General features: G+C 66.0%; 47 protein-coding genes, 2 tRNA genes and 1 pseudogene (2 of these 50 cut by a window edge). 21 read left to right on the top strand and 29 right to left on the bottom strand.

The features are described from left to right. On the top strand, window positions 1-1,434 hold the 3' portion of the coding sequence (locus Ahu01nite_RS16740) for a ThiF family adenylyltransferase (RefSeq protein ID WP_239158900.1). Its footprint begins 192 nt before the window's first position; the window shows 1,434 of its 1,626 coding nt (coding positions 193-1,626); its start codon lies off the left edge, out of view; the stop codon is at window positions 1,432-1,434. On the opposite strand, the gene Ahu01nite_RS16735 is transcribed toward Ahu01nite_RS16740, so the two are convergent. The 10 genes from Ahu01nite_RS16735 to Ahu01nite_RS16690 all read right to left on the bottom strand — a co-directional run bounded on the left by Ahu01nite_RS16735 (window position 1,424) and on the right by Ahu01nite_RS16690 (window position 11,525). After that, window positions 1,424-2,596, bottom strand: a complete 1,173-nt coding sequence (locus tag Ahu01nite_RS16735; protein ID WP_203837445.1) for an SAVED domain-containing protein — start codon at window positions 2,594-2,596, stop codon at window positions 1,424-1,426. The two genes, Ahu01nite_RS16740 and Ahu01nite_RS16735, sit on opposite strands and share 11 nt — an antisense overlap. Before the next feature lie 91 nt (window positions 2,597-2,687). After that, on the bottom strand, window positions 2,688-3,599 hold the full coding sequence (locus tag Ahu01nite_RS16730) for an SMODS domain-containing nucleotidyltransferase (RefSeq protein WP_203837444.1): 912 nt from the start codon (window positions 3,597-3,599) through the stop codon (window positions 2,688-2,690). A 196-nt stretch (window positions 3,600-3,795) separates the two neighbouring features. Then, on the bottom strand, window positions 3,796-4,110 hold the full coding sequence (locus Ahu01nite_RS51815) for a class I SAM-dependent methyltransferase (RefSeq protein WP_369076633.1): 315 nt from the start codon (window positions 4,108-4,110) through the stop codon (window positions 3,796-3,798). Window positions 4,111-4,269: 159 nt separating this feature from the next. Continuing rightward, window positions 4,270-4,788, bottom strand: a complete 519-nt coding sequence (locus Ahu01nite_RS16720; protein WP_203837443.1) for a P-loop NTPase family protein — start codon at window positions 4,786-4,788, stop codon at window positions 4,270-4,272. A 239-nt stretch (window positions 4,789-5,027) separates the two neighbouring features. After that, window positions 5,028-7,691 (bottom strand): alanine--tRNA ligase, encoded by a 2,664-nt coding sequence (gene alaS, locus Ahu01nite_RS16715; RefSeq protein ID WP_203837442.1) that lies wholly within the window; start codon window positions 7,689-7,691, stop codon window positions 5,028-5,030. Window positions 7,692-7,911: 220 nt separating this feature from the next. Further along, complete coding sequence (locus Ahu01nite_RS16710; protein WP_203837441.1) at window positions 7,912-8,667, bottom strand: HAD family hydrolase; 756 nt, start codon at window positions 8,665-8,667, stop codon at window positions 7,912-7,914. After that, the gene (locus Ahu01nite_RS16705; RefSeq protein WP_203837440.1) at window positions 8,664-9,206 is read right to left on the bottom strand and encodes an orotate phosphoribosyltransferase; all 543 of its coding nucleotides are present in this window, start codon (window positions 9,204-9,206) and stop codon (window positions 8,664-8,666) included. Before Ahu01nite_RS16705 ends, Ahu01nite_RS16710 begins: the two co-directional genes overlap by 4 nt. Further along, entirely contained in the window at window positions 9,200-9,775 is a 576-nt protein-coding gene (locus Ahu01nite_RS16700) for an SLOG cluster 4 domain-containing protein (protein ID WP_203837439.1), read from the bottom strand. Before Ahu01nite_RS16700 ends, Ahu01nite_RS16705 begins: the two co-directional genes overlap by 7 nt. 5 nt (window positions 9,776-9,780) lie before the next feature. After that, a complete protein-coding gene (locus tag Ahu01nite_RS16695) occupies window positions 9,781-10,650 on the bottom strand; it encodes a hypothetical protein (protein WP_203837438.1) in 870 nt (289 codons plus the stop codon). A gap of 32 nt (window positions 10,651-10,682) precedes the next feature. Then, window positions 10,683-11,525 (bottom strand): aspartyl/asparaginyl beta-hydroxylase domain-containing protein, encoded by an 843-nt coding sequence (locus tag Ahu01nite_RS16690; RefSeq protein ID WP_203837437.1) that lies wholly within the window; start codon window positions 11,523-11,525, stop codon window positions 10,683-10,685. Between the two features lie 477 nt (window positions 11,526-12,002). Between Ahu01nite_RS16690 and Ahu01nite_RS16685 the strand changes: the two genes are divergently transcribed. Further along, window positions 12,003-12,278: a hypothetical protein gene (locus tag Ahu01nite_RS16685; protein ID WP_203837436.1), complete on the top strand. Its 276-nt coding sequence runs from the start codon at window positions 12,003-12,005 to the stop codon at window positions 12,276-12,278. On the opposite strand, the gene Ahu01nite_RS16680 is transcribed toward Ahu01nite_RS16685, so the two are convergent. Beyond that, window positions 12,262-13,071, bottom strand: coding sequence for an SAM-dependent methyltransferase (locus Ahu01nite_RS16680; RefSeq protein ID WP_203837435.1), 810 nt, complete (start codon window positions 13,069-13,071; stop codon window positions 12,262-12,264). The genes Ahu01nite_RS16685 and Ahu01nite_RS16680 overlap by 17 nt on opposite strands. A gap of 231 nt (window positions 13,072-13,302) precedes the next feature. On the opposite strand from Ahu01nite_RS16680, the pseudogene Ahu01nite_RS50415 reads away from it, so the two are divergent. From Ahu01nite_RS50415 to Ahu01nite_RS16660, 4 genes and pseudogenes are all read left to right on the top strand, one after another. After that, a pseudogene (locus tag Ahu01nite_RS50415) lies at window positions 13,303-13,509 on the top strand (hypothetical protein); the annotation flags it as partial. Further along, the gene (locus Ahu01nite_RS16670; protein WP_239158899.1) at window positions 13,502-14,941 is read left to right on the top strand and encodes a TRM11 family SAM-dependent methyltransferase; all 1,440 of its coding nucleotides are present in this window, start codon (window positions 13,502-13,504) and stop codon (window positions 14,939-14,941) included. The pseudogene Ahu01nite_RS50415 and the gene Ahu01nite_RS16670, both read left to right, overlap by 8 nt. Beyond that, window positions 14,938-15,144, top strand: coding sequence for a helix-turn-helix transcriptional regulator (locus Ahu01nite_RS16665; protein ID WP_203837433.1), 207 nt, complete (start codon window positions 14,938-14,940; stop codon window positions 15,142-15,144). Before Ahu01nite_RS16670 ends, Ahu01nite_RS16665 begins: the two co-directional genes overlap by 4 nt. A gap of 3 nt (window positions 15,145-15,147) precedes the next feature. Then, on the top strand, window positions 15,148-16,365 hold the full coding sequence (locus Ahu01nite_RS16660; protein ID WP_203837432.1) for a tyrosine-type recombinase/integrase: 1,218 nt from the start codon (window positions 15,148-15,150) through the stop codon (window positions 16,363-16,365). Window positions 16,366-16,923: 558 nt separating this feature from the next. On the opposite strand, the gene Ahu01nite_RS16655 is transcribed toward Ahu01nite_RS16660, so the two are convergent. The 5 genes from Ahu01nite_RS16655 to Ahu01nite_RS50410 form a co-directional block, all read right to left on the bottom strand. Further along, window positions 16,924-18,429, bottom strand: coding sequence for a protein kinase domain-containing protein (locus Ahu01nite_RS16655; RefSeq protein WP_203837431.1), 1,506 nt, complete (start codon window positions 18,427-18,429; stop codon window positions 16,924-16,926). A gap of 117 nt (window positions 18,430-18,546) precedes the next feature. Beyond that, window positions 18,547-21,660, bottom strand: coding sequence for a type I restriction endonuclease subunit R (locus Ahu01nite_RS16650; protein ID WP_239158898.1), 3,114 nt, complete (start codon window positions 21,658-21,660; stop codon window positions 18,547-18,549). Continuing rightward, a complete protein-coding gene (locus tag Ahu01nite_RS16645) occupies window positions 21,657-22,925 on the bottom strand; it encodes a restriction endonuclease subunit S (protein ID WP_203837430.1) in 1,269 nt (422 codons plus the stop codon). Before Ahu01nite_RS16645 ends, Ahu01nite_RS16650 begins: the two co-directional genes overlap by 4 nt. Further along, entirely contained in the window at window positions 22,922-24,892 is a 1,971-nt protein-coding gene (locus Ahu01nite_RS16640) for a type I restriction-modification system subunit M (RefSeq protein ID WP_203837429.1), read from the bottom strand. The genes Ahu01nite_RS16645 and Ahu01nite_RS16640 overlap by 4 nt, the downstream gene beginning before the upstream one ends. A 9-nt stretch (window positions 24,893-24,901) precedes the next feature. Next, entirely contained in the window at window positions 24,902-26,275 is a 1,374-nt protein-coding gene (locus Ahu01nite_RS50410; protein WP_239158897.1) for a hypothetical protein, read from the bottom strand. A gap of 135 nt (window positions 26,276-26,410) precedes the next feature. Between Ahu01nite_RS50410 and Ahu01nite_RS16630 the strand changes: the two genes are divergently transcribed. From Ahu01nite_RS16630 to Ahu01nite_RS16620, 3 genes are all read left to right on the top strand, one after another. Next, a complete protein-coding gene (locus Ahu01nite_RS16630) occupies window positions 26,411-28,117 on the top strand; it encodes a DUF6119 family protein (protein ID WP_203837428.1) in 1,707 nt (568 codons plus the stop codon). A 290-nt stretch (window positions 28,118-28,407) separates the two neighbouring features. Beyond that, the gene (locus tag Ahu01nite_RS16625) at window positions 28,408-28,884 is read left to right on the top strand and encodes a hypothetical protein (protein ID WP_203837427.1); all 477 of its coding nucleotides are present in this window, start codon (window positions 28,408-28,410) and stop codon (window positions 28,882-28,884) included. A gap of 38 nt (window positions 28,885-28,922) precedes the next feature. Next, entirely contained in the window at window positions 28,923-29,963 is a 1,041-nt protein-coding gene (locus Ahu01nite_RS16620) for a protein kinase domain-containing protein (RefSeq protein ID WP_203837426.1), read from the top strand. Between the two features lie 1,207 nt (window positions 29,964-31,170). Here the strand turns inward: Ahu01nite_RS16620 and Ahu01nite_RS16615 are convergent. Continuing rightward, window positions 31,171-31,246 (bottom strand) — tRNA-Arg (locus tag Ahu01nite_RS16615). Between the two features lie 810 nt (window positions 31,247-32,056). Between Ahu01nite_RS16615 and Ahu01nite_RS16610 the strand changes: the two genes are divergently transcribed. Continuing rightward, window positions 32,057-33,622 (top strand): methionine--tRNA ligase, encoded by a 1,566-nt coding sequence (locus Ahu01nite_RS16610; protein WP_203837425.1) that lies wholly within the window; start codon window positions 32,057-32,059, stop codon window positions 33,620-33,622. 467 nt (window positions 33,623-34,089) lie between these two features. On the opposite strand, the gene Ahu01nite_RS16605 is transcribed toward Ahu01nite_RS16610, so the two are convergent. Further along, window positions 34,090-34,180 (bottom strand) — tRNA-Ser (locus Ahu01nite_RS16605). Window positions 34,181-34,976: 796 nt separating this feature from the next. On the opposite strand from Ahu01nite_RS16605, the gene Ahu01nite_RS16600 reads away from it, so the two are divergent. After that, window positions 34,977-36,263 carry a hypothetical protein gene (locus tag Ahu01nite_RS16600; RefSeq protein WP_203837424.1) on the top strand — a complete coding sequence of 429 codons (1,287 nt, stop codon included), beginning with the start codon at window positions 34,977-34,979 and terminating at the stop codon, window positions 36,261-36,263. Here Ahu01nite_RS16600 and Ahu01nite_RS16595 read toward each other — a convergent pair. Next, entirely contained in the window at window positions 36,224-36,997 is a 774-nt protein-coding gene (locus Ahu01nite_RS16595; RefSeq protein WP_203837423.1) for a CPBP family intramembrane glutamic endopeptidase, read from the bottom strand. The genes Ahu01nite_RS16600 and Ahu01nite_RS16595 overlap by 40 nt on opposite strands. A 119-nt stretch (window positions 36,998-37,116) precedes the next feature. Here Ahu01nite_RS16595 and Ahu01nite_RS16590 point away from each other — a divergent pair, with 119 nt between their 5' ends. Further along, on the top strand, window positions 37,117-38,229 hold the full coding sequence (locus Ahu01nite_RS16590) for a globin domain-containing protein (protein ID WP_203837422.1): 1,113 nt from the start codon (window positions 37,117-37,119) through the stop codon (window positions 38,227-38,229). Here Ahu01nite_RS16590 and Ahu01nite_RS16585 read toward each other — a convergent pair. Beyond that, window positions 38,226-39,797, bottom strand: a complete 1,572-nt coding sequence (locus Ahu01nite_RS16585) for a peptide deformylase (RefSeq protein WP_203837421.1) — start codon at window positions 39,795-39,797, stop codon at window positions 38,226-38,228. The genes Ahu01nite_RS16590 and Ahu01nite_RS16585 overlap by 4 nt on opposite strands. A gap of 369 nt (window positions 39,798-40,166) precedes the next feature. On the opposite strand from Ahu01nite_RS16585, the gene Ahu01nite_RS16580 reads away from it, so the two are divergent. Further along, window positions 40,167-40,886 (top strand): hypothetical protein, encoded by a 720-nt coding sequence (locus tag Ahu01nite_RS16580; protein WP_203837557.1) that lies wholly within the window; start codon window positions 40,167-40,169, stop codon window positions 40,884-40,886. A gap of 36 nt (window positions 40,887-40,922) precedes the next feature. Here Ahu01nite_RS16580 and Ahu01nite_RS16575 read toward each other — a convergent pair whose 3' ends face one another. Further along, window positions 40,923-42,905, bottom strand: coding sequence for a DUF6311 domain-containing protein (locus tag Ahu01nite_RS16575; RefSeq protein ID WP_203837420.1), 1,983 nt, complete (start codon window positions 42,903-42,905; stop codon window positions 40,923-40,925). 265 nt (window positions 42,906-43,170) lie between these two features. On the opposite strand from Ahu01nite_RS16575, the gene Ahu01nite_RS16570 reads away from it, so the two are divergent. After that, on the top strand, window positions 43,171-43,884 hold the full coding sequence (locus tag Ahu01nite_RS16570) for a class I SAM-dependent methyltransferase (protein ID WP_203837419.1): 714 nt from the start codon (window positions 43,171-43,173) through the stop codon (window positions 43,882-43,884). A 389-nt stretch (window positions 43,885-44,273) separates the two neighbouring features. Here Ahu01nite_RS16570 and Ahu01nite_RS16565 read toward each other — a convergent pair whose 3' ends face one another. Then, window positions 44,274-44,804 carry a YbhB/YbcL family Raf kinase inhibitor-like protein gene (locus Ahu01nite_RS16565; RefSeq protein ID WP_203837418.1) on the bottom strand — a complete coding sequence of 177 codons (531 nt, stop codon included), beginning with the start codon at window positions 44,802-44,804 and terminating at the stop codon, window positions 44,274-44,276. 334 nt (window positions 44,805-45,138) lie between these two features. On the opposite strand from Ahu01nite_RS16565, the gene Ahu01nite_RS16560 reads away from it, so the two are divergent. Continuing rightward, window positions 45,139-46,341, top strand: coding sequence for a GAF domain-containing sensor histidine kinase (locus Ahu01nite_RS16560; RefSeq protein WP_203837417.1), 1,203 nt, complete (start codon window positions 45,139-45,141; stop codon window positions 46,339-46,341). On the opposite strand, the gene Ahu01nite_RS16555 is transcribed toward Ahu01nite_RS16560, so the two are convergent. The 3 genes from Ahu01nite_RS16555 to Ahu01nite_RS50405 are packed head-to-tail and all read right to left on the bottom strand — an operon-like array spanning window position 46,338 to window position 48,457. Then, complete coding sequence (locus Ahu01nite_RS16555) at window positions 46,338-46,877, bottom strand: PilW family protein (RefSeq protein ID WP_203837416.1); 540 nt, start codon at window positions 46,875-46,877, stop codon at window positions 46,338-46,340. The two genes, Ahu01nite_RS16560 and Ahu01nite_RS16555, sit on opposite strands and share 4 nt — an antisense overlap. A gap of 30 nt (window positions 46,878-46,907) precedes the next feature. Continuing rightward, a complete protein-coding gene (locus tag Ahu01nite_RS16550; RefSeq protein ID WP_203837415.1) occupies window positions 46,908-47,555 on the bottom strand; it encodes a GNAT family N-acetyltransferase in 648 nt (215 codons plus the stop codon). Window positions 47,556-47,575: 20 nt separating this feature from the next. Continuing rightward, the gene (locus Ahu01nite_RS50405; RefSeq protein WP_239158896.1) at window positions 47,576-48,457 is read right to left on the bottom strand and encodes a C40 family peptidase; all 882 of its coding nucleotides are present in this window, start codon (window positions 48,455-48,457) and stop codon (window positions 47,576-47,578) included. Between the two features lie 182 nt (window positions 48,458-48,639). Between Ahu01nite_RS50405 and Ahu01nite_RS16540 the strand changes: the two genes are divergently transcribed. The 5 genes from Ahu01nite_RS16540 (at window position 48,640) to Ahu01nite_RS16520 (ending at window position 52,861) form a co-directional block, all read left to right on the top strand. Beyond that, on the top strand, window positions 48,640-48,981 hold the full coding sequence (locus Ahu01nite_RS16540; RefSeq protein WP_203837414.1) for a YciI family protein: 342 nt from the start codon (window positions 48,640-48,642) through the stop codon (window positions 48,979-48,981). After that, window positions 48,978-50,168, top strand: coding sequence for an RNA polymerase sigma factor (locus tag Ahu01nite_RS16535; protein WP_203837413.1), 1,191 nt, complete (start codon window positions 48,978-48,980; stop codon window positions 50,166-50,168). The genes Ahu01nite_RS16540 and Ahu01nite_RS16535 overlap by 4 nt, the downstream gene beginning before the upstream one ends. Continuing rightward, window positions 50,168-50,812: a lipoyl(octanoyl) transferase LipB gene (lipB, locus tag Ahu01nite_RS16530; protein WP_203837412.1), complete on the top strand. Its 645-nt coding sequence runs from the start codon at window positions 50,168-50,170 to the stop codon at window positions 50,810-50,812. Before Ahu01nite_RS16535 ends, lipB begins: the two co-directional genes overlap by 1 nt. A gap of 42 nt (window positions 50,813-50,854) precedes the next feature. Further along, window positions 50,855-51,946, top strand: coding sequence for an acyl-CoA dehydrogenase family protein (locus Ahu01nite_RS16525; RefSeq protein ID WP_203837411.1), 1,092 nt, complete (start codon window positions 50,855-50,857; stop codon window positions 51,944-51,946). Window positions 51,947-52,069: 123 nt separating this feature from the next. Next, the gene (locus Ahu01nite_RS16520; RefSeq protein WP_203837410.1) at window positions 52,070-52,861 is read left to right on the top strand and encodes an Ltp family lipoprotein; all 792 of its coding nucleotides are present in this window, start codon (window positions 52,070-52,072) and stop codon (window positions 52,859-52,861) included. 5 nt (window positions 52,862-52,866) lie between these two features. Here Ahu01nite_RS16520 and Ahu01nite_RS16515 read toward each other — a convergent pair whose 3' ends face one another. Then, window positions 52,867-53,766 (bottom strand): AraC family transcriptional regulator, encoded by a 900-nt coding sequence (locus Ahu01nite_RS16515; RefSeq protein ID WP_203837409.1) that lies wholly within the window; start codon window positions 53,764-53,766, stop codon window positions 52,867-52,869. A 95-nt stretch (window positions 53,767-53,861) separates the two neighbouring features. Between Ahu01nite_RS16515 and Ahu01nite_RS16510 the strand changes: the two genes are divergently transcribed. Beyond that, on the top strand, window positions 53,862-54,824 hold the full coding sequence (locus Ahu01nite_RS16510; RefSeq protein WP_203837408.1) for a quinone oxidoreductase family protein: 963 nt from the start codon (window positions 53,862-53,864) through the stop codon (window positions 54,822-54,824). Between the two features lie 36 nt (window positions 54,825-54,860). Here the strand turns inward: Ahu01nite_RS16510 and Ahu01nite_RS16505 are convergent, their stop codons facing one another. From Ahu01nite_RS16505 to Ahu01nite_RS16495, 3 genes are all read right to left on the bottom strand, one after another. After that, the gene (locus tag Ahu01nite_RS16505; protein WP_203837407.1) at window positions 54,861-55,835 is read right to left on the bottom strand and encodes an NAD(P)H-quinone oxidoreductase; all 975 of its coding nucleotides are present in this window, start codon (window positions 55,833-55,835) and stop codon (window positions 54,861-54,863) included. 91 nt (window positions 55,836-55,926) lie between these two features. Continuing rightward, window positions 55,927-57,324 carry a ricin-type beta-trefoil lectin domain protein gene (locus tag Ahu01nite_RS16500; RefSeq protein WP_203837406.1) on the bottom strand — a complete coding sequence of 466 codons (1,398 nt, stop codon included), beginning with the start codon at window positions 57,322-57,324 and terminating at the stop codon, window positions 55,927-55,929. Beyond that, window positions 57,321-57,338, bottom strand: partial view of an RICIN domain-containing protein gene (locus Ahu01nite_RS16495; protein ID WP_239158895.1) — the end only. 1,863 nt of this gene lie beyond the right edge of the window; 18 of the gene's 1,881 nt are visible here — the last part of the coding sequence; its start codon lies off the right edge, out of view; the stop codon is at window positions 57,321-57,323. The genes Ahu01nite_RS16500 and Ahu01nite_RS16495 overlap by 4 nt, the downstream gene beginning before the upstream one ends.

Below are 57,338 nucleotides of genomic sequence, written 5' to 3'. Positions count from 1 at the left end.
CGCCTCGTCGACTGGCTCGCCGATGCGGCAAGTGGTCGTTTCGACGCCCAGACCGCGCTGTACCACGCCGTCGGCGGCGTCCTTCACGCTGCTAACGGCGCCCCTACCGTTGTCGTGCGAGATGCGGTCGAATCCGATCGGCGTGCCCGCCATGGATGGCTGGTGGCCCGGACACCGCATCGGTTTGACCTGCTTCTCAACCGCCCCTCGGGGTCTAACCATGGCGATCACGTCCCCGTCGTCATCCTCGACGCCGATCTCCCCTTCGGCGCCGGAATCAACCTTGGGACGCTGCTCCTGACCGTCGACAACCCCTACCACGGCTATCCCGCGCCCGACGGCACTCTCCCGCGCCAACAGACAAGCTTTAGCCTTTCCGGGGTGGTCTTAACGGTCCTCGGGGCAAGCGCAATCCGAAAGGCCGACGGCACCCCGCAACGACTGCTCATCGCGGTCCCTCACCCAACCGGCGGTCCTCCCCACCTGCTTGCCGCCAACATCCCGGCCGCCGGGGCAGACCTCATCCGCGCGCTCGTTAAGGCGAACAGGAAGAAGGAGCCCATGACTTCCATCGATCCCATGCGGGTCGACCCGGCCATCCCGGTCGAGTGGTGGCCGGTCTCCGACGAGCGCGACGAGGTCACGATCCGACGAGACTCGGGGCGCCCGGTCGCCGCCTACGCCGACAAGACGGTCCACATCTGGGGCTGCGGCGGCCTCGGTTCGTGGATCGCAGAATACGTCGTCCGCGCCGGAGCAAAAAAGGTTGTCTTATGCGACCACGGCACCGTTTCGGGTGGTCTCCTCGTGCGACAGAACTTCGTGGAAGCCGATGTCGGAAACACGAAGGTGGAAGGACTTGCTCAACGCCTGCGAGCCATCAGCGATAAAGTAGACGTGGTGGTGAGGGAGGCAATGATTCCGACCACGGAAGATGTCGCGGAGACCGACCTGATCATCGACGCCACCGTCAGCGTCGCGATAAGCCGGATACTCGACAGCTTCGCGGCCCTGGACCAGCGGCCGGCACTAGCTCAGGTCGCTGTCGACGTCAGGACGGGAACGTTGGGCATCATGACCGTCTCGATGCCGCCGCTGAGGGTCGGGCCACTGACAATTGACCGGAAAGCCGGAGCGAAACTCATTTCGCAGGGAACCCACGAGGCATTCCATCGCCTATGGAAGACGGCGGCATCTGGGGACGAGATCATCCCGACGCGCGGCTGCTCGGCACCGACCTTCCACGGCTCTGCCGCCGACCTGGCTGGAGTTGCCGCGAGTCTAACCAGCATCCTCGGAGCTCATCTGGGTGCCGGAACGGCCCTCTCCGGCACCCATCTCATCTCGCTTCCGCACGGCGAAGCCGGTCCGTTGCGCGCCTTCGTGCTGGCCGAAGCGCCTGACGGTCCGCCGGCTGATCTCATCACAGATTGATCGTGAGCACACCTTCGTACAGGGTCGACCCGCGTTCGTAGACAGTCACCGGCGGATGGACGTCCCGCATAACCGCACGGCCAGCCTCTATTGCTACCGTGATCGGCGCCGATGCCACAAGATGCCACCGCCGGGCAGTCGGATAGCGGGCCTCGGCAGTAGCCAGCGCGATCCGCCACTGCGCGGCGAAATTGGCCAGCGATTGCTCGTGCGAAATCAGCGTCGGGTCCGGAACAACGTCGACTGGCCGGATCTCGACCCGGGGTAAACCGGCGATCTCCTCAGGCATAAACGCGGGGTTCACCTCACTCGTGACCGCACACAGGAGCACGACGTCCTCGGCGCCGGCTTGCGAGCCGGTTACAGACACCTCGAACTCGACGGGTTCACCCTGATTCGTCCAAGACCAACCGACGAACTGGTCGCGATTTTTCTGAAAGATTCGGGCTGGCGTCTTATCATCTAGGTGCCACCCCAGATAGACGAGCAGTGGGATCGGCGCGATAGCGAAGACAGAGATGTGCTCGACATCACCACTGTCAACGGCCTGGCCCACGAGATTCAGGGTGTCGTCGATGGCCTGCTGGCCTGCCTCCCAAAACCCGCGTCCTCCCGCCGCACCGTGAATCCGGCATGCAAAGTCGCCGCTACGCTGAGTCTCGACAAGTCCAAGATAGTTGATCGCCAACAGCGTCTCTGTCACCTCGCGCTGGGAGGCAAGCGCGAGTGAGCCTCGGATCAGGCTGCCGACTCGGAGCGCCGCGGTCCGAGTCAGCCCACCGTTGTCGGTGACCATCTCAATGCGTCGCTCAAACGACTCCTTGATCTGCCGAAGCTTCTCCGGTGGGAAGAAGTCGATGTGATCGGGATGGTCGATCACCTTGTGGCAGTCGTGGCACAGGAGGAGCAGATTTTCCTCGGCCTCTGTATCGAGCACCCCATCGTTGTCCTTGCGGCGAGGCGAGTCGGAGCCGTCGGTAGCACCGATGTTGTGCGCGAGTTCGGCAAGAAGGACCGAATGAAGGTAGGTCCTGGAGTCGCCGAGTAGCCGTCGGTTACAGATAGTGCATCGGCCCGCAGCGCGCGCCCAGAGGGCGTTGCGGACCGCGTCTTTGATAGCACCGCGCTTAACGGCCGTATTGCGATGGTCGGTGGTGGTCACGGTAAGCCTTCGGTCGGAGCCGACGATTGCCGGGAACGATCAGATTGGTAACGAGAGCAGGTGCTCCAGCACCGATCGTGCCGTGTCGGGGTCACGTGGGTGGGGCGAACCCCTCACCGAAGATTTCCTGCCATAGCTCGATGCTTCCAGCACGCCGGGTCGCCTCGTACGCTTCGGAGATTTTGCCGGCGTAGCCGTGGAACCGAGTGCGGAACTTTGCGTATGTGGGCTGGCTCAGCCGGTGCTCGAAACTGACCCCTGGGCAGCTCGGGTCCGGAAGGTGCGGCAGATCCGGATATTTCTGTAACCAACTGTCGGTTGCCTTGACTAGTGAGGTAAACGCGGTGGGCAGATCGCAATATCGATCAAAGAAGGCATCGAGGCGGTTGACCTGCCCGCCCACCACCACTGTCAAGATAACCGACGGTGCGTCGAAGGTTCCCTTGTAGTCCCGCATGTACTTTAGCAGCCGAACGGTGGTGCGGAGGTTGCCGCCGGCCACACGGTCGCGGCCGAGCATCCACTCGCTGAAACCCTTGGGGTTGATCTCCTCGAACTGGTTCTTCTTGCGGTCCACGATCAAGTCCCGGTCGAACCATCCATACTCGTGAACATATGGGACAAGATCAACGTGGCAGTCGCCAGCATAGGACACTCGGACGCAACGGGTCTTCAGCGTAATCCGACTACGGTAGCGACCGCTCTCGGCCAAGGTCTCGTACATCGAGAGAAGATACTGCCGCGGGTCTGCCGACCAGCTTGGCTGCCTTTTCATCCTCACGAGGAGATCCGCGTCGAACTCCCGGTCCGGTAGCGGTTTAATGATTGTGCGGTGTGCCCAGGACCCTTGCCGGACGAATCCCTTGACGATCGAGGAGAGCTCCGAATCCTCGCCCAGGTACCCGCTAAGCGCAGCTACGTGTTTCTCCAGTCGATCGAGGCGGTGCGGGTTGATATTGACGACATTCCGGAGCAGACCCGCAAAGTAGTCATGCAGCCTCACGTCGTCTCCCTGGCTTGATCGGGGTGCATCGTAGCGGCTCGTTGGGTGACACACGCCGTCCGGCCTGATGACTTGGCCGCGTCATGGCGTTCAGATTGTGGTGGTCGCGGATCCCGTACGCGTGCGACGGCTCAGTGACCAGGAAGGTCGGCTACTGCTGAGGATTGCGCGCAGAGGTACCGGTTCACCGATCCGGTTACGTACTACTCGTTACGGGCGATCTCGGCGAGGGCCTGCTCGGGGTGGGCGGAGTGGTAGAGGCGGAACGCCGCGACGGCCAGGTCGATGTCGGTAACGACCCCTCGAAGCCGGTGAAGTCGGCGCTCACGAGCAGCGCTTCGTGGTTCTGGGCGCGTAGCCGGTCGGCGACGACCGCCAGCAGGGCCGGGGACTGATCGACGGCGACGATGGCCGCTGACGGGTATTGGCGGGCCAGTGCGACGGTGGTGGTGCCCCGGCCGCATCCGATGTCAGCTACCCGGTTCGGAAGCGGGTTGGTGGCTGCCGCCAGGATCGTGATGGTGGCCGTGGCGTCCGCACCGGTGGTCTTGGCTCGGTGCAGGGAGCGGGTGCGCTGCGCGAGCGGGGCCGCGGCGGCGTAGAGGGGGCCTCGAATGTGGGTGGGTCGGTGAAGGGGGCGCTCGGGGTGGACAGGGTTGCCTCAAAGGGGTCAAGGGCCAGCTTGGGCGGTGGTGTCGAGTTGGTGGAGGAACTGGTTGGCGCGCCTGCGGCTGGTGAATTGCAGGTAGCGCACGTGCTGGCCATGCTCGGCGAGCAGGTTGTTGACGCGTGGGCGCATGGTGCGCCGGTAGCCGAGGATGTATTTCACGAAGGACCAGGTGATGCGGTCATAGACGCCGTCGGTGTGCTGGCCGCCTCGGTAGTGCCACCGCCGTCGGGCGATGCCCCAGAGGCAGGTCCACGCCGGCAAGTCGAGGAAGATCACCGTGTCGGCGCGGGCCACCCGGATCGGCAGGGTGGACGCGTAATTGCCTTCGACGAGCCACCGCTCGGTGGCAACAAGTTCGTGCTGCAGGGCAGCGAACTTGTCCTGCGGGAGGGCATTCCAGGCGTCGTCGTAGTACAGCGCGTCGAGGTTGGTGACGCTAAGTCCAAGCCGGTCGGCGAGGCTGCGGGCGAGGACGGTCTTTCCGGAGCCGCCGCAACCGATGATGGCGATTCTGTCCATGGGCGGTGACGGTAAACCCCGACCAGTACGGGTGCGGGGCGGCAGGCCGGGCATCAGTCGACCAGGCTACGGGGCAGGCGGGACAACTGCCAGTCGATGACTTCGAGCTGTCGGACTTGCGGAACAGGTCCAACCGCTGTGCAAGCAAGCCGTAAGCAACTCAGGATGTCCACCCTGCCGATGGCGGATGACTCTTCGATGAGGCGGCATCCGCTGTAGCTGATGCCGCCTCATGGCCTCTACTCCCGTGTCGCTGTGATCAGCGCGGCTTCGGCCTGTCCGAGCGCACGTTGCAGCAATTCGGCGTTGCGTCCTCCTGCGCTGGCTAGAGGGCCGGTTCCGCCCGCTCCGCCGCCGATCGTTTTGGCCGCTTCGATCAGCAGGTCGCGTGCTTGAGCGCCCCGAGCGTGCGTCTGATCGTTGATCGCCGCGGTGAGCTGCGCCTTCCCATCGGTTGTGGCTGCGAGGATGACGCCTGCGGCGGTATTGGCGGGCAGGTGGCGCAGGACGGCTGTGGCCAGGGTGCGTAGTTCGGGGGCTGTCACGTCATTGACCACGGCCGTCACGATCGTGCCGCCGTCGATGGTGCGGCGCTGCTCGGCGAGGTGGCTGCCGATGGCGGTCAGCTCGCTTTGTCTGTGGCCGGCGAGAGCTTTCTCGGCGTCGGCCAGCGCGGCGAGTCGCTTGGTCAGGACGTCGATGACGTCGTCTGGGCGGGCACCGACGAGTTGGGTGACTTCTTCGAGGAGGCGGCGTTCGTGGTCGGCGTGTCGGAGGGCGTCGCTGCCGGTGAGGGCTTCGATGCGGCGTAGGCCGGCGCCGATGGAGGATTCGCCGAGGATGCGGACGGGTCCGGCTTGGGTGCCGTGGCCGACGTGGGTGCCGCCGCAGAGTTCGCGGGAGGCGTCGCCGATGTCAACGATGCGGACGTGGTCGCCGTACTTGTCGCCGAAGAACGCGGTTGCACCGGCCGCTTCAGCCTCGGCCCGGGTGGCATGCCAGACGCGCACCTCTGGGTCTTCCAGAAGATAGTCGTTGACCAGGACACCGATGCTGTCGAGCTGGGTGTGGTCGATGGGCGCGAAGTGGGCGAAGTCGAACCGAAGCCGACCGGGCGCTACCAGGGAACCTTGCTGGCGGGCGTGGTCGCCGAGGCTACGGCGCAACGTCGCGTGCAGCACATGTGTAGCGGAGTGTGAGCGGGCGGTGGCGGCACGGCGGTGGGGGTCTACGACGGCATGGGCGGTGCGGCCGGTGCGGGCTTCCCCGGCGGTGACCATGCCGGTGAGGATTTGGAATCCGTCGAGTCCGTTGCGCGTGTCGGTGATGTCGATGGTGGCGCCGTCGGTGGTGGTGAGGGTGCCGGTGTCGCCGACCTGTCCGCCGGATTCGGCGTAGAAGGGGCTGCGTCCGATCACGATCTCGACCTGCTGGCCCTGCTCGGCGGCCTCGACCGCCTGGCCGTCGCGGAGCAGGGCGAGCAGGTCGGTGTCGGTACTGGTGTGGGTGTAGCCGATGAAGTCGGTGCGGCCGTGTTCGGCGAGTATGGCGCGATAGGTGTCCTGGCGGCGCATGGTGTCGGCGGTCTTGCCCTTGCCGCTCTTCTTCGCCCGTCGTCGTTGCTCGTCCAGCAGGGCGGCGTAGCGGTCGGAGTCGACGGTGAGTCCGGCGGCGTGGGCGGCTTCGAGGGTGAGGTCGATGGGAAAGCCGTAGGTGTCGTGCAGCTCGAATGCGGTTTCTCCGGCCAGCCGGTTAGTACCGGTGGCGCGGGTGCGGGCGATGGCGGCGTCGAGCAGGCGGGTGCCTTGGCGCAGCGTCGCGCCGAACGTTTCCTCCTCCCGGGTGACGACCGCGAGGATCAAGGACCGCCGTGTTTGCAGCTCGGGCCAGTCCTGACCGAGGTTGTCGATGACGCTGGTGACGACGTCGGCCAGCATTGGCCCGTCGATGCCCAGGGAGCGGGCGTGGCGGATCGCCCGGCGCATTAGCCGACGCAGGACGTAGCCGCGGCCCTCGTTGGAGGGCAGCACCCCGTCAGTGATCAGGAACGCGGTGGAGCGGGCGTGCTCAGCCACGACTTGGAAGGACACGGACTCGTCGCTGCCGTCGCGGCCGGGGAACGGGCGTCCGGCGAGGCGTTCGACGGCGGCGAGGGTGGGGGCGAGCAGGTCGGTCTGGCAGACGGTGTCGACGCCTTGCAGGATCGCGGCGATGCGGTCCAGCCCGAGCCCGGTGTCGATGCTCTTATTCGGCAGCTCACCGACGATCGGGAAGTCGTTTTTGCCGCTTCCGGGTCCGCGTGTGTTCTGCATGAAAACGAGATTCCAGATTTCCAGGTAGCGCTCGCCGTTGGCTTCGGGGCCGCCGGCGGGGCCGAAGGCCGGGCCGCGGTCGTAGCAGACCTCCGAGCACGGCCCACAGGGGCCGGGCACGCCCATGGACCAGAAGTTGTCGTCCATGCCGAGACGCTGGATCCGTTCGGCCGGAACGCCGACCTGGCGCCAGAGGTCGGCGGCTTCGTCGTCGTCCTGGTAGACGGTGATCCACAGGCGGTCGGGGTCAAGGTGGTAGTGCTCGGTGAGTAGTTCCCAGGCGTAGGTGATGACCTCGGCTTTGAAGTAGTCGCCGAAGGAGAAGTTGCCCAGCATCTCGAAGAACGTGGCGTGCCTGGTCGTGCGGCCCACGTTGTCGATGTCGGAGGTGCGCGCGCACTTCTGCACCGACACGGCGCGCGGGTAAGGCGGGGGAACCTCGCCGAGGAAGTAGGGCTTGAACTGGTTCATGCCGGCGTTGGCGAGCAGCAGGGTCGGGTCGTCGGGCACGAGCGGGCTGGACGGCACCCGGGTATGCCCGCGGCTGGTGAAGTAGTCGAAGAAGATACGACGGATCTCGGTGGAACGCACAGCAGGGCCTCACATGGGCGACGGGATCGCGAACGCACCTGGAAACCCCGCACCAGCCATCCCGCGCAAGGCACGGTAGGAAGACAGGCTGCGGGGCCCTCGCCGGTGCTTGTCCAGGCACGGTTCGCTAGGGCTACAACGGTGGGAAGACGTCAGGTCACGCCGAGCCAGGCCGAGGGGTCAAGCGAGGACGTAAGCCTCGTTCCCCAGCTCGGCGCAGCTAGCTCGCCGCCCCACCATGCCCATACCCGCCTATGTCCGCTCTGCCGTGGTGCCCACCGCCGCTCACGGGCTGATCCCGGATCGCGCGGTGACGCTCCAAACCGTAGCCTACCGTGACCGGCGGGCGGCCCAGAGCCATTGCCACGATGTCGGTGGGCTCGAGAAGCAGTAAGTCCGCCCCGGCCTCGGTGAGCGCGCCCGCGTCCCGGTAGCCCCACACCGCGCCGCCGGTATGCACACCAGCGGCGTGGCCTGCACGAATGTCGGAGGCGGTGTCTCCGACAAAACACGCCTGATCGGTGGCGACGCCGAGCCTGTCCAGGGCCAGCCAGATCGGATCGGGGGCGGGTTTCGGCGGGGCATCCTCGAAACACACGATCGTGTCCACCAGGTCATGGACTTCGCCGAGGTCGAGCAGATTGACCCGGTGGCGGCGTTGCAGCGTGACGATGGCTTGTCGGCAACCGGCCATCCGGATACGCCACATCACTGCGGTGATGCCCGGCACCAGGGCAGCCTTGTGGGCGTGACGCGCGTAGGCCGCGTCGAAATGAGCGTCGAAGATCTCGTCGGCGTGCTGGACGCCGAGCGCGGCGAGAGCGCGGACCGGCGGCAGATATGCCAGGTGTTGTATCTGCTGGCGGGGTGGTGTGGTGCCCAGCGCCGTACGGGCGACCTCTTGCAGGGTGTCGATCACCGTGGACCGGCTGTCCACGATGACCCCGTCCAGGTCATAGAGAACCGCGTGGATCATGATCGTCTCGGTGACGGTGAGGGCGTCGTCGCGGTCTCGTCCACAACGGCGTTGACCTTGATTCCTTGGCCGGCCAGCAGAGACTTCGCCTCGCCTTGGCGGATGAGGATGGCGACCGCCATCGTCGGCAGGGTTCCGGCCTGACGTAGCGCGGCGGCGGCGATCAGGATCTGCCTGCCGGAGCGAATTACGTCGTCCACCATTGCCACCCGCGCGCCGGGCGCCGGCTGGCCTTCGACCTGAAGGCAGGTGCCGTAGGGTTTCGCCGTCTTGCGGATCAGGGCCGCTGGGAGGCCGGTGGCCGCCGAGACCGCGAGCGCGAACGGCACCCCACCCAACTCCAGGCCAGCGACGACATCGACGTCCGGCGGCAGGAGCGCGGCCAGCGCTAGGCCAGTCTGAAACAACAGGTCAGGGTCTGCCGCCACGCGGTACTCATCGAAGTACGACGTGAGTGTGCCCCCGTTCGGCAGCGTGTAGCGGCCGGTCACGGTGCCTACGCTGACGACCCGCTCGACCAACGCCGTGGTGCTCAGCATGGTTCGCTCCCCTGGCCGCCAAGGGCACCCGGTGGTTGCAGCAGCGGGCCGAGGTCGGCAATGTCGCTGATCTCGTGCAGGAAGCCCAGCGGTCGCGTCGGGGATGCGTAGATCCACCCTTGTCGGCGCAGGAACGAGGTGAATCGCTGCGCTGTGGCCCCGGCGATCACCACGGGCACGGCCCGGATGTTGCCTGCGTACCAGATCGCAGCGGTCATCTCGTGCAGCGTGCCGATACCGCCGGCCATCGCGATGATGACGTCAGCCTCGTCGAGGAAGGCGTGCATGCGCTCGCCCATCGTGGCCAGCAACCGGGCCTCGGTGACGTGCGGGTTGAACTCACCCCACCGCATCCCGTCGAGGGTGACCGCGGCGACGGTGCCGCCGTGTGCGGCGGCGCCCTTCGCGGCGTGTTCCATGAGCCCGTTGTAACCGCCGTGCAGCAGGACAAAGCCGTGCTCGGCCAGCATGGCGCCGATGTCATTGGCGAGGTGTTCCTCGTCCGGTGACGCGGGGATGCAGCCACCGAAGAACACGGCATTACGGGAGGCGGTGTCGCCGCTGGTCATGGCGTTCACATCAGCTCCAGGTAGTGCCAATAGGCGCTGATGGCCGTGCGGAGCCCGGCGACGGCGTCCGGTGCTGCCCTTTCGGCCACGTCGAGCGCCGTGGTCAGCGCGGCGGTCAGGTCGTCGGCCGTCGGTATGGGATGGCCGGAGATCAACCGGTCGAGATCCGCCAAGCACTGCCGCCCCATGGGCGTCGCGCCGATCTCTTCGGCAAGCTGATACCAGCCGTAGAACGCCGACCCGGGCGTGAGAGCTGTTTTGATCAGGTTCTTGGTGGCGGTGTGCAGCGCGAACATCTCCGCATAGGCAACGTAGCGTTGACCTCGGGTGATCCGCTTACGGATCATGTGACCAAGGACCAGAATCTCGACCAGTAGCTCCTGGGCGGTGTACGGCCGTTCCAAGGTGCTGTTGATCAGCCAGTCCACCTGGCTGTGCCGTTGGGAGTGCTCACCGTCGGACTGATAGACCGGCATCGCCTTCGTCTGCGCGAGCACGGTGTCCAGACGGCTGACCGGTACCGCGTACAGGTCGATCTGGTGCAACTTGCCTTCGTGCGGGACGAGGAACACGTAGCCGAGCCCGCCCATCCGGGCCACGATCGTGTCTCGCCAGCCGGGCAGGATCGCGCCGAGCTCGGCGCTCATCAGGGTGTCGATGATGCGGATGAAGGGGCCGAAGCTCGGGTCATGCACGGCGACGATGAAGTCCAGGTCCGACAGTCGGTCAGCGGTGCCGGCCGCCAGAGATCCGCGCACGTGCAACGAGTGCACGGCGTCACTGCCGCTGATTACCTCAACGGTTTTCTCCAGCAGACCGAACTGGCGCGGCAGATTCACGGCGGCGACGTCATCCAACAAGCGGGTGCTGTTCACGGGGTCTCCAAACTGAAGGGACGCACGAAGGGTCAGGCCAGGCCGAGCATCACGTTCTTCTTGGACCGCCAACGCTCGGCGTCGTCGTCGCGGTGCAGACCGGCGTACATGTCGGCGATCAGGTCGTAGGCTCGCCCTTCAGCAAGCGCGTACTGATAGAACAGCTCCAGCAAGGCGGTCTCGGCGGCGTGGTCGTAGCCCAGCTCGGCCAGGCCGGTCGCGGTCGTGACCGTCTCATCGAGCACCGACTGCGAAGGTTCCGGCATCCGCGCGGCGTCCCCGGCAGCGGCAGCATCACCCTGGTTCAGGTCATGGAATGCCGCGTCGGCGTAGCAGTCGATGATCAGATGGATGCGTGACGGTCCGAACCTGTTGCACACGCCATGCGGACTCGTCGGCGTCAGCCGCCATACCCGGCCGACGCTCATGTGCACCTTCGTGCCACCGACGACCAGATACGCTGACGGGTTCGTCACCACCGGCACGTGCAACCGGTGCCGCTCGACCTCATCCAGCTCGCCGTAGTCGCGGTGCTCCCATAGAAAGGCACCATGATCCAGGCGGGCCAGCCGAGCCCACATGCACCTGACTCCCAGACCGGCAAGTAACTCCTGCATTGCAGGCATCCGCTCTAGCAGGGCCGTAGGGCGAGGCCGCGGACAGTCGCGGATGGTGACATCACGCGGATCGCCGGTGTCGTTCATCAGCGATAATGTGTGCCAGCCGCCGTTCTGATAGTCGCCATACTCGGTCACCCAATTACGAGGCACAGTCAGCGCCTCGTGACGCAAGCGTTCCACCGTGCTGGACTCCAAGTGCCGCAGCGCGGCGACTTCCGCCGGAAGCGCCACCTCGGCAACGGGTATAACCGTCATCTGTCTTCCCTTCCTGAACTCGCGGAATGGTGCCCTTCGGGATCGGCCGCTTGCGCGTGATGTCGCTGGTGGTGGGCGGTGCGCCGAGCATCGGAGGATGAGGCCGGGCGCACGCCCACCCGGTTGCGGCACCGTCAGGCCGGTGACGTGCCGCAGCCCTACGCGGTTGCCCGGGACGCCGTGGCAGCGACGTGCCGGGTCCGCGCGGACAGGTCAGGGTCGGCGGGTGGCGGTGTGGGCGTTGGCCAGAACAGGTAATAGTCCAGAACGGTGGTTCGGTGATGCCGAGTAGTCCGGGGTCGCGCATGGCGGCCAGCTCGGAGGCCAGCAGTTCCCCAGGGCGGGGGTAATTGAAGACGGCAGTCAATAGCTGCGTCACGACTCGCCTCGGTGCGTTCCTCGACATACCCGGCACAGTGGGCGGATGGCGTCCGGTGGTTGCGGCGTCCCGTCGCCGGGGCGAGAGGGTGCATAGCGATGACTGCCGTAGTCGGGTTTTTCCACCACGACGTATGGCGCGAATTCGGCCATGACTTTCGGATCGCGGGCAATGCTGGCCGCGATGACAGGATCGAAGCAAATGTGGAATTGATAGTTGGGAAACTCGGTGATGGCCGCCGCCACTTGCACGGCAATGGAGTTTCCGCCTTCTCGGCAATGTGGCGCGTGGAATTCGACACCGGGCGGATAGTGCCTCGGCGGGCCGGCGCCGGAACCCTCGACTGTGACCCGAGTTTCACCCATTTTCGTTAAGACCCCGAATCTTGTCCGAGTTTTTTGGGACGGTGGCAATGACTCCGTATGCGGAGACCTCTACGGCAGACGACTCGGGCACCGGTTCGACTTCAGGAAACCACTCCACGACAGACCTGATTCCGGGCTCCGAGATGTCGAGTCCATCGACAAAGCGCAGTACCTCGTCCTTGGACCTGGCGCGGAACCTGCCATTCGCTGAATCGGCGGTTCCATCGAATTGGTGGAGAGTTTCGTCTCCGCTGGACAGGACGACGATGCTGCCCGGTGGGAGAGCTCCGATGAGCTTGGCAACGTTGCCGTAGGGGTCATCGTCGTCGGTGAGGAAGTGGACGACCGCGACCAGGAGCAGCACGATCGGCCGGGTGAAGTCGAAGATCTCCAGCGCCGGGTCTGCCAGGATCGTGTCCGGGTCGCGCAGGTCGGCTTCGATGTAGGAGACGAAGTCGCCCGTGCGCAGCGCTCGGGAGTGGGCCATGACGAGGGGGTCGTTGTCGGCGTACACCACCCGGGCGTCCTTGGCGATCTCGTGGACGGTCGGTGAAACCGGGATACCGCACCCGATGTCGAGGAACTGGTCGAATCCGCGTTCTGAGAAGTGCTTGACGGCGCGCCGCATGAATCGCCAGTTCTCGACCGCCGCGTCCTCGACCGTGGCGAAGGCCGCCGCGATCCGCGCCGCTGATTCTCGGTCGGCGGCGAAATTGTCTTTACCGCCGAGCCAGAAGTTGTAGCGCCGGGCCGGATGCGGAATCGACGTGTCGATGATGTTGTGGTTGTCGGCGGCATTCATGCGGGACCTCGACGTCGTGGTGTGCGGATGCGTCCAACTGGACTGCCGTGTGCCGACCCGCCCTCGGACGGGGCGGCACACGGCAGGGTGGGGCTAGGAGATGTGCATGTTGAAACGTGTTGCCGCACCGGGTGCGACGTGGTGCGGGTGGTGCGGGGTGCGCTTGCCGTTCAGGGCCTGGCCGATCCACCGCGAGTAGTAGACGAACGAGGTGTCGCAGCCCCGGCACCTCGCTCGACCGTCATTGCCGCCGCCCGCACCGCCGGACTGCTCTACCACCAGCACATCCCGGCCCTGCTCGTGCGCCTGCCCGAGGCCGACCCGCGCACCGAGCCCCGCCAGGCCGACCGGCCTCCGCTGCTCGCGGGCCGTCACGTCCGCGCGCACCGAGATCTCGTCGTCTTCGCATCGATCACCCCGGAGGCCGCTGATGTCTGAGCTCACCCCCGAACCCCGCCCCGCCTCTGTCGTCCCCACCCCCAGTGCCGTCCCCGCCAGCGACGCCGTCCCCGTCCCCGCCTCCGGGATCATGGACGCCTCGGTCGCCGGGTCTGTCCCCGTCCCCGCGATCGGCACCACGGACGCGTCGGTCGCCGGGTCCGTCCCCGTCCCCGGTGTCGTCCCCGTCCCCGCCAACGGTTCCGTCCCCGGCTCCGTCCCGCCGCCCGTCCCCGACTCCGTCCCGGTCTCCGGTTCGGCCGCCGCATTGCTCGCCCAGGGATATCCAGGCTCGGTCTGGCTGACCGGGCAGCAGCCCTCCCGGACGCTGCGTCAGGGCCGGTACACGCCGGAGTCGATCACCCATCCCGGCAAGATGCTGCCCACCATCGCCCGCTATGCCATCAACACCTATACCGACCCCGGAGACCTCGTCCTCGACCCGATGGCCGGCATCGGCACCACGATGGTCGAAGCCATGCACCTGGATCGCCACGGCGTCGGCGTCGAGTACGAAGACCGATGGGCCGCCCTGGCCGCCGTCAACATCGCCCTCGCCGAAAAGCAAGGTGCCTCGGGCATAGGCGTCATCTACACCGGCGACTCCCGGAACCTGCCGACGCTGCTGCCGCCGCAGATGCGCGGCACGGTCGCGCTGGTGATCACCTCGCCGCCGTACGGGTCGTCCACCCACGGGCATGTCCGCACCCCCGGCGCACGGCGCGGCAAGGTCCGCAAGATTCACCACCGGTACGGCGGGAGCGACAACCTCGCCTACCGCGACCACGACACCCTCGCCGCAGGGTTCTCCGAGATCCTTGCCGGATGCCGGGCGGTTCTGCGGCCCGGCGGTTACGTCGTCATCACCGCGCGCCCTTACCGCCGCCACGGCGAGCTTGTCGACATCCCGGGCATGGTGGTCGCCGCTGGAGAAGCAGCGGGCTTGGAACTGATCGAGGAATGCGTCGCGCTGATGGCCGGCGTCCGCCACGGCGTGCTCGTACCCCGGGCGTCGTTCTTCCAGCAGAAGAACGTCGGCGACGCCATCGCCGACAAAGACCCGCAATGGCTCCTGCAGCACGAAGACGTGGTTGTCCTGCGGCTGTCACCAAACCCCCGGCCCGACTCCGCAAACACCGGATCCGTCCCGGCCGCCGCGCACACCGGCCACAGGCTTGATCCCTCCACCGCGACCCGCGTGGATCGACGTCCACACCCGGCGCACCCCGCGAACGCCAACACCGGCGGTAGCGCCACCGACACCCGGTCCCACCAGGACCGGGACGCCGAAAGGACAGCCGATCCATGCCCGCTTTATCCACGCCCCACCCCCGGGTCCGTACAGCCCGACACCACCACCCACCCATGGCCCACCGATGCCGACAGGTCACGCCCGCAGACCGGTTCGTCCGACACGGCACGCCGCCGATGACTGGCCCGACCACCGAATGGCGACCCGACCCGCTACTGACCATTGACGACGTCGTGGCCTGGCTGCGAAAGCCCAAGCACACCCTCTACGCCTGGCACAGCCGAGGCCAAGGACCACGCGCCATCCGCGTCGGCAACACCCTGCGCTACCGGCGCAGCGAGGTCGAACGCTGGCTCGACGCCCACACCGACCCGGAGAGCTGAGCTGTGGCCCGACCTCCCCTACCTGTCGGAACCTGGGGCACCATCCGCACCGAGACGCTCGGCCCCAACCGGCACTGCGCCCGCGCCCGGTTCCGCGACTACGACGGCAAGACCCGCGACGTCGAAGCCATCGGTCCCACCGGCCCGGCCGCCATCCGGGCGCTCAAGATCAAACTTCGCGACCGCGTCGCCCCTAACGAGGACGAGATCACCAGGGAAACCCACATCAACACCCTCGCCGAGCTGTGGCTCGAAGAAATCACCGCAGAAGAACGAGTCGTGCCGCAGACGATCGACAGGTACGAGAGTGTGGTGCGAACCGCCGTCCTGCCGGCCCTCGGCAGCCTGCGGATCCGAGAGGCCAGCGTCGGCCGCCTCGACAAGTTGCTCCGTGAGATCGCCAAGAATCACGCGTCCGCTGCCAAGGTCGCCAAGGTCGTCCTCGGTCAGATGTTCGCCTTGGCGGTACGACGCGGCGCTTTGACGGCCAACCCGGTCCGTGACACGGGTCGACTACGTACCCCGCGCCGCAAGGTCGTTGCCCTCGATACCGAGCAACTGGACGCCGTGCGCTCGGCGATCCGCAAGTGGCAGGAGCCCACGCCGGGCAAGTCGGGGCCACGGCCCACCGGCGACCTGTCCGACATCGTTGACGTCATGCTCGCCACCGGTGTGCGGATCGGCGAAGTCCTGGCGCTGCGGTGGGCGGATGTGGACCTCGCCGCCGACCACCCGACCGTGACGATCTGCGGCACGATCGTCTTCGTCAGAGGCAAAGGGTTCTTCCGGCAGGATTGGACGAAGAGCGACGCCGGTTTCAGGACGATGGTCCTGCCCCGGTTCGCCGTCGCTGTGTTGATGGAGCGCAAATTCACCGCCGCCGATAACCCCATCGATGCGGTCTTCGTCTCCCGGCGCAACACCTGGCTGTCCCCGCACAACGTCCGTCGACAGTGGCGACAAGCCCGCGCTGACACCGGCCTGGAGTGGGTCACGCCGCACACCTTCCGCAAGACCGTCGCCACGCTCATCGACAAGGAGGCCGACACCGACCAGGCCGCCGCTCAGCTCGGGCACGGAAGCAAGGCGGTCACCAAGAAGCACTACATCGAGCAGCCCGCCCTCGCCCCCGACAGCTCCAGCATCCTCGAACAACTCGGCGGCGACCGGACGACACCCGACCACGAGCGCCGTGATCAGGGACCGCGCCAGGCCGCGTAGACGCGCACGGACAGCGGACCAACAGCAAACCCACCAAGCCGACGCCAACCCGCACGACCCGGTGGGGTGGCCCCTCGGGTATTACGAGCGCCGCCCGAGGCCACATAGGAGAGCAGAAGCCCTGACCAGCAATCCGTTGGTCAGGGCTTCTGCTTGACTCGCCAAAGGGACTCAACCTCCCGGAGGCCGCGCCGTCGAGTAAGCATGCGTCGGCGGTAGCATCCGAGTCGCGTGCTCCGGCATCTCTGCACGCGATCCCCTCAATCAACGATCAGTGAGGAAAAGCGTGGACTCGGCAACCGACGCGTCGGAACGGAACTGCCCAGGAACCGGCCAGAAGGGCAACATCGAATATCAGAAGGGCGGCGACGACTGGTTCGTCAAATGTCCGGTTTGCGGATTGACGTGGGCCGGCGGTAACCACACCGTCGGACCCCACGAGGATTGGCGAACTCGCTGAGGGAGCCGCGCGTCTGGCATGCAATCAGTTGATCTTGAGGAGGTTCCCACCAGAGGTACAAGCTGAAGTCGCGGGCACATGGCACTCCGGTCCTGACGCTACGGCGACTTTTTCATCTGGGCGATACGTCGATCCAAGGATCTGACGTGCACAGATTCAGCACCGAACTCAGCAACCAACTGAGGCCGCAGCGATTCCAGCAGCCGTACGCCGTCGGCTACCCGGCCGACTGCTGGCAGCAGCATCCCCAGCTGATACGACGCGTCGCGGCGGAAGGTGTCCTCGATGCCGGCATCTGCGAGTGCGGCGGTCAAATAATGCACAGCGGTATCGAGTTCGCCGCTCGCGGCGTAGCTGACGCCTGCCTCGTAGCGAAGCTCGGCAGCCCGGTCGTCGTCGCCGAGCTGAGATATCACCTCGTCCAGGACCGCGGCAGCGCGGGTGTGCTCCTCGGCGAGATGTAGGAACGTTCCAAGTTGAAGCTTAACCTCGACGTCGGCTGCCGGATGTCCGGTGGGGCGGGCGACCGCCTCGTCTAGCAGATCAATGGCAGCGTGTAGCTGGTCTTCTTCAGCCAGGGCGGCGCTTTGCTCGATGGCGTCGATGGCCTCGTCGACCGTCATCGGGACTGTCCGGGCACGAGGGGTTGTGTTGCGCGGCTTTCGCGGCGCCAAGGGTCGCAGGAACGGGCGTCGCGGGTCACGGTCGTCGACAGGCCCCTCGACGGCCTGCGCGAGGGGTAGCAATGCCTCGTAGACGTTGGCTGCACTCGGCCGGCCGGCCGGAGCCTTGGCAAGCATCGCGAGGACGAGATCGTCGAGCGCGGCGGGGACGTCAGGGCGGCGGCCCAGACGCAGCGACGGCGGTGCGGTGTTGACGTGGTGGTCGCGGAAGGAGCGGCTGTTCGATTCAGTGAACGGCGTACAGCCGGTCAGCATCTCGTACAGGACGCACCCAAGGGCGTAGATGTCGCTGGGCGGCCCTACCGGATTGCCGAGGATCTGCTCGCGGGACATATAGGCGGGGCTGCCCACGGTCATGCCGAGCTGGGTGAGTTTCGGCAGCGCATGTGCGCCTTGCAGAAGGGCGACACCGAAGTCGAGTATCTTCACCTGACCGTCGGTGTGCACCATCATGTTGGACGGTTTGATGTCGCGGTGCACAATGTCGACCCGGTGCACATCAGCCAGGGTGGCAGCCGCCTGCGCCGCCACCGCAGTGCACCACGACAGGGGTGCCGGTTCGTCGGTGTCGAAGCCAACGATGAGGTCATCCAGGGTCGAGCCGTGGATGAGCTGCATGACGAGGAAGAGCCGGTCATCTGTAGGGTCGACCCCAACGTCGTAGACAGCGGGAACGCCAGGAAGCTCGAGTCGGGCGGTGGTGCGGATTTCCCGGAGGAAACGCTCGCGGTCGGCGGCGCCTGCCGCCGCCAACTCCTCGGTCTCGGGCGTGCCGGCCGGTGGAGTGGGCTGATGCATGATCTTGACGGCGACATCGCGGTCAAGTTGCAGGTCATGTGCGGCCCAGACATGTCCCATACCGCCGCTGCCGATCGGGCCGCCGACTCTGTAACGGCCCGCCAGTACCCAGTCTTCGTCCACGCCCGTCTCCTGCTCGGCCCGTGTCACCGGGTGTCCACTGTCTCACGACGGTCAACATCGGAGGCTCCTGCACGCCTGTCGCTCTGCATGCCGATCCACACGCCGACCTGCGCTGGCTTAGGAATCGTCGGATTCGGCGCTGTCGGTGTTTCGCTGAGCCTGGGCACGTAGCTGCCGTAGCGCTTCGGTCCGGGCCGGGTTCTGAATCAGACGGTAGGCGCGACGCCGGGCCTCGGACCGCACGATGTCCTGGAAGTCGGCGTCATCGAAGTATCGGTTGACGAACGTCGTGTTCCGCTCGTGGTTGCGGGCCACGATGTTGTCCAGCTCCGGGTCGGCGACCTGGGCGAACTTGTCGATGTCGTTGTGCAGTGCCACCTGTTGCATCTTCTCGTCCTCGGCCAGCGTGATGATCTGCTGCGCGATGAGGATCTGGTCGGAGGTGGATAGGTCGTACCCGAATCGTTCGTTGAGGTCCTGGATGACCTCGCTGAGCGGTACTTCCTCGATCTCACGTGGGGGGCCAGCCACTGCGGCGAATCCCGCGATGAGCTGTTCACCGGAGGGTTTCAACGACAGGTCCTCCTCAGCGACCTTCTTGACGCGCAGGTGGCTCAGGGTGGTGTCGCCGATGTCCACGCCGGCGCCGCGCTCGCGGGGCAGGCGCCGGGTGAGGAACCGGCAGTACTGATAGAGCTTCTCCAGGTCGGGATCGGCGAATCCGATGACCTGGGCGAGGAACCCGTACGCCCGGACGTAGTCGCTGACCTCGGATCGGAAGGTCTCGGCCTGGTCGCGGTCCACGTCAGTGAGGGCCTTGAACCGGTCGACCGCGGGTTCCAGCCACCGGTTGAGCTCGGCGTGTGCCCGCTGCTGCTGTTTCGCAGTCGCGGCCGGGTCGTCGGCGCTGAACAAGGCTGCAACGAAGCCGTCCATCTCGCTATCCACGATCAGCTGGTGATCCAGGACGTCGCGCTGCTTGTCGTAGAGCAGGTTCGGGTCGGTCGGTTCGGTGATCGTGGTCTCGAAGTACGGCTTGAACGCCTTCTGCACGTCCTCAGCCTTGTTCGCGAAATCCAGCACGAAAACATCGTCCTGCGTCTTCGCCGGATGGGTGCGGTTGAGCCGGGACAGCGTCTGCACCGCCGCGACGCCGCTCAGCAGTTTGTCCACATACATTGCCGTCAGCAATGGCTGGTCGAAGCCGGTCTGATACTTCTCGGCCACGACCAGGATGCGGTACTCGGTCTGTTTACGGGCTGCGGCCTGCGGGTCGTCGACCTTGGTGTACGCGAACGCGTCCGGCAGCGCCGCCTCGGAGATCGCGTTGAGGCGCGGTTCGGTGTAGTCGATGTCGTTGAGCGTCAGCGTTCCGGAGAACGCGACCAGCGGCGTGCAGTCGGTCAGCCCGCGCTTGTCGATGTAGCGGCGCATCGCCTGGTAAAGCTTCAGTGCGTGCTCGCGGGAGCGGGTCACCACCATGGCCTTGGCGCGCCCGCCGATACGGTCGGCGACCTCGCTGCGGAAGTGGTCGACGATGATCTGAGCGCGCTGGTCCTGCGACTCGGGGTGCAGCTCGGCGGCGCGTACCAGTTTCGCTTTGGCCTTCCGAGGGTCGACCTCGGGATCGGCGGACTCGGCGGCTTCTACGGCGGCGTTAGCGAGGCGCCACCGGGCTTCGTAGGTGATGTAGTTGCGCAGCACGTCGAGGATGTAGCCCTCCTCGATGGCCTGGCGCATCGAGTAGACGTGGAACGGCTCCATCTTGCCGGTGTCCGGGTTTAGGGTGCCGAAGATTTCGAGGGTCTTCTGCTTCGGCGTGGCGGTGAACCCGAAATAGGAGAGGTTCGCGTGCTTGCCACGGGCCAGCGCCGACGCGGTGAGCGGGTCACCCTCGTCGTCAATGTCGTCGGAGCCGAGCCGGCCGAGCGCCTTCTTGAGGGCGTTCGCGGATTCTCCGGACTGCGACGAGTGCGCCTCGTCGATGATCACCGCGTAGTGCCGGTCTGCCAGTTGCGCAACCTTGTCGAGGATGAACGGAAACTTTTGCAGGGTCGTGATGACGACCCGGGCGGTAGCACCGGTCAGCGCGTCGGCGAGCTGCTGCGCGTCCTCGTCGATCTTCTTGACCACCCCGGCGACGTGGTCGAACTGGTAGATCGTGTGCTGCAACTGCCGGTCCAGCACAACCCGGTCGGTGATGACGATGACCTTGTCGAAGACCGGCTTGTTCGCGAGATCGTGCAGCGTGGACAGCCGATGTGCCAGCCAGGCGATCGTGTTTGACTTGCCGGAACCGGCCGAGTGCTCGATCAGGTAGTTGTGCCCGGCGCCCTCGCGCATCGCATGCCCGGTCATCTGCTGCACCGCATGCCACTGGTGGAAACGCGGGAACACCATCGGGCTGGTGTGCGGGTTGGCTTGGCCCTTCTTCGGCACTTCGACGTGCACGAACCGGTGCAGCAGGTCGAGGAAGTTGTCACGCTGCCACACCTGCCGCCACAGGTAGGAGGTCTGATAGCCGTCGTCCTGGGCGGGCGGGTTACCGGCGCCACCGGAACGTCCTGGGCCGTGCGTTCCGACGTTGAACGGCAGAAACCGGGTGTCCGCGCCAGCCAAGCGCGTCGTCAGGAACGCCAGGTGCGGATCAACAGCAAAATGCACGAGGGTACGCCGCGCGAAGATAAGTTCCTTCGGATCGCGCGTCTCGCGGTACTGCTTAATCGCGTCGTCGACGGCCTGGTTGGTGAGCGTGTTTTTTAGCTCCGCCGTCGCTATCGGGATCCCGTTGACGAAGAGCGTCAGGTCAAGTTCGTCCTGCGTCTTTGCCGAGTAGCGCAGTTGCCGGACCACGGTGAGCCGGTTTGCGTGGTAGTCGTCGAGCGCACCCGCCGCCAGGGTGTGACCGGGCCTGAAGTAGCAAAGCTGGACGGTAACGCCACGATCCTTGACGCCATTGCGTAGCACGTCCAAGGCGCCGCGCTTGTCGATTTCGGTGGCGACGCGTTTCGCCAGCTCGGCGCGAGCGGTCTCTCGGTCACCGTAGGCCGCCTCCAACTTGTCGAGCGCCCGCTGCTGAGTCTTCCCGAGGAAGGTCTTAAGCTCGCCGACGTCCAACCCGAGCTCGGACCGGTAGCCGTTCTGCAACCCTCTGTCCCAGCCCAGAGAGTCGACCAACTCGGACTCGATGGCCGCCTCGAACGTCATTTCTTTGTAGACCTCGGAACTCATGACAGATCCGCCCCCCGGCTCGTAGTCACATCCAGTTGTCCGGTCACCGCTGCCGCTATGAGCGCCTGCCGCCGCTCTCTCGCTAATTCTACGAACTTCGCCGTCAACTTCCCGACTTGAAGGACGTAGTCTCGCCGTTGGTCTAGATCGTCTACGATCTGCATTTGGCGGGAAAATTCGGGAAGCCACATAGGAAAAGACTTCAGGGTGTCGTTATTGATTATTCGAATACGAGAATACTGAGCCCAGGACCGGACCTCACTCTGGGCCGCCCAGAGCTGCCACGCTAGGAATCTTGGCACAACTCGACGATTGGCGACGAGTGCAGTCAATTGCTGGTTCCCGGTAGCATCATGGTCTAGGTAGCCCACTTTCCCCAACGACTCACCAATCCCAACGATAACGACTGAACCGGCTGAAAACTTGGGCGCGATCCGGTAGGTGGGTAAGTCGACAAACCTGTCAGCATCATTCATTTGCATTAATCCGTCTAGGGCAGCGGGCGTATACCACGGTATTAGCGAGTCGTCTATTGAAACCGCCGGATGAAGCTCCTCAGGAGTTGCCCCGGTTTTGGCGCTTACGATCATTCTCCTTAAGCTCGTTCGCCGCGGGTCCGCCTTTAGGTCTACTCGTCCGGTGAGTTCAGAAGCCGACCGATGCAAAAGCTCAATGGCGAGGCCGTTTTGTCTGGTCCGCGCTTGGATAAGGCTGTCTATACGGGTGGTTTCGGCGTCGAGAAAATCGGCGATTCGGCGCTGTTCGTCCCACCTCGGCAAGGGAATCGGCGCATCGGCAAGCCGATCACGGTTGAGTTCAATTTGATTTGTCGCACCGACGATCAGGGCTGCATAGATGAAGTCCTGGAAAGGCTGGCAGGAAAGCCAGTAGTAACCAAAGCGGGGATAAACTTCATCGCCGGCGAAGCGGGCGATAGTAACATGGCTATCCGCCATGCAAGGTAACTCGTCTGGACCGCCCTCGAAGAATCCGATGCGACCGAGCGTTCCGGTTCCTGTCGAGTTAATCAGGACATCGTCGGGTCGGAGATTTCCTTTGAGATTTCTGACACTTCCGACGAATGAGTGGTATCTGGTCCGTGACCAATCGAGACCACCCCCCTGGTTGGCCGCTTGGCTGATCGCTCGCACCTCGCCGACTTCGACATAATTCGGCGCACTGCCTCGATTCAAGAGACTAGTTACGTGCTTGAGTCGTGACGTTCTCCAACCGGCGGGCAACTGCTCGTCGAAGATTTGACTCACGAGGTCACCTCGGACAGCAGGGCCTGAATCTGGGACTCGAGAGTGCGGATTTCCGTGTCGATTTCGACGAGGGGCCTCGGCGGTTTGTAGACGTAAAAGTGGCGGGTGAACGGGATCTCATACCCGATCTTGGTCTTGGTCTCGTCAATCCATGCGTCCGGGACGTGTGGTAGAACCTCACGCTTGAAGTAATCGTTGATGTCCTCGTCGAGCGGCACGTTCTCGAAGTCGCGCAGGTCTGCGTCTGGTTCGGGCTGGCCCTTGACGATTTGCAGTTCGCCTTCGGGGTCGCTGACTGAGATGCATGACCAGATGGCTTTAGAAAACGGCGCTGCGGAAGGCCAGACCGTTCCGATTTCGACAGCGGCGGATAGCAGCGCGTCCTTGGCGGCGGTTTTCGTGAGCCACACCGTGCCCGTTAAGGATTTGAAGGCGCCAATCAGCGCGTCGCGGTAGTCGTACTTGGCAAGGGTCTTGTTGTGCGCGAGGGCAGCGAGGGTGTCCTCGGTGATCTCGAAGCGGAGTTTCAGCGGGCGCTCAACGGTGATGCGCCGGTAGCCGAAGTCATTAGTGGCGAAGATTTTGACTCTGGCGTGGTCAGGGTGACTGGCATCGGCCGCGATGCTCAGTGCGTTGCCGTAAATCCTGGTGATGTGAGCGATGTGGTCATCGCCAATCCTTTTGCGCTTGTCGCCGAGGCTCTTGGGCATCTTCTGCCACTGGTCGCGAGCGTCCAACAGTATGACCTTGCTCTTGAGATTTGAGTCCTTGCGGTTGGATAGGATCCAGAAGTAGGTGGAGATTCCGGTGTTATAGAAGAGCTGATCGGGTAGGCCGACGATGCCCTCGAGCAGGTCGTTCTCGAGGATCCAGCGGCGGATGTTCGACTCGCCGGATTCGGCGGCTCCGGTGAACAGCGGCGAGCCGTTGAAGACGATGGCGATGCGGGCGCCGCCGTTCTCCGGCCGTTCCATCTTCGAGATCATATGCTGCAGGAAGAGGAGCGAACCGTCGTTGATGCGCGGCAGCCCCGCCCCGAACCGACCAGCGAAGCCTAGTTCCGCCTCCTCGTCGACCTTTTCCTTGACTTTCTTCCACTCCACGCCGAATGGCGGGTTGGCCAGCATGTAGTCGAATCGCTGGTCCTGATGGCCGTCGTCGCTGAACGAGTTGCCGAGATGTATGTTGGACGCTTCTTGGCCCTTGAGCATCATGTCGGACCGGCAGATGGCGTAGGACTCGGCGTTCAGCTCCTGGCCGAACAGGTGCACTGTCGCATTCGGGTTCAGTGAGGTTACGACGTCCTCGGCGGCCGACAGCATGCCGCCAGTGCCGCAGGCTGGGTCGAGGATGTTAATGACCTGGCCGGGCTCGGTGAGGTGTGCGCTGTCAGGCCCGATTAGCAGGTTGACCATTAGCTTGATGACTTCGCGCGGCGTGAAGTGCTCGCCGGCGGTCTCGTTGGAAATTTCCGAGAAGCGGCGGATCAGCTCCTCGAAGACGTACCCCATCTGGTGGTTGTCGACTTTGTCGGGGCTGAGGTCGACGTCGCGGAACTTTTGGACCACCGGATAGATCAGCTTGGCTGAGGCAAGTTTGTCGATCTGTGTGTAGAACTCGTACTTGTCGATGATCTCGCGAGCGTTGGGCGAGAAGCCGTTGATGTAGTCGACGAGGTTGCGCGTGACATCCGGCGCGGACGAGGCGATGGTGCTGAAGTCCTGTTTCGACGTGTTGTAGAACGGCAGCTTCGCGGCGATCCGCAGCATTTGGTCCTTGTTCGTCATCGTCAGCCTCGCGTCGCGGTCCCAGACGTCCTGCCGGGTCGGCGCCATCACGCAGTCGAGACGCCGTAGCACGGTCAGCGGCAGGATGACCTTGCCGTACTCCGACTGCTTGTAGTCGCCGCGCAGCAGGTCGGCGACCGACCAGATGAAACCGGCCAGATTCTGGTGTGTGCTGCTCACGTCAGATGCTCACTTTCCTTGCAAAGGCGGTGCGAAGGTTCCGTTGGTCAGGCCCTGCACGGCAGTCCAGGTGACTTCCTGCGCCGCGTGCGCGACCGCAGTTGCGGCGGCGTCGAAGGCCATCAGCTCGCGGAACGCATCACCATATCGGCGTTGTTCAGACAGCGGCATGCGTGGCACGCGGGCGCGTTTGACGTCCAGCCGGAAGGTGCCACCCGACGTGCCCGCCGCCTGACGGCGGTTGATCTCCGAGCGGAGGAATCCGGCCAGGAAGTACGAGTCAAGTACGTCAGGTTGGCAGCGCAGGACGGTCGCGCCGGACGTGTCATCGGTCGTCTCACTCGCCACCACCGGTGTGAATTCGCCATGCGCGGCCCGCACCAGCACATCGCCGGCCTCCGCTTTTCCCCGGGAGATGGCGAGTGCCCCGGTACGCATCAGTTCAACGACGGTGACCAGCGGCCACGACGACGCGACCTCGGTTTCTGCCGGCTGGGGTGCTTGCCGTGCAAGCCGGGTGACTAGATCGGTGTAAGAGGCGCGGGCCGCTTCGAGTTGAGGTCTGACGTCCAAGGTTTCACCGACGACGTGCCCGGACGGCACCAAGAGCACATCTTCGTCAAGCAACTCGATCGACGGCACGATCCGGGTGCGCAACTCGTCGGCGTAAACGGCGTCCCAGTCGGCTGCCGAGCTCGGCAGTTCTGCGAGTGGGTGGTCGGATAGGTCGACCATCCGTACCTGGTAGGAGGGCCGTGCGCTCGGTCGGGTTAGCACCCAGATTTGCCACGGGCCGCCGGGTAGCTCAGGCAGGCCGACGACCTGTCGCAGCACGCCTGCGCGGAGCAACTCAACACGGATGCGCCGACCCGACGTGCGCACGGCCGCAGAAAACGGCACGGCTACGACGGCGGTCCCGCCCTCGGTGGTGTACGCGAGGCAGATCTGAACCCAAGCCAGGGCGGCGTCGTTGCGGCCGGGTGGGCCGAACTCTCCCACCGGAGCACCTGCGGGCGGCGCCTCATGCGGTGCAATACACATGACCGCACCGGCACTGCCGAGTCGTTGGTGCGGCAGCTCGGTGGTTCCGCTCCCGGGGTCGAGGATGGCGCAGCCTTCAGGCAACAGCGAGCGGAGCAGCCGCGCGAGGACATCGCCGTCTCTAGGGACCGTGGTGTTTCTGGTGGTGGAGCCGTCGGGGATAGCGCGACCGTTTGCGGTCAGCCATCGCTCGACCTCCTCACGGTCGAAGGTGGGGCTATTAGCCGGTCCACCGACCGGCTGCGGAAAGTCGGCGTGGCGTTTACGCCAGTTCGATACCGCAGCCCGGCCCACATCGGCTAGCCGGGCAATCTCCGCCGCTGTCAGTTCGTCGCTGCTCACCCCGCCACCCGCCCTCATGATCGTGTTCACAGCAGCGTACACACTTGCCGGAATTTGCGGTAGGACCAACTCGGTTTGTGTGAACGAACAATGTGTGTACATTGTTCACAGACACCGAGCCTTAGAGGAGGCACAGTGGAGGACACCCCGCGACTTCAGCAGTTGATGCTGCCGTTCGCACCTCGGCAGGCGACGCCCAAGACGACGGACCGCGCCGCCGAAGTTCATCGCACCACGGTCTACCGCCTGGCCACGCCCGCAAACCGAAACGGCCTGCAGCAGGCACTGAACCGGGACTACCTCGCCGAGAAGAGCTTCGTCGTCGAGGACGTCACGATCGCGGGGTCGCCGGCGCTGCTCGTGCACGGTGTCGTGCCCCGCGAAACCGCCGAGTGGTGCGGTGTTGTCGGCGGGCTGACCGGCGTCGAGGTGGCCATCGGCTACAGCAACGCTGGCGGTGCGATCCTGCTCGTCGTGGACGACACCGTGTACGGGCTCGCCTACGGTCATGTCGGCCGCCACCTCTTCCGCGCCGACCTCGTCGAGCTCGGCTTCGGTATCCACTTCGCCATCCGCAGCATCGACCCCGGCACCGTCAAGGCCCTCCAGCGACGGATCTTCGACGCAAACGGTCGGGTCGATCACAACACGGTGCTCGGCGGCCAGCCGATCCGCGCATTCTCCGTGGAAGCCTGGGGCGAGATCATCGGCCAGATCAAGGGTGCGCTCGCCAACGACTCAGCTCTGTCCGCAAGTCGCCTGCGCCGGCGTCTGCCGACCATCACCGGCGGCGTCTCGTTGCAGGTACCGCTGAACACCGACCCGGCCGGAATGCTCGCCGATCTGCGGGAGATCGGGCGCATCTGCGCCACCGCCTCGCCCGCCCCGGAGCTCGAATTCATTGCCCAGGTGCAGCCGGTCAGGCCCGGACCCCGCACCGAGCGTCTGGACCAGGCGCTCGACGAGCTGCTCGGGCAGGACGACCCGGCTCAGCTCGGACTCTCGCTGCCGTCCGGCCAGGCCGAGTACGCCGCTTCGGCGAACGCCTTCCGCGTCGCTGTCCCCGGATTTCGGCCGGTCAGCGTCGACGACGTCGAACTCGGCGACGTGTTGCGGGTCGTCCGCACCCGCGGTGACGGCAAACGACTCCACGCCCTGAAGACCGGGACGATCGGTATCGAGATCGACGGAGCTGCTGGACCGGTCGAAGTCCCCGCCCACAAGTGGCTTGCCGCCGAGATCCCATCCGGTGCGGCACGCATGATCTACCTCGAAGGGCAGTGGTACGAAATCGGCGAACGCTACCTCGACTTCCTGCACACGGTGATCAACACGCTCCTGACCACGCCGTCCACGGTCACGCTGCCGGCATGGAGCCCGTCGATCCACGAAGAGTCCTACAACAAACTCGCCGCCGCGCAGGCGGGCTACCTCTGCCTGGACCAGAAATTCGTCAAGTCCAAGTTGCACCGACGTGGACAGGGCTTCGAAGCCTGTGACCTGCTCGGCCCGAACAACGAACTGATCCACGTCAAGCGCGCCGACCGCTCGTCGCTCCTCAGCCACCTCTTCGCCCAGGGCATCGTCTCCGCCGAAGCGCTACAGGAAGAGCCTTCCGCGCGTGAGCGATTCGCAGAGCGGGTCCACGCGGTGTCCGGCGGAAGGCGTTCGGTACCGCTCAACTTCACCCCCAAGAAGGTTGTGTACGCGATCGCGCTGAAGTCCGGCGAGCCCGTGACGCCGAAGACGCTGTTCACGTTCGCTCAGGTCGCGATGTACCGGGCGGTGCGGCACCTACGTGCCGCGAACATCGAAGTCGAGATCGTCGCCATCAGTGGATGACGGTTCGGCGGGCATCGGGCAGGAGCGCCCGGCATCGTTCGCCCCGCTAACACCTGACCTTTGTACCTCTTGATCACCTACGGACGAACTTCGAGCATGCCTGCCCCGCGTGCCCCAAAGACCCCCGCAAGCCCTTAAACTACTGGTCGCCGGAATATCGAGATCATCCGCTCTTTACCGGACGACACGACTGGTCCGTCGAGCCAATATGCGATCAACAGGCAAAGATCATTTTGTGAGCAAGTCCGACATGGAGGAAGCTGTACGTCGTGCGGGTTGTAGGAGCAAGCGTGAGGTCCGGGTTCCTCTACTTAGCGACCGTCGAAGGACCGGTCGACGAGGCGGTGCTCGGCAGGCCAATGAAGGTCTGCTCACCCAGGATTCAACCGAACTCTGGGCTGCAAACAACGGAACGCTTTGGCGATCTATATGATCGAGTGACTCAGGAGTTGCGTGCTTCAAGCCCAGAATCAGTCGCAATTCTGGCAACCCGCAAGAATAACCAGTGGTCATATAGTCAAGCGACAGACCGAATCTCGATCACCTCGATCATCCATCTTGCGTGCCACCATCTCGCAATTCCTTGCGAGGAGTTCAAAACAGATCCGGTCGGGCGCATCGTCGGACAACCGGCAGATAAATTGGAAGAAACGCCTTCATTAAAGTACGGCTACACCAAGACGCCCACTTATTGGGCAGCAGGACTTGCGGAAGCCCATGCGGCAACTGCGGCCATCCTGTTCTCCGGCAAGGCGGTGGGTGGATAATGAGCGGCGAGGGCGCCCGTGAGAATGAACGACCCCTGATGCTTCCGTTCGAATGCCTGAAGACTTTCCCTGAAGGCATTAATGAAGTCCGCCTATGGTGGGATAAGTATCTTAAGGTCGAACGAGTCGGCAAGCGCATGGATTTATCAGGAATTGAAAGAGATGGTTCTCTTCCTGAGCCTGCAACCCTTCAAAGCATCAATCACCCTAATATCGTCAACATCCTGGCCGTTGCCAAGATCCCGAGCTATCCGCCACCGCTCGACGTGGTGGAAATCGTCACCCCTTACTTCAAGCGGGGCAGCATTACTGACGCTCTGCTACGTGGTGAGCGATTTAAGGTTTCTGAAGCCGTAGCCATCGGACAGAAAATGCTTTTGGGCCTGTCAGAGCTGCACGACGTGAAACGAATTCTTCACCGTGACGTCAAGAGCGGGAATGTACTTCTCACTGAGGACCACTCGCTCGCAAAAGTCGCCGACCTAGGGATTGCCGCAGAGCTCAATGAGAACGGCTTCGCGCCAAACGCCCAAAACCCGACGCTTTACGCTCCGCCGGAGTTCAATACCGGAAGCTTGACGGTGCGGAGTGATATTTACGGTGCAGGGCTTATCGTGACTGAACTAGTCGCAGGCGTTTTCCCCTATGACGATTACACCTTCAGCTCGAATATCGATAGATTAGCCGAAGGCAAGGCGGCCATCCGAGATTCCGATCTCGGGCTACCCGTTTACGTTCATCGGACTCTCAGGAGGATCATTAGCAAATCTATCGAACATGACCCAGCCAAACGCTACCCGGACGCTCGATCCTTTGCTTCCGCTCTCGCTAAGGCTCCAGTAATCGATTGGGCAGAGACAGACGAGGGGATATGGGAGGCCCCATTTCGGCATCACCCAAGGAAACGCATTAAAATCTCGTCTCTCAAGAAACGAGACGGAACTTACGAATTGACGACTCGGAAATTAACGGCCCTGGCGTGGCGGAAGGTAGGGTCACCCGCACGCGTCCCTTCCCCCACCGCACCGGAAGCACGCCGCATCTTCGACAGCGCAACCGAACTTGCTTCTAAGCGCTGAAGGGCAGAATGGATCGCTGACTGATCCGAGGACGAGACTGATCGCCAGTGGGCGTCAACCTCGGACCGCCGCGCCTCACAGCCTCGCACCCTCGCGTCGTCGCCAGTGCCTATCGCCTCTAGCAAGCCATGGGCAATAAGATCTAGAACCGCGTTTGATAGCACGCCAGGAGAGAATCCTCGCCGAGGATCATGATCCTCGGACAGCAGGCGGTGCATGCACCCCTTCGGCCTACTAGCGCGCAAGAGCTCCTCGGCAAGGGACACGAACGCCCACCGTTGGCGAGGGATGCCGTCTTCCGCGACGAAGATAGCCAGCACGAGCGGCCGCAACGATGGTTGCAGGCCGGAAGTGTGGCTATCCTTGGGCTTGTTCGTCATGGCACCTCCCGACCTCAGGCTTCACGTCATGACTTATCCACAGCTCTACCACGCTGCACCAGTGAGATGAAGCGGCCAGCTTCGCCCGCGTGACGCTATCGTACATAGGTTCGAGAAGCGCCGGTCCTGTCCGTATGTGCACTACCTATGACCCGTACGGTAGCGCCGGGTCTGTTCGAAGCCCAGAGCTTCGACTCACTTGCGACCCTAGTGGGTTCATTTCTGCACCCGTTCGTGCCCGTTTGTCCATTTGATGCATGTGTACAGTCGGTGCCTCCTAGGCAAACGAGCCAGGCCCGGGTTTGCCTACGACTCGACATCCTGACGAGTTGGCCCGCTTTGGCGGCCCGCAGCCGGACTGACTGCATGTACCGGCGAGTCCGCCGGCGGCATTTACCGGCGCCTCGACCTCACCGTCGAAGCATTTGTCCTGCAAGAGCCCTGGTCGGCGCTGTTCACCGACGAAGAAGCTCCAGATCGCCCGTAACTGGCTCGCCGACTACGGCTATCACCCCACTGCAGGACCAAGCCGCTGAGATGATGAAACCGTTACTCCGTCTCAGGACTCGCAGCCCTGCAACACCCCCGCCAACCGATTTTCTTTCCGTCGGACCACCGGGTCGCCCGCTGTCATGCGGCGGCTGGACGACGCCCGACCGCAAGCGCCGTGATCATGGACCGCACCAGGACACCCCGACGCACACGGACGGCAGGCGCCGAATCTGACCGCCCACCGGCGTTATCGGGGGGTTTTCGGGGGACAGTTCAAAACTACATAGACAAAGATGAAGCCCTGACCAGCGTTACCGCTGCTCAGGGCTTTCGTTTGGTGCGCCCGAAGGGACTCGAACCCCTAACCTTCTGATCCGTAGTCAGATGCTCTATCCATTGAGCTACGGGCGCTTACCGAACTACTTTCGAACTTTGCCTGCCCGGCTTGGCCTTCCCGGACCTGCGAGAAACGACTCTAGCATGTCGGCGGAGTCGGGCCGCATGCCGGTTGGGGTCATGGCAGCCTACTGCCGTGTACGTCGGTGATAGTGCCGTTGACCTGCGCGAAGTCGGGGCCGAGTAGGCGGGCGATGACGCCGGTGACCTCGTGGGCGGCCATCAGGGCGGTGGGGCGGGCGGGGCGCTTCGTAGGAGGTCCGTGTAGATCGGGCCGGGCTCACTCGGTCGACTCGGATGCCGTCGGCGAGCGGGTCTGCGGCGAGGTGGGCCAAGGCTTCTTTCGCGGCGCCGTACGCGTGGAGGGGCTGCCGACGGTATGCACCGACGACGTGCTCGCTCAGCACTCGCTCAACGGCTTACGGCAACATGTCGTCCAGGTGGCCCGTAATGGCGGTTCCTGCGGTGGATATCAAAGCGTCCAGGTCGCGGGTATTCCACGTCGGGCGGGGTCGCTCCACCGATTCGCCGACATGGACGTCGACGCTGGCTGTGGTCGGCGACAGCCCCGTTCCTCCTGGTCGGGCGGGCAAGTCGACGCCTAACTTCATTGATCCGTCGACGCGATCGCACGGACCCTGGGGTTGCGAATGAACGCGTTCAACTTTTGACGGGGTGATATCTCCATTGCGCAGTGCGGGAACCCGGGTCACCATGCAGGTGGGATAAAACCGCCGTCGTGCGGCAAGTCAGGAGCTAGAAGAGGGCTCAAGATACGGTTACGCCGGCTCGGCCGGTCCGCATCGGGCGAAGGTCAGGATACAGATGCCCAAAACTTCATTCATCTCCACCACAATTCCCTATGTGAATGCGAAGCCGCACCTCGGTCACGCCCTGGAATACGTCGAGGCGGACAGCTACGCCAGGCACATGGCCCGTTCTGGTGAAGATGTTTTCTTCATGAGCGGATCCGACGAGAACAGCCTGAAGAACGTCATTGCCGCCGAGCGTGCAGGCGTGTCCACAAAGGAGCTCGTCGACAACAATGTCAAGCATTTCGAGGGACTGATCGGCGCCCTTGACCTGCGCGTCGACCACTTTGTACGGACGAGTGTCGACGCCGACCACATCGCCGGCGCCATCGAGTTCTGGCGCCGGATGCAGGCCAACGGCGACATCTATCTACGCGAGTACGAGGGTCTCTACTGCGTCGGCTGCGAGCAGTTCTACTCGGAGGCCGAGCTCGTCGACGGCAAATGCCCGGAGCACTTCACGGTGCCCGATCTGGTCAGCGAGGCCAACTACTTCTTCCGGCTCTCCAAATACCAGGACCGGCTGTTGGAGGCATTGACCAACGGCGAGATCTCCGTGGTGCCCGGCACCCGGCTCAACGAGGTGGTCAGCTTCGTCCGCGGTGGCCTGTCCGACATCAGCATCTCGCGTTCGGTGGGACGCGCCCGCGACTGGGGCATCGCTGTCCCGGAAGACCCCCGTCAGGTGATGTACGTCTGGATCGATGCGCTCACCAACTACGTCAACGGCCTCGGGTTCGTCCGCGACGACGAGCGCTACCGGCGTTACTGGGACGAGGCCGACAAGCGCATCCACGTGGTCGGCAAGGGTGTCACCCGGTTCCACGCGGTCTACTGGCCGGCGATGCTGCTCTCCGCCGGAGTGCCGCTGCCGACCGACATCGTCGTGCACGGCTACATCACCTTCGCCGGACGCAAGATCAGCAAGTCGCTCGGCAACAGCGTGGATCCCCGCGAGCTGATCGACCAGTACGGCCTCAACGCGATCCGGTACATGTTGCTCGCCGATTTCTCACCGTTCAGCGACGGCGACTTCGACGAGGAACGCCTGATCGGCAAATACAACACGGACCTCGCCAACGGTCTCGGAAACCTGGTCAGCCGGGCGACGAGCATGGTGGTCCGCTACCGCGACGGCGTTGTTCCCGCAGGCGGCCCGGCTCTCGAGGCGGAGAAGGTTCTCGCGGATCAGGTCCTGGCATCGGAGACCGCATCCGCGGCAGCGATGGAGAACTACGACCACCGCGAGGCGATGACGCGCATCTGGGATCTGGTGCGGCGCAGCAACGCGTACATCGACGAGCGTTCGCCCTGGCACCTGGCCAAGTCCACCGAGCCTGCCGACGTGCAACTGCTCGACACCACGTTGCAGCACCTGGCCGCCGCGGTTCAGCAGCTCGGCTATCTCATCGGCCCGTTCCTGCCGAGTGCCGGCGCTCGCATCCTGGCAACGTTCGGCATCACCGACAAGGACGTGCCCCCGGCCAAGGACTGGCTGCAGGGCGTCGCGGGCATCAGCGTCACCAAGCCGGAGTCGCTCTTCCCCCGCATCGACGTCAAGCTGGCCGAACCGTCCTGAGCAGTGCGGTACGGCCTCTCAGGCGGATCCCGGCGATCGGTGGGCATGACTGTCTCTTCCCCTCGGGCTCGTCAATCTCAGGCTCGTCAATCTCAGGCTCGTCGATCTCCGGCTCGTCCGTCGCGGTGAGGCGGAGATCAGCTGGCACTGCTCGCTCGTCCTGACGGCCGACCTCGGTGACCTCAACGCGGTCATTGCCGAAGCGGCGCAACGCGATCCGATTCTGAGGATCGAACGTTGTCCTGGATCCGGGAGTCGCAGAGTCATCGCCACCACGCCGGCTGATGTCGATACACCGGCTTCCCCTGCGGCGGCTGTTGCGTTGGCCCACGCGGGGCTGGACGCGATCGGGCTTGCTGATGGTCGCTCGTATGTCGAGATCGCGTTGGGCCGGAACACGCCGCCCGCACCCGGAAATGGCAAAAGCTACATTCGCATGAGCGCGGATGTAGCTTTTTCAGAACGAGCGGAGACTCCGGGATTCGAACCCGGGAGGGGCTATAAAACCCCAACCGCATTAGCAGTGCGGCGCCATAGACCAGACTAGGCGAAGTCTCCCCAGCGGCTTGAAGGCCACCGAGGGTCAAGGATACCGGACCGGGTGACCGAGGTTCAAACTGGTAGGCCCCGCAGCTCGGCATCCGCTCAGGCGGGTGGAATCAGGACTCAGGGGCTAGGCTCGCACGGCATGGAGGAGAACCCGCCGCCGCCTCGCCAGCCGCGCGCCCCGAAGCCGTCCTTCAGCACGCCTGAGCAGCCCGAATCTACCGAGCCGCCCACCCGGACAGCACCCGTCGTGACCTTCCGGCCACCCTCGGATCAGACTCCGCAGAAACCCACCACCCAGGCCCGCCCACCCGCCGCCGCGAAACGGCCCCCCGCCGCCCCAGAGCAGCTGCCCGCCGACCCGGAGCAGCCACCCGCCGACCCGGAGCAGCCGCCCGTTGGCCCGGAGCAGCCGCCCGCCGGCCCGGGACGCTCGCCCGGCGCCCAGGAACGGCAGCCTGTCACCCCGGGGCAGTCGCCAGCCGGCTCGGAACGGCACCCCGGCGGCCAGGGACGGCCGCCCGTCACTCCGGGACAGGCGCCCGCAACTCCAGGTCGGCCGCCTGTGGCCGCGGAACGGCCGCCTGTCGCGCCGGAAGCAGTGACGCCGAGGCCCCGGAAGCGCGCGCCGGCGAAGAAGGCTCCCGTCGTCTCGGCGAAGGCTGCCCCGGTTACCCCGGCGCCGCCCGCTGAGGCCGGAGAAGTCCAGGCGCCTGCGAAGACTCCTGGCAAACCGGCGGCGGACGGTCCGAGTTCCGCTCCGCGGAGGAGCCAGCCGACCAAGAATCAGCCGGCTAAGAATCAGCCCGTGAAGAACCAGCCGGTGAAGAAGGCGGCGCGGGCTCCCAGGGCGGCAGCTTCGGACGGACCCCCGGCCACGGCCCCGGTGGAGCCGGGGGTCGTCTCCCCCGTGGTGGAACCGACCTTGCCGTCCGGTCGTCCCGCTCTGACGGACACCCCGTCCGCCCGCGCTGAGGCCGTCCCCGCCAAGGTCGTCGCACCCGAGACCGCCGCGCCGAAGGTCGCCGCACCCACCCCGGTCGCACCCAAAGCCGCCGCACCCGCCCCGGTCGCGCCCAAAGCGGCCGCACCCGCGGCGGTCGCAACCGAAGCCCTAGAGCCGAAGCCCGTCGCACCCGAGGTTGTCGTGCCCGAAACCGTCGCGCCCAACATTGTCGCGACCAAAGCCGTCGCACCCGAAACAGCCGTCGCACCCGAAACCGTCACACCCGAGGTTGTCGCGACCAAAGCCGTCGCACCCGACGCCGTAGCAACCAAAGCCGCCCCCGCCGAAGCTGTCGCATCCGAGACGGTCGCACCCGAAGGCCTCGCGCCTGAGACCGCCGGGCTCAAGGCCGCCGCGCCTGAGACCGCCGGGCTCAAGGCCGCCGCGCCTGAGACCGCCGCACTCAAGACCGCCGCGCCTGAGACCGCCGCGCGTTTGGGTGGGGGTCGGGAGCGTACTGAGGCGTGGGCTCGGATATTGGCTGATCCTGGGCATTCGCCGGAGTTGCTGGCGTTGGCGGCGGTGCAGGCGATCGGGCCTCGGGCTGGGGCTTGGGCTCGGCAGGTTCGGGGGGCTTATCCGACTGCGACGGCGGATGCGGTTGCTCGGTTGGCCGTTCGGCAGTTCACCAGGTTTGGCAGTGTGACCGGGGTCTTTGCCGCGGTTGCCGGGTCCTATGCGCCGCTCGCTCTGTTGGGTGCCTCGGCGCTGACCCATGCCGAGCTCTCCCTGCACGTGGCTGCCGCCTACGGGTTGGATCCCGCTGACGAGGATCGGGCCGTGGATCTGCTGTTGCTCAGCAAGGTGCATCCCAGCCGGGAGGATGCCGTGTCCGCTCTGGGTGCGGCCCGGGAGTACACGTATGAGAACACCGGGCTCACCGATGCGGTGTGGCGGCTTGGGCGGATGGTCAGTGCGCAGGCCGGTGGGTGGGCTGCGCTGCGGGTCGTCAATCGGTTCTTTCCGGGGACGAGTCTGCTGGCTGCGACGTTGAGCAGCCGGGTCGCGGCGCGTACGAGTGCTGCGCGGGCGACGGAGTTCTATCGGGGCTACAGCCAGTTGAGCCAGCTCGGTGGGAGCAGGGTGTAGCCGACGAAGGCGGCGATGTCGAGGATGCTGTGGGCCACGATCAGTGGCATCACGCGGCCCTTCTTGAGGAAGAAGAGCGAGAAGATGACGCCCATGACCGCGTTGCCGACGAAGGCGCCGAAGCCCTGGTAGAGGTGGTAGGAGCCGCGTAGGACCGCGCTGGCGCCGACGATCCACCACAGCTGCCAGCCGAGGTTCTTCAGGCGGGTCACGAGGTAGCCGACCACGATGACCTCTTCGAGGACGGCGTTCTGGATCGCGGAGAGGATCAGGACCGGGATGGCCCACCAGACCGGGTTCAGTGCTGCGGGGATGATCTGTGCGTTGAGGCCGAGCTTCGCGGCCGCGTACACAAGAAGGAGGCCGGGGATGCCGATGCCGGCGGCAAGCGACGTGCCCCAGCCAAGGTCGGAACCAGGTTTGCGGAAGTCGATGCCGAGCGTTCGTCCTGGCTCGAGGCGGTCGCGGGTCAGCAGGTAGAGGGCCAGGAGCACCGGCACGAGGGCGAAGAGGATGCCGAGCAGCTGGTAGGTCAGGTCGAGGTAGGGGCGCACCGACTGCGAGGGGTTCAGTGTCGCCGTCTGTTGGGACAGAGGCCGGCCCGCGGTCAGTTTTGCCACCAGGGAGACGACCGCGTAGACCGCCGACTGGCCGAGCGAGAGCAGCAGCACGATGGCGATCTCCCAGCCGAGCTGGCGCCTGGTTGCCACTGGGCGATCTTGGGTCACCGTCACGCGACAACTTTAGGCCGCCGGCTGTCGGTCAAGCGACGCGCCGGTAGTCAGCAATTGTGCGACGAGAGTCGCACGTTCGGTGCGATGCGTAACCTTTGGCGCTCACCACCCTAGGGGGCATGGGAGACCTCGCACGCTTGCTCAAGGAGAGTTGGAGCCTCGTCGAGGAGCACCAGGACAAGGTCGCCGGGTATTTCTATGCCCGCGTCTTCCTGTCGGATCCCGATCTGCGGGACCTCTTCCCGGTCCACATGGATGTGCAGCGCTCACGGCTGCTCGGGGCGATCGTCACGGCGGTGCAGACCCTGGAGGACCCGGAGCGGTTCGACAGCTACCTGCGGGGGCTGGGTCGTGATCATCGAAAGTTTCACGTGGAACCAGAGCATTACGAGCTCATCGGTGGCGCCTTGATCGAGGCGATGCGGCATTACGCCGGGGAGCAATGGGGCGTCGAGTACGACCAGGCATGGGCCGACGCGTACGCGGTGATCGCAGCGAAGATGATGGCCGGCGCCGAGGCAGACACCAACCCGCCCTACTGGTACGCCGAAGTCACCGCCCACGAACGCAGGGCCCACGACATCGCGGTCTTCACGGCGATGCCCATGCAGCCGCTCGAGTACCGCGCCGGGCAGTACCTGAGCATGGAGTGCCCCCGTTTCCAGCCGCGACTGTGGCGCACCTACTCACCGGCCAACGCGCCGCGCCGGGACAACTCGCTGGAGTTCCACGTGCGGGCGGTGGGGGCCGGCTGGGTCTCGAGTGCGCTGGTCCGGCGGCTGGAGGTGGGGGACATGATCCGCCTCGCGGCGCCGATGGGCTCGATGAACCTGGATCGGCGCTCGACCCGGGACGCGGTGTTCGTGGCGGGCGGCACCGGGCTCGCCCCGATCAAGTCACTCCTGGAGGAGCTGACGCGCTATAACCGTACGCGCTGGGTGCATGTCTTCTTCGGTGCCAAGAACCGCGACGACCTGTACGACCTGGCCGAACTCAACCGCCTCGCCGCCCGCTACCCGTGGCTGTCGGTGGTCACGGCGTGCAGCGACGACCCGACGTTCTCCGGGGAGCAGGGCAACATCTCCGAAGTGGTCGCCCGATACGGCCCGTGGAACGAGCACGACTTCTTCGTCTCGGGCTCCGGCCGGATGGTCAAGGCGACCCTGAAGACGCTCGCGGAGCTCCAGGTCCCCTCGATCCGCATACGGTACGACGCGTTCAACCAGACCTAATAGCTCCAGGGGCGGCCGGTCTGGCCGTACTCCTCGACCGGGACCAGCGCCGCGTCCGGGGCCATGCGGTCCACGTAGAGGCGCCCCTCGAGGTGGTCGATCTCATGGCTGACCAGGCGGGCCATGGCGCGCTCGAACGATGTGATCATCCGGGTGCCGTCGTAGCGGGCGTGCTCCACGTCGACGCGCAGCGGCCGGAGGACCAGTCCGCGGTAGTCGAAGAAGGACAGGCAGCCTTCGTACTGCTCGTCGGTCTCGCCCGACTCGTCGACGACGCGAGGGTTGAGCAGGACAACAGGCTCGGCACCGCGCTCGGCCGGGCGCACGATTGCCGCGGCGACCGCGAGGCCGATCTGCGGGGCGGAGAGTCCGACGCCCTTGCTGAAGTCGTGCACGGCCTCCAGCCGGTCCAGGGTGCTGCGCAGGACGGCGACGGCGTCCCGGGCGCCGAGCTCCTCGCGGGGTAGCTGGAAGTGACGAGCGCGCTGACGCAGCAGGTCCGCGCCGCGCTGCACGATGCCGATTCCGCGCATCCGCTGACTCGCCCTCAGCTCGTGACCGCCGTCGTGATCGTGGTCGTGGTCGTGGCCGTTCAGCTCCGGTTTGGGGGCTCCCTCGTCGCCACTGCGAGGTGCGTTCTGCCCGCGGAACCGCCACTCGAGGCGGTATCGGGCGTTGAGCAGCGGGGCGTCGGTCGACCACTCGAAGACCGCGCGGTGATCGTCGTTGTGGCGCTCGAGGGGCGTACGCACGGGGACCTCGGCGGCGAGCGAGGTCTCGACGCCCCAGACCTGCGGCTCGAACTCGACGGGGAAGTCGAGCCGGACGGTCAGGTTGCGGGTGGGGAGGCGTACGGCGCGCTGGAACCACTGCCCCCATTTCTCCTCGCCCACCGAATACGCGTAGTCGATGGTCGTCCGTTCCCCCGGGTAGAGGGGGAACTGCCCGTGGTCGTTCGCGAAGAGCAGCCAGACCTCCTTGGAGGCGTCCCGGTCGAGCTTGAGCCGCCACTGCATCGGCTCCGCGGCGTCGCCCTCGCCCGCGACCGCCTTCAGGTCCATCTCCTCGAAGCTGAGCGGGTGCCGCCGGTGGTGCCGGTTGGAGCCCGCGGGGTCGTGCGGGTAGCGGTCCACCGCGATCTTGACCAGGTAGCGGGTGACCGGTTCGACGCCGGCGTTGTAGAGAGCCCGGCGGATCCGGCAGCGATAGGCGCCGTTGACATAGGTGAGCTCGGCGATCTCCTGCTCGACGATGAGACCGGTGCCCGGCGGCATCCACTGGACCGGCACCGGAGGGTCACGGTGCAGCACCGGGCCACGGGCGTGCCGAAGCTCGTCGTACTCCTGGAATCTCTGCCAGATGACGCCACCGGCGGCCAGAACGGCCTCCGCTCGCCGGGCGAAGTCCTCGGTCGGCTTGTGCCTGCGCCCTTCGACATGGCTGACGTAGGAGGGGTCGAAACCCATGCGGGCGGCGAGCTGCTTCTTCGTCATTCCGCGCTCGACCCGCCACTGAGCGAGCGCCGTCACGAACTGGTCGGCGGCCCTCTCGACGGGCGAGGTGGTCATCACGGATGTCCCCTTTGCGACAGGAAACTCAGTGTCCATGTCTTCGGGCGTCCGGATGGGTCTTGTAGCGCGTTGCCGACAGACCCCTTGACGAATCCGATCGGCAGGCAGCGCTGCGTTAGGTCACCCTTGCTGGGGGTATTTGTTCCGAACACCCCGCAAACGCTCTGTCGCTGGGCATGGTTAGGCTAGCCTTAGAGGAGTACGGTGGGTCACCTCAGCGGTCGCCCGCTGACCGGTCCTGTGTGAGGCATACCAGCAGCGAGAGGTTGGTGATCATCGGTGACAATCGCGCTCGATCGTGCACTGGCCGATCACTCCGCGTATGCCACGCAGCCCCTCGCGCCCGTCACCGCCACTCTGCGTGCAATGTTCGGCACCTCGACCGAGCTGCCCGGCCTCGCACCCGATCTTGTGGTGCGGGACACCGCCGGATGGATTCCCACGGCCGATCTCGCCGCCGGTTCGCTCGACACGTTGCTGACCTCGTCGGGCCGGCGCTGGCAGGCACAGCCGCACGCCGCCGCGGCGCTGGCATGGAAGGCGTACACCTATTGGCTCGCTCTTCCGGCGGTTCTGGGGTGGGCCTCGGCCCGCCGGGTGCCGTTGCTGACCGGCACGAGCGCGCTGATGCACTTCAACGACCCGCGTCCGCTGATCACTCTCGGCATGCATCCGGACATCACCGTCGCGGTCCTGCCGTCGGACACCCTGGCCGTCAGCGGCCTGCCTCAGGTGCGCGTCGTCGCCGACGAAGCCGCTCTGCTGGAGGAGCTCCGCCGCTCACTGCTCGACGAGCACCTGACGCCGATCCTGGACGCGATCCACGGCAGGGTCCGGCTGGGCAAGCGCACGCTGCTCGGCTCGCTGGCCTCGGGCATCGCCTACGCGGTGCTGCGGTCGGCCGACGTGATGGCGGGATCGTCGGCCGAGAACATCGCCACCCTGCTGACCGCCCTGGGCGTCGAGGACCTGATCGAGCTGGTCCCCAACCGCACCGGCCGGCTCGAGGTCCAGCGCAAGACATGCTGCCTGGCCTTCACCCTGCCGAAGCCCAAGGTCTGCGTCGGCTGCTGCATCAAGCAGTAAAGCCCCTCTTCAGCCCCTCTTGGGCGCAGCTTCAAGCTATTTCAGCGTCGCCGACGGGTCGTCGACCAGGTTGCGCACATCCCAGATCCACGCGCCGCCGGTCCAGGTCGGTTGGAAGCCGAGAAGGTCGGTCATCGCCCGCAGCATCTCGATGTCACGCACCTGCGGGGTGAGCACGACGACGCCGGCCTTCCAGTAGCGCAGGTCCGCGAGGGTCATCTCGCGCCGGGTGTCGGTGATCTCCGGCGTCGGGTTGCCCTGCTTGATCGACGTCATCAGGCCGGACGTCGGCCGCCACGGCGGCGCGAAGAGCGCGGACTTGTCGGTCGGGTCGAGCGGGTTCTGGTTGGGCAGCAGCGCGTACGCACTGGCGATCCGCATGTCCTGCCCGGTATACGCACTCCAGCGCATCGGATCAGGGTAGGAGCTGTCCGGCAGCGGCAGCGTGACCACAGTGTGGTTCTCGTCGGCGTATTGCCGCCAGGCGCCTGAAGTGACGAAGTCGGGCACAGGGTCCATCTGCACAGTCGGCAGAGGGGTCGGCGCGAGCGGCACGAGCGCCATTGCCACCGCAGTGACCATCGCCACTCTGACCGGGCCACGCGCCGACGGCTGCGCCTTCATCAGCTCGGAGGCCTTCTGGCAGCCGAGCGCCAGCACGATCGCGATCATCGGCGCTATCGCTAGGGCCCAGCGGGTGGGAACGGCCGAGTTGAGCACCGGGACGCTGTGCAGCATCGACCAGATGCCCGCGACGCCGGTGTCGACGCCGTTGACCCGGATGGTCGGGCCGAGCGACATCGCGCCGAAGAACAACGCAATGCAGGCCAGCGCGACGACGGCCACACTGCGGCGCATCCACACCACCAGGCCGAAGAACAGAATGACCAATCCCCAACCGAAGAACGCATTCTCCTCGGCGGCATTCTGGGCGAGGCGACTCGCGGTCACACTGTTTCCGGCGATCGAGCGCTGGGCGTACGCAGTGAAGGCGCCGAGGTCCGCCCCGAAGTACCGGACGAACTCGGGAAGCCCGTGATAGCTCTGCGGCCCGAAGAACTGCACGTAGAGCGGATAGGCCAGCAGCGTGAGCGCGACGGACGCGGCGACACCGAGCCCGCGCAGGAACGCCTTGATCTCACCGGGCTCGCGGCGCCGCCTGCTGATGGCCAGCACCGCACAGAAGATGCCCAGGCCAACGGCGGTCATGAAGAGGATCTCGAGGTTGATGAACGCCTGCCAGACGAGCAGGCCCGCGAGGATCAGCCCGTTGCGCACGGCGCGACCGGCACGGCGCAGCTCGAGCACACGCCAGATGATCAGCGGCACGAGGAACTGGGAAACGATGTTCGGGTGGCCACCGGCGTGCGAAATCATGCTCGGCGCGAACGTCGCGAACAGCGCACCGACCCAGGCGGCCAGCCGTGACGAGACGAACTGACGCGAGAGAACCAAATACCATGAGATACCGGTGAACGACAACGCCAAAGTGAGAAAGGCGTTGAACGCCACATGCGGCCCGAAGAGGACAGTGATGGGCGTCATCGGCAGCGAAACGGCCAGCACCGAGGTGTTGGCCATCATGTTCACCCCATCGGGGTAATTCATGCGATCCGAGAAGAACGGATAAGCGCCATCAGTGAGCACGCGCGCACCGTGCGCCAGCATCCACTCAAAAAATGCTTGGTCCTGCGGATCATCGCGCAACTCATGATCAAGATTGAGCCACAACGGAGCCGTGATGAAGAGCGCTACCGCAATGAAGGTGGTAATCGCGAGAGCGTCTCGCCAGGTGAGAGAACGCCACCAGCGCGGCCGTGGTGCCGGCTCCCCGAACTCCTCGGCAACCGCCTCATCAGCGGGTATGCCCACGGGTATGACAGAGATGGGCGCCGCGGCTACATCGCTTTCGAACGCCAGCAGCTCGGCATCCAGGTCATCGGCGGCGGCAGTCCGTTCCGGAGGCAGAAGGTTCCCGCCCGGCGACTGGCCTGTCGAGTCAATACCCGTAATCGTCATAGCATCGGCGAGCCTAACCGAGGCAGGTAACGGAGCAGTGACGGCCGGGCTAGGCGTGATCGACCCGATATGTACGCACGTTTTACCTTCGCTTGACGCGCGTCGTGCATGATGGGTAACGGGACTGGGTACCCAGGGGCCAATGTCTCAATCAGGAAAAAAATGAGCGGGTACCCGCCGCTCAACTTTCGGTTGCGTGCGCCGGATGGTTAACTCTTCCGGTCCCGCTGTCAGCTCGGATCGGCAAGACGAGGGAACTCAACTTATGGCAGACATCACTGGAGACCAGAGGGTCCAGTCCGAAGTGCTCGAAGGCCTCGCAACGGCCGTGAACCACCGCCAGTGGTTCGTCGAGCTGGCCCTCCCGTACCTGGGAGACAACCCGATCGAGATCGGCTCCGGTCTCGGTGACTACGCCTTGGCCTGGGCAGATCACGTCCCGCACTTCACCGCCACCGAGGCGGACCCGGATCGGCTCGTGCAGCTCAAGGAGCGCCTGGCCGATCACACGAACATCGATGTGCGGCAGATGCTGCTCCCGGCGCCGGACGCTGCCGGCGAATACAGCGCGGCCGTGTCCTACAACGTCCTCGAGCACATCGAGGATCACGTCGGGGCGCTGCGCAGCATGGCCGAGCTGGTGCGCCCGGGTGGCCGGGTCATCCTGATCGTCCCCGCGTTCATGTTCGCCATGAGCCACGTCGACATCGCGACCGGGCACATCCGCCGCTACACCAAGAAGACGATGCGCGCCGCCATGACCGAGGCGGGCCTGACCATCGAGAAGCTGCACTACGCGAACGCACTGGGCCTCATCGGCTACTACAGCGCGACGAGCATCTTCAAGCTGGCCCCGAAAGAGGGCCCGATGATCAAGGTCTACGACAGCCTCGTCCTGCCGGTGACCAAGGCCGCCGAGAGCATCGTGCGCCCGCCGTTCGGCCAGTCGGTCTTCGTCGTCGCGAAGGTCCCGGGCTGACAACAGACGCGTAGCCGGCTCTGCCGGCCACCGCGAGGGGAGCGAGCGACCGGTTCAGCCGGTGACTCGCGAGGGGTAACACAGTAGGAAACGAAGCCCGCCGGGTGACCTGGCGGGCTTCGTATTGCAGGCAGGGCGCGCCGATCGGCGCGTTTCCGTAAGCCCGGCACGAGCCGACAGCACCGGGACGGATCTGGCGGGTACGGCGAGCCGAGACGAGGTCCAGGTTTCGTCTCGCAAGTGGCACAGAGGCGCGGATACAACACCGGTATCCACACCTCTGTGCCACTTGCGAGACGGAAGCTGGGCCCGTCGCAGGCCGCCGTACCCGCCAGATCCGTCCCGAGCCCGCCGAGGAGACCGGCGGGCTTTGTCGTGTGTGCGGTTCTTCAGGACTTGTTCTGGTAGACCGGCCGGATGGTCGCGCGGGCCAGGGTGTGGAACGCCAGGTTGAACCCGACGTACGCGGGCGTCGCGTCCTCGCCCACCTCCAGACGGTCGACGTCGAGGGCGTGCACCGCGAAGACGTACCGGTGGGGGCGGTCCCCGGGCGGCGGGGCGGCGCCGCCGTAGCCGTTCTCACCGAAGTCGGTGCGGATGGTGAAGGCGCCCTCCGGCAGCGGGTCCACGCCGCGGGGGAGCTCGGTCACCGAGACCGGCAGGTTCACCACGACCCAGTGCCAGAAGCCACTGCCGGTCGGGGCGTCCGGGTCGAAGCAGGTCACCACGAAGCCCCGGGTCGCGGCGGGAAAGCCGGACCAGGCGAGCTGCGGGGAGAGATTCTTACCGCCGGCGCTGGTGTGCGTGTACAACTCGTCGAGACGCTGGCCGTCGGTCACATCCGTGCTGGTCACCGTGAACGAAGGCACGGGCGGCAGAATGTCGTACGGATCGGGGGCTTCGGGCCGTTCCAAGCTCATGGCTGTTTTGTCCCTTCATCACGTGCTTTGCTCCCAGTAGAGCTTGCCCTGAGAATTCCGACCGTAACCACGTGAGGTGTCGCACAGCTTTCGGCTGGAACACGTCTTCGGAGGAAACGCACAGCCGGTGCGGGTGCCAGGGCTTGCGCGGGGCAATAGTTGAGTCAGACATCCGACCGGGTGCGTGTGGCTGAGATCCCTGCGCTCGGTGGGATCGGTCCGCCCGCTTCGCGGGTTACGGCCAGCAAGTCGGCACCCGCCCCAGGGCGGGTGCCGACTGCCGTACCGGGCGAAACCGGCCCGATGGGCACGGACCCGGTGAGACGATCGGACCGTGAAAGCGCCGCTGCCCGAGGACGAGATCGCCCGTCTCGCGGTGCTGCATGACGCGGAAGTGCTCGACACCCTCCCGGAAGAGGACTTCGACGACATCGCGCTGCTCGCGGCGGAGATCTGTGGCACCCCGATGGGCCTGGTCAGCCTCGTCGACGAGGACCGGCAGTGGTTCAAGGCCAAGGTCGGGCTCGATCTCGACGAGACCCACCGCGACATCTCGTTCTGCGCCCACGCGCTCGGCGGCCACGAGGTGCTCGAGGTCCCTGATGCCAGGATCGATCCCCGGTTCAGCGAGAACCCGCTGGTGACCGGGGATCTCGACTTCCGCTTCTACGCGGGCGCCCCGGTCGTGCTCGACGGAACCCACTCGGTCGGCACGGTCTGCGTGATCGACCACGAGCCCCGGGAGCTGACCGCCGAGCAACGCCGTGCCCTGCGCAGCCTGGCCCGGCACGCCTCGGTCCAGCTGGAGCTGCGCCGCTATGCGAAGCACGCCGGCAACATCGCGGACCGGCTGCGCCAGCTCGACCGGATGAAGGACTCGTTCCTGGCGAACGTGAGCCACGAGCTGCGTACGCCACTCTCCTCGATCCGGGGTTACCTGGAGATGCTGCTCGAGGACGATTTCGACGCGGAGACCTCGCAGCGTTTCCTCGCGGTGATGCAGCGCAACTCGGATCGGCTGCTGCGCCTCATCGACGATCTGCTCACCGTGGCGCGGCTCAGCGACGACGGCCTAGCGCTGGACCTGAACGAGGTCGACCTGGCCGAACTCGTCCACCAGGTCACCTCGTCGTGCCGCCCGCTGGCCGAGCACCGCGAGGTCAAGCTGCGCGACCGCACGGCGAGCCCGCTGCCCGCCCGCGGCGATGCGCGGCGGCTGCAGCAGGCGCTCAACCACCTGATCGTCAACGCCATCAAGTTCACGGCGCCCGGCGGCGAGATCTCTGTGACCAGCTCCATCGGCGGCGAACCGGAGCTGATCATCACGGACACCGGGGTCGGCATCCCACCCGGTGAACTCCCGCACGTCTTCGACCGCTTCTTCCGCAGCGCCGCCGCGGACACCATGGCCGCACCGGGACCGGGGCTCGGGCTGGCGATCGTCCGCTCGATCATCGACGCGCACCACGGCAGCATCCACCTGGACAGCGAGCCCGGCCTGGGCACCACCGTCCGGCTCACGCTCCCAAAGCCTTAGCGACCTGCCGCGCAGTAGTCGTTGCCGCTGTTACGGCTGGTGTTCAGCGCGGTGAAGGTGGCCTGTTCCTGATCGGCGTCCGTTTTGAGGTCGATGGCGAGCTGCTGGTAGCCGAGCCGCTCGGTGGGGCCTACGTAGGTGAACGGCGCCGTAGAGACGATCCCCGAAGCCAGCGGCTGCCAGGCGGTGGGGCGGATCGGCGATTCCCCGTACGCCCAGGTGCGCTGGGAGAGCACCCCGGCCTGGACGCGCAGCTGGACGCATTCGTCCTTGAGGTTCTGCACGCTGAGGAAGTCGATCGTCGTCGCGCCGGTCGCCGGGGTGGTGCTGATGCCCCGCGCATACCGGACTTCCCGGTCCAGTCGCTGCAGGGCGATCCCGAGCTGCGACTGCGCGACGGACTTCCTCTCGATCGAGTTGGCCGACCGGTACATCGACAGGATGCTGGTCGTGAAGATGGTCAGCACAACCATCATCACGGTGCTCGACACGATGACGTCGACCAAGGTGAAGCCCGCGTCGGACGCCTTCCTCATGCCCCGTTCATCGGCTGCGGCCCGCTCGATTCAAGAAGACAGGCCGAACATCGCAAGGCAGGGCTCAAGACCGGAGATCTCGACTTCGACCGTACGCGCGGAGTCCCACCCGGCACGGTCGAGAACCATGCGGCGGCCGATTACGGGCTCACCGCGTACAACATGGCGTTGTGTCCCGTTCTCTTGATAGCCGAGCTTCGCAGAGACCCGGTAGGACGCGTGGTTCGTGGCGAACGCCTCGGTGGTCGCGTGTTCGGCGCCCAGCCCGGCGAACGCGAGCGCCAGCACCGCGGCGCGCATCTCGGTGCCGTACCCCTTCCCCTGATGCGCCAGGCCCAGCCAGGACCCGGTCTCCACCTCCCGCAGGATCGCGAAGTTCTTCGCGGCGATCTCCTGCGTCCCGATCACCCGGCCGTCGGCGACCGCCACCATCGGCAGCGCCCAGTGCTCGGGTGTCCAGCGGGAGAGCACCTGCCAGTGCCACTTGATCGTGGCGCGGGCGCGCTCCCCGGGCTCCGCGTCGGTCCAGGGCGTGACGAACGGCATGAACGCCGGATCGTGCACGCCCCCGGCCGCCTGCGACGCCAGCTCGGCGAGATCGTCAAGGTCGGGTTGGCGAAGTTCGAGCCGCGGCGTACGCAGCCGCAGCCCGAACATCGGCCAATGCTCTGCAATCATGGCGACGATTGTCACAGAGATCAGAAACGCTCGATGTGCAACCCGTTGTAGAGCCTGCGATACACCACCCCGGTACGCGAGTTCCCGGCGTCGATCATCATTCCGCCGCCCATGTAGACCCCCACGTGCCCACTGCCGACAACGAGGTCGCCGGGGCGCGCCGCCGCTCGGGAAACGGTGTGCGCGCGAGCCGCCTGCCCACCCGAGGAATGCGGGAGCCGCAGACCGGCACGGGCGTACGCGCTCTTGGTGAATCCCGAGCAGTCGTACGAATTCGGGCCCTCACCGCCGCTCGCATAACGCTTCCCGACCTGCGCCCGGGCAAAAGCCAGGACGGCTCCCATTCCGGCCGGGGTACGACGGTTCGCCGCGCGCTTGGCCCGCTGCCGGACGGTTCGATGGGCTCTTTGTGCCGCGAACTTGCGTGCGGGTGCCCGGCGGGCCACCTCGCGCTTTGCCACGGCGCGGCGCTTGGCCACAGCCCTGCGCTGAGCGGCGGCTTTACGGGCGTTGAGGGCGCGGCGCTGCGCGGCGGCACGTTCGGCTGCGGCGCGGCGGGACTGCTCCCGGCGTACGGCGCGAACTTGTCGGTGCGCCGCACGCAGCGCGGTCGCGGCAGGACGGGCAGCCGAACGCCGGACCGCGGCTCGTGAGGCCGTCCGCTTCTCCAGAAGCCGGCTTTCCAGGGCCGGTGACGTTGCGGCTGCGGCGGTCGCAGCGATGGGGGAATTGTGCATTTCCGCGGCGACATCAACGGGTTCGAGTGCCGGGGTGCTGACGGCCAGCGCGAGAGCGCCGGCGGCCAATACACGGCCGGTGGACGGACGGGACAGCGAAGCCTCCGAACTCGGCCCGGGGCACTCACGCGAATCCCATTCGTACGCGACCGGACCTGCAGCCACGCCGGTTGTCACCCGTTGAGCAGCGACAATGGGAACCCGGGCATTTGGTAATTCCGTCGACCATGCCAACACACAAACGGGTCGACTAAAGGCGGAACAGAAAAAATGATCCCGGCCAGGAGTCGAAACGAGTGACGCCCGTTCGTGTACTGGACATCGGAGAAACTATTGAGGAGCCTGCGATGAAGACATACCTGCTGAGCATCTACCAGCCCGACGGACCGGCCCCGGAAGCCGCTGTTCTCGAGCCGATCATGCGTGGCCTGGCGGCCCTGACCAAGGATTTGCAGGACGCCGGAGCCTTCGTTTTCAGCGCCGGTTTGTGCCCGCCCGACACCGCCACCGTCGTGCGCTCGGGCGCCACCGGCGCCCTGGTCACCGACGGTCCGTTCACCGAGGGCAAGGAACACCTGGGCGGTTTCACGGTGATCCAGGCACCCGACCTGGACGCCGCGCTGAAGTGGGGCGAGCGGATGGCCGCGGTGACCACGCTCCCGATCGAAGTCCGGCCCTTCCAGCAGTGACCGACCCCATCGGCGACGTCCATCGCGCGGAGTACGGCCGCGCGGTGGCCGTCCTGACCCGCTACCTCGGCGACCTCGACCTCGCCGAGGAGGCGGTGCAGGACGCGTTCACCGTGGCAGCCGAGCGCTGGCCGCAGGACGGACTGCCACCGAGCCCGGCCGGCTGGATCATCACCACCGCACGGAACCGGGCAGTCGACCGCCTCCGGCGCGAAGCCGTGCGTGGCGAGAAGGAGGCGGAGGCCGTGCGGATACGTGGTGACGAGCCCCCGAGCGACCACGAGGACCTGCTGCGACTGATCTTCACGTGCTGCCATCCGGCGCTGCGGCAGGAGGCGCGGGTCGCGCTCACCCTGCGGCTGCTCGGCGGGCTGAGCACCCCGGCGATCGCAGCCGCCTTCCTGGTGCCGGAACCGACGATGGCCCAGCGGATCGTCCGGGCGAAGGCGAAGATCCGGGACGCGGGCATCCCCTATCGCGTACCCGGCGACGACGAGCTGACGCAACGGCTGCAACCGGTCCTGGCCGTCCTCTACCTGATCTTCAATGAGGGGTACGCCGTCAGCAGCGGCCCGGCCCTGACCCGTGACGATCTGTGCACGGAAGCCATCAGGCTCGCCAGGATGCTCGTCGGCCTGATGCCCGCCGAACCGGAGGCGCAGGGACTGCTCGCGCTGATGCTGCTGATCGCCGCTCGCCGGCCCGCGCGAACCACAGTGGATGGTGCGCTGATCCGGCTCGGTGACCAGAATCGGTCCATGTGGGACAGAGCGCTTCTCGAGGAGGGTCAGGCGATTGTGCGCACCTGCGTGCAACTTTCGCGGCCCGGCGCGTACCAGATCCAGGCGGCTGTCAATGCGGTCCACAGCATCGCGCCGACCGCCCCGGCCACCGACTGGGCCGCGATCCTGACGCTGTATGACCAGCTCATGGCCCTGACGCCGACGGCGGTGGTCGCCTTGAACCGAGCGGTCGCACTGGCGGAGGTACACGGTCCCGCCCCCGCACTGGAGATCGTCGACAGCCTGCCGCTCGACGGCTACTACGTGTTCCACACGGTGCGCGCCGAGCTGCTATCCGCACTCAGCCGCAAGCAGGAGGCGACCTCCGAGTTCGAACGGGCAGCGGCGGCCACGGGGAACGAGGCTGAGCACGCTTACCTGCTGAGGCGGAGCAGACTGGGGTGATGCAACGCGTCGACCTCGGGGAAGTGCCGTACGACGATGCCATGCGCAGCATGGCCGGCTGGGTCGCGGAGCGGCAGGCTGGCACCGCGCCCGATCGCCTCTTCCTGCTCAGCCATCCCCCCGTCATCACGTACGGTCACACCACGCCCGTCGCCGACCTGCCCGGATCGTTGTCGGACATCCCGGCCGTGCAGGCTGACCGCGGCGGCCACGCGACCTACCACGGCCCCGGGCAGCTGATCGGATATCTGGTTCTTGACCTGCACAAACGGGGCCCTGGTGACATCGTCCGGTGGCTGGAGAACGGCCTGATCGCCGCACTCGCCGATCTTGGTTTCCCAGCGGTACGCCGCGACACGCCGAAGGGATCACCCAGCCTGGTCGGCGTGTGGACGCCGGACGGCCGCAAGCTCGTCTCGATCGGCATGCGCATCCGCGGCGGCGTGACCAGCCACGGGTTCGCCCTCAACATCGACCCGGACCTGTCGGTTTTCGACACTTTCGTGGCCTGCAGCCTCGACGATGTCGCTATGACCTCGCTACGGCAGCTCTCGGCCCAGCAGGGCATTCCGCTCCCGCCCGACGCCGAGATCCTCGACGCTGTCGCCCTCCGCCTGGGGGTTTCCGCCCGATTGGGTTCATGATGCTCGACCCCCACCGGTCAGTCATCCGCAATACTCAGCGTTATGCCGCTGTCACTTCTTGACGATCTCCGGACGCTCGCGCCGACGATCCGGAAACTCGCGCCGCAGATCGAGCAGGACCGCGAGATCCCGGCATCGCTCATCGACCAGCTCGCGGCCCTGCGCGTCTTCCGGCTGGCCGCCCCGGCGGACTGCGGCGGCCTCGAGGCGGACCCGGTCATCCTGATCCGCATCTTCGAGGAGCTGGGCCGCGCTGACGGTTCCACCGGCTGGACCGCGATGATCGCCGCCGCCACCGGAATGGCGCTCGGCCACCTCCCGCCGGCGACCGCCCGGTCCATGCTGGATGATCCGCGCTTCCTGATCGCCGGAGTCGCCGCCCCGACCGGCCGCGCCACCCCCGTCGAAGGCGGCCACCGGGTCACCGGCCGCTGGGCCTTCGCCAGCGCCAGCCGCCACGCAACCTGGCTGGTCGGCGGTGCGCTCACCCCGGCAGGCCCGCGCCTGTTCATCATGGAACCATCGTCCCTCACCTTCCACGACACCTGGCACGTCTCCGGCCTGCGCGGCACCGGCAGCAACGACTTCGCAGCCGACGACGTGTTCGTTCCCGATGACCGCACCTTCTCCCTCGCCGAACCCCCGACCCAATCAGGCGCCCTGTACGCCTTCCCCGCCCTGTCGCTGCTCGCGCTGGGAATCGGCGCGGTATCCCTCGGCATCGCCCGCGCGGCGATCGAGGACTTCACCGAACTGGCGAAGTCCAAAATCAACCCGCTCACCGGGAAGCCTCTCGCCTCCCGGCCCACCGCACAGACGGCCGTCGCGCACGCTATGGCGTTACATGGCGCTGGGTTCGCGTACCTATCGGAAGCCGTCGCGGCAGCCGGCCCGGACACAGCCAGCCGAGCCCTCCTCCGCCTAGCTATCACCACCGCCACCACCAACGCCGCCCAAGCAGTCGACCTGGTCTACAACGCCGCCGGCGGCGACGCCGTCTACGCCGCCAGCCCCCTGCAACGCCACTTCCGCGACATCCACGTCGCCACCCAGCACGCCATGGTGTCGCCCGAGGTCACCGAGACAGTGGGCGCGCTATTACTCGGCGAGGAAGTGAGCAGCGCCCGAATCTGAAAGACGGCCATCCCGCGGCTCAGATGACGACCGCTCCGACCGATGAAAACGCCGATCCTGTCCGCCAGAGATCGGTAGCGGGAGGCAGTCGAGCCTCTTCGCGTCGAGGAGGTCACGCCTGCCATGTCCCTGCCGCCGTCCTACGCCCCGGTCCCGCCTTTCGCCCAACAGCCGGTCAAAAGCGCCCTGTCGCTCTGGGCGCTCAGCATCGGTGTCGCCGCGCTCGTGCTCTCCTGGGTCCCGGTTCTCGGCATGCTCCTCGGCTTGGCCGCCATCGTCGTCAGCGCCATCGCCCTGACCAAAGTCGTGAGCAAGGCCAGGTCCGCCATCGGCCTCGCGCTCGGCGTCGTGGCCCTCATCGTCAACGTCATCGTGATCGCGGCGCTGGGTTCCACCGCCGAGACCATCGTGAACGCCGCGGCCACCAGTCCCGTAGCGACGATCGCGACCACCGATCCGAGCATCCAGCCAGTCGTCGAAGCCACCACCCAGCCGACAGCAGCGCCCATCGTGAAACCGACTACGACGCCCCCGACCATCACGCCCACCACCAAGGCCGCACCCCCGGCCGTCAAGCCCACGACCAAGGCTCCGACCTCCAAACCGCTGTCCGCTGAGCAGCAGAATGCGGTGCGGGCGGCCAAGAGCTACCTCGAATTCACCGCCTTCTCCCGCACGGGGCTGATCCAGCAGCTGTCCTCGGATGCTGGTGACGGCTACTCGCGGAAGGCAGCGACCTACGCCGTGGATTCCCTGCACATCAACTTCAATGAGCAGGCCGCCAAGTCGGCCAAGAGCTACCTCGAATTCACATCGTTCTCCCGCAAGGGGCTGATTCAGCAGTTGGAGTCCGACGCCGGGGACGGCTACACGCATTCGCAGGCGGTCTATGGAGTCAACAAAGCCGGCCTCTGAGCTGGTCAGCCGCGGGTGAGGCGGTAGCGGGCGGGCGACTTGCCCCGCGATCGGGCGAATGCTCGGACGAAGGCGGGTGCTGAGCCGTAGCCGACGGCTGCGGCGATTGTTTCGATGGAGTCGTGGGTTTTGCGGAGGCGGTTGGCGGCCAGGTCCATGCGCCATTGGGTCAGGTAGGCGCCGGGGCTCTGGCCCATGGCGGCTGGGAAGCGGCGGGACAGGGTTGCCCGGGACACTGCGATGGCGTCGGCCAGGGCTGCGGTTGTCCAGGGTCTGGCCGGGTCCGCGTGGAGGTGTTCAAGGGCCTGGTGGACGATCGGGTCCTCGAAGGCGCCCAGCCAGGTGCCGCGGAGCTCGGGTGGGCGGGTGGGGATCCAGGCTCGGAGGAGTTGGATCAACATCACGTCGACGAGGCTGTTGAGCAGGGCTGTTGTGGCGAATTGGGGGTGGGTGAGCTCGCGGCCGATCATGCGTACGGTGTCGTCGAGACCGGGCGTTCCTGAACCGGCGGTCATGTGCAGGAAGTCGGGCAGGGTGCCGAGGATCTGGGTACGGGCTTCGTGATCGCAGTCGTAGTGAACGGTGACGATGCGAGTGCGTACGGGCGGTTCGCCCACCTGGATCACGCCGCTCGCCGGCAGCTGCGTGCACGGTGTTGCCGTGGGGCCGGGCGCGTCGCTCAGCCGGTGGGGGACGACGGTCGGGATCAGCGCGATGTCGCCGGTGACCAGTTCGATCGGGTCGCGGCCGGGCAGGGACAGCCACGCGCTGCCGCCGGTGACCGCGTGCAGTGCCGCCCCGGGGTAGTCGTCGAGGGCAAGGCTCCAGCCGGTGCCGGCCTCGATCCGGGCGCCGACGGTGCTGCTGACCCCGGACACCTCGAGGACGTCGGTCACCAGATCCATGCTGCGATCTTATCCACGCTCGTGAGGCACAGGATCAATTTTTTGACGCATACGAGCATCGACTGTCGCGCCACCCGCTTCGTACGGTGGGAATCATGAAAGCACTCGCCGCCACCGGTTACGGACAACCCGAACAGCTCACGATCGCCGATCTGCCGGTCCCCGAGCCCGGCCCGGGGCAGATCCAGGTGAAGATCGCCGCGGCGCCGATCAATCCGACCGACATCCGGGCCGTCGCGGGGTTGTTCCCCGTTCCTTTGGACTTCCCGTACGTGCTGGGGACCGAGTTCGCCGGGACTGTCACGTCATTGGGCGCGGGCGTTACGGCGTACCAAAAGGGTGATGAGGTGTTCGGGCAGGCGCTGCCGTATTCGCTGCGGGCGGCCGTCGGTGACGCGCCGAACCCGTCGCTGAGCACCGGCACCCTGGCCGAGTACGCGGTCTTCGAAGCCGCCACCCCGAAGATCGCCCACCGCCCGGCGAGCGTGCCTGCCGACCTCGCCGCCGTCCTGCCGATCTCCGGCGGAACCGCCCTCGCGCTGATGAGCGTCGCCAAGGTGCAGCCCGGCGAGTCGGTGCTGGTCATCGGCGCAACCGGAGGTGTAGGCGCCACGGTGATCCCGTTGCTGGCCGGCGCCGGCGCGAAGGTTATCGCCACCGCTCGTACGGCCGCGGCGGCTGATTTCCTCCTGGCGGGCGGAGCGGATCGGATCGTCGGCTACGACGAGTACCCCTCGGGTGTCGACGTCGTACTCAACCTGGTGCTCTTCGCGGACGGCCTCCCCACCGCCGCCCTGGCCCTGCGCCCCGGAGGCCGCCTGGTCTCGATCGTCTGGCCCGCACCGGAGCTTTCGCAGACCGGCCGTGACGACATCGACCTGCACTTCATCTTCGACATGGACGGCACGCACGGAACGCGCGAGGTGGGCCAGGCAGCCGCCGCCGGAAAACTGACGGTGCCGATCGCCCACCGCTACACCATCGACGAGGCCACCGAGGCGGCCATCCACTATGCCCGGCGCAGCCCGTTGGGCAAGATAGTCGTCACTTTTCCCTAAGGGAGGGGCGCCGATGACCGGCTGATCAGAGAGGGGTTACGCCAGCAGGAGGATCTTGCCTAGGTGGTCGCTGGCTTCCATCAGGCGGTGGGCTTCGGCGGCGTCGGACAGGGGGAAGGTCCGGTCGATGATGGGGCGGATGGTGCCGGCGTTGATCAGGGGCCAGACCTGGGTGTGGACGCCCTTGACGATGCGGGCTTTGTCGGGGATCGGGCGGGGGCGCAGGGATGTTGCTGAGAGCGAGGCGCGTTTGGTCAGCAGCTTGCGGAAGTCGAGCTCGGCTTTGGTGCCGCCCTGCATGCCGATGGTGACGATGTGGCCGTCGGTGGCGACGGCTTCGAGGTTCTGGGCGAGGTATCTGGCGGCGATGATGTCGAGGATGACGTCGGCGCCGTGGCCATTGGTGAAGTTTTTGACAGCTTCGACGAAGTCGGTGTCGGTGTAGTCGATGGCCAGGTCGGCGCCGAGCGCTTTGAGCTGGTCGTGTTTCTGTTTGCGGGCGGTCACGATGACCGTGGCGCCGAGGGCCTTGCCGAGCTGGACGGCGAAGGTGCCGATGCCACCGCCGCCGCCGTGGACGAGCAGGGTCTGGCCCTGGCGCAGGCGGGCGATGTCGACGACGTTGGACCAGACCGTGCAGGCAACCTCGGGGAGCGCTGCTGCTTCCTGCACCGAGAGCCCCTGCGGGATCGGGAGAAGCTGGCCTGCGGGGATCGCGACCTGCTCGGCGTAGCCACCGCCGGCCAGCAGCGCGCAGACCCGCTCGCCGATGTGGTGGCCGGTGACGTCGGCGCCGACCGCGGCGATCACGCCGGAGCATTCCAGGCCCAGGTAGGGCGAGGCACCGGGCGGTGGCGGGTAGGAGCCTTGGCGCTGCATCACGTCTGCGCGGTTGACCGCGGTGGCGGTGACCTGGACGATCACCTCGCCCGGGGCCGGGGACGGGTCGGGGACCTCGGTCCACGTGAGCGCTTCGGGGCCGCCGGGCTTGTCGATCGTGATCGCGTGCATGGAAACAGCTTGCCCCACGCGTACGACAGAAAACGAAGAAGGCCCGCGGGCGGCACCCACCGCCACCCGCGGGCCTTCCGATCGGGAGATCTCAGCCCTTGTAGGCACCGATGATCTTGGTGAACTCGTACGCCGACTGCGTGACGCCGCTGCAGGTGTCGTCGTTCGGGTACGCGCCGGAGCACTGCCGGTCGCGGTTCAGCGACCAGAACGTGAGCCGGGCGATCTGGTGCTGCTGCGCGTACGTCGTGATGGTGCGCATGTCGGCCAGGGTCACGACGGCGTTCTCGTCGGTGATCCCGTTCATCGAGGAGATGCCGACGTGCTTGTACGCGTCCGCGTCGCTGTAGCCGTACGCCGTCTTGAGCTTGTTCTTGAGCCCGTCCGCGGCCTGGATCGTCAGGGCGCCCTGGTTGTTGCCGGTGCTGCCCCAGTCGAACGTCATGATGCCCCAGCCGTCGACCTGCAGACCCGAGGCCGCCGCCCGGTTGATCAGCGAGCTGTCCGGCCCGGTCGTCAGGCTGCCCAGCGTGATGTACGTCGTGATCCCGGGGTTGTTGGCCTTGATCGTCTTGAGGGCGTCGACCGTTTTCTGCTGGTCCGTCGCAGAGTTGTAGGGCGTGCCCTCGATGTCGATGTCAATTGCCTTCAAGCCATAAGCATTGATGACCTTCTGGTACGCGGCAGCGAGCGCGGAAGCACTGGAACAGGTGTGCTCGAGCCACGGGCCGGCCGCGCCACCGAACGAGATCACGACGTCGCCGCCGTTGGCGCGAATGGTGTTGATCGCCGTCTGGTCAGCGCCGCCGGTAAGCGCGCGGCTGCCGTCCCATTTCGGGTCACAGGTGCCGCTGTTGAGGATGAACGCCATCGTGTACCAGGTGACACCGGTCGCGTTCTTGACCGTGGTGAGGTTCGGCGGGTTGCCCCAGCCGGTGTAGTAGTACGGCGCTACGGCCTTGGCGCCCGGGCCACCAGTGGTAGGAGGAGGCGTCGTGGGGGGCGTCGTTGAGCCGGCGACTGTCCACTTCTGGTTCGCGGCGCCCGTACACGTCCAGATCTGCAGTTTGGTGCCGTCGGTCGAGGTGTTGTTCTTGACGTCGAGGCATTTGCCGGACGCGGTGTTGATGATCGCGCCGTTGCTGATCTGCCATTTCTGGGACGCCACCGTGTCGTAGCAATCCCAGACGTGCACCGCCGCACCGTCGGTCGTCGCATTGTTGGCGACGTCGAGACACTTGCCCTTCACCTGCAGCGAGCCGTTGTCCGCGGCCGTCCAGGTCTGGTTGGAGGAACCGGCCACACACGTCCAGATCTGCGGCAGGTTGCCATTCGTGGTCGACCCGTCGGTCAGGTCGAGGCATTTGCCGCCGAGCCCCGAGATCGAGCCGGTCGTCGCGGCCATCGCATTCGTCACGCCGAGCAGGCCGAGCGTTCCGACGGCGAGGGCCGAGGTGGAGAGGGCGAGGATTTTCGACCGTAGTTTCATGCGGGCACGTTCCA

Source organism: Winogradskya humida, from assembly GCF_016862215.1.
Taxonomy (GTDB): domain Bacteria; phylum Actinomycetota; class Actinomycetes; order Mycobacteriales; family Micromonosporaceae; genus Actinoplanes; species Actinoplanes humidus.
The sequence above is the reverse complement of the archived record's forward strand: the minus strand, read 5'-3'. Positions and strand labels throughout refer to the sequence as shown.

What these genes read in the sequence shown, in the direction of transcription:
- Ahu01nite_RS16555 (WP_203837416.1), bottom strand. Translation starts at nt 46,877, where the DNA reads ATGAGGAAGGCGTCCGACGCGGGCTTCACCTTGGTCGACGTCATCGTG.
- Ahu01nite_RS16515 (WP_203837409.1), bottom strand. Translation starts at nt 53,766, where the DNA reads ATGGATCTGGTGACCGACGTCCTCGAGGTGTCCGGGGTCAGCAGCACC.
- Ahu01nite_RS16570 (WP_203837419.1), top strand. Translation starts at nt 43,171, where the DNA reads ATGGCAGACATCACTGGAGACCAGAGGGTCCAGTCCGAAGTGCTCGAA.
- Ahu01nite_RS16620 (WP_203837426.1), top strand. Translation starts at nt 28,923, where the DNA reads ATGCTTCCGTTCGAATGCCTGAAGACTTTCCCTGAAGGCATTAATGAA.
- lipB (WP_203837412.1), top strand. Translation starts at nt 50,168, where the DNA reads ATGCAACGCGTCGACCTCGGGGAAGTGCCGTACGACGATGCCATGCGC.
- Ahu01nite_RS16510 (WP_203837408.1), top strand. Translation starts at nt 53,862, where the DNA reads ATGAAAGCACTCGCCGCCACCGGTTACGGACAACCCGAACAGCTCACG.
- Ahu01nite_RS16590 (WP_203837422.1), top strand. Translation starts at nt 37,117, where the DNA reads ATGGGAGACCTCGCACGCTTGCTCAAGGAGAGTTGGAGCCTCGTCGAG.
- Ahu01nite_RS16505 (WP_203837407.1), bottom strand. Translation starts at nt 55,835, where the DNA reads ATGCACGCGATCACGATCGACAAGCCCGGCGGCCCCGAAGCGCTCACG.
- Ahu01nite_RS16710 (WP_203837441.1), bottom strand. Translation starts at nt 8,667, where the DNA reads ATGATCCACGCGGTTCTCTATGACCTGGACGGGGTCATCGTGGACAGC.
- Ahu01nite_RS16685 (WP_203837436.1), top strand. Translation starts at nt 12,003, where the DNA reads ATGACTGCCGTAGTCGGGTTTTTCCACCACGACGTATGGCGCGAATTC.
- Ahu01nite_RS16650 (WP_239158898.1), bottom strand. Translation starts at nt 21,660, where the DNA reads ATGAGTTCCGAGGTCTACAAAGAAATGACGTTCGAGGCGGCCATCGAG.
- Ahu01nite_RS16580 (WP_203837557.1), top strand. Translation starts at nt 40,167, where the DNA reads ATGTTCGGCACCTCGACCGAGCTGCCCGGCCTCGCACCCGATCTTGTG.
- Ahu01nite_RS16700 (WP_203837439.1), bottom strand. Translation starts at nt 9,775, where the DNA reads ATGACCAGCGGCGACACCGCCTCCCGTAATGCCGTGTTCTTCGGTGGC.
- Ahu01nite_RS16520 (WP_203837410.1), top strand. Translation starts at nt 52,070, where the DNA reads ATGTCCCTGCCGCCGTCCTACGCCCCGGTCCCGCCTTTCGCCCAACAG.
- Ahu01nite_RS16585 (WP_203837421.1), bottom strand. Translation starts at nt 39,797, where the DNA reads ATGACCACCTCGCCCGTCGAGAGGGCCGCCGACCAGTTCGTGACGGCG.
- Ahu01nite_RS16500 (WP_203837406.1), bottom strand. Translation starts at nt 57,324, where the DNA reads ATGAAACTACGGTCGAAAATCCTCGCCCTCTCCACCTCGGCCCTCGCC.
- Ahu01nite_RS16610 (WP_203837425.1), top strand. Translation starts at nt 32,057, where the DNA reads ATGCCCAAAACTTCATTCATCTCCACCACAATTCCCTATGTGAATGCG.
- Ahu01nite_RS16670 (WP_239158899.1), top strand. Translation starts at nt 13,502, where the DNA reads ATGTCTGAGCTCACCCCCGAACCCCGCCCCGCCTCTGTCGTCCCCACC.
- Ahu01nite_RS16550 (WP_203837415.1), bottom strand. Translation starts at nt 47,555, where the DNA reads ATGATTGCAGAGCATTGGCCGATGTTCGGGCTGCGGCTGCGTACGCCG.
- Ahu01nite_RS16665 (WP_203837433.1), top strand. Translation starts at nt 14,938, where the DNA reads ATGACTGGCCCGACCACCGAATGGCGACCCGACCCGCTACTGACCATT.
- Ahu01nite_RS16690 (WP_203837437.1), bottom strand. Translation starts at nt 11,525, where the DNA reads ATGACGGTTATACCCGTTGCCGAGGTGGCGCTTCCGGCGGAAGTCGCC.
- Ahu01nite_RS16575 (WP_203837420.1), bottom strand. Translation starts at nt 42,905, where the DNA reads ATGACGATTACGGGTATTGACTCGACAGGCCAGTCGCCGGGCGGGAAC.
- Ahu01nite_RS16565 (WP_203837418.1), bottom strand. Translation starts at nt 44,804, where the DNA reads ATGAGCTTGGAACGGCCCGAAGCCCCCGATCCGTACGACATTCTGCCG.
- Ahu01nite_RS16720 (WP_203837443.1), bottom strand. Translation starts at nt 4,788, where the DNA reads ATGGACAGAATCGCCATCATCGGTTGCGGCGGCTCCGGAAAGACCGTC.
- Ahu01nite_RS16540 (WP_203837414.1), top strand. Translation starts at nt 48,640, where the DNA reads ATGAAGACATACCTGCTGAGCATCTACCAGCCCGACGGACCGGCCCCG.
- Ahu01nite_RS16705 (WP_203837440.1), bottom strand. Translation starts at nt 9,206, where the DNA reads ATGCTGAGCACCACGGCGTTGGTCGAGCGGGTCGTCAGCGTAGGCACC.
- Ahu01nite_RS16525 (WP_203837411.1), top strand. Translation starts at nt 50,855, where the DNA reads ATGCCGCTGTCACTTCTTGACGATCTCCGGACGCTCGCGCCGACGATC.
- Ahu01nite_RS16680 (WP_203837435.1), bottom strand. Translation starts at nt 13,071, where the DNA reads ATGAATGCCGCCGACAACCACAACATCATCGACACGTCGATTCCGCAT.